50 protein-coding genes and 3 pseudogenes (2 of these 53 running past the window's edge) are annotated in these 57,671 nt (G+C 40.4%); 42 read left to right on the top strand and 11 right to left on the bottom strand.

The features are described from left to right. Positions 1-767: the 3' portion of an ROK family glucokinase gene (locus tag QEZ38_RS01710; RefSeq protein WP_281334821.1), read on the top strand. The gene continues 193 nt to the left of window position 1, outside the view; 767 of the gene's 960 nt are visible here — the last part of the coding sequence; its start codon lies beyond the left edge, outside the window; it ends in the stop codon at positions 765-767. Positions 768-868: 101 nt separating this feature from the next. Continuing rightward, positions 869-1,708, top strand: coding sequence for a thymidylate synthase (locus QEZ38_RS01705; protein ID WP_281334820.1), 840 nt, complete (start codon positions 869-871; stop codon positions 1,706-1,708). A 130-nt stretch (positions 1,709-1,838) separates the two neighbouring features. Here QEZ38_RS01705 and QEZ38_RS01700 read toward each other — a convergent pair whose 3' ends face one another. Continuing rightward, the gene (locus tag QEZ38_RS01700; protein WP_049526232.1) at positions 1,839-2,009 is read right to left on the bottom strand and encodes a DUF3042 family protein; all 171 of its coding nucleotides are present in this window, start codon (positions 2,007-2,009) and stop codon (positions 1,839-1,841) included. A gap of 120 nt (positions 2,010-2,129) precedes the next feature. Between QEZ38_RS01700 and miaA the strand changes: the two genes are divergently transcribed. From miaA to pyrE, 19 genes and pseudogenes are all read left to right on the top strand, one after another. Further along, entirely contained in the window at positions 2,130-3,014 is an 885-nt protein-coding gene (gene miaA, locus QEZ38_RS01695; RefSeq protein ID WP_281334819.1) for a tRNA (adenosine(37)-N6)-dimethylallyltransferase MiaA, read from the top strand. Then, positions 3,007-4,245, top strand: a complete 1,239-nt coding sequence (gene hflX / locus QEZ38_RS01690) for a GTPase HflX (protein ID WP_281334818.1) — start codon at positions 3,007-3,009, stop codon at positions 4,243-4,245. Before miaA ends, hflX begins: the two co-directional genes overlap by 8 nt. Further along, on the top strand, positions 4,238-4,861 hold the full coding sequence (locus QEZ38_RS01685) for a cystathionine beta-lyase (RefSeq protein WP_281334817.1): 624 nt from the start codon (positions 4,238-4,240) through the stop codon (positions 4,859-4,861). The genes hflX and QEZ38_RS01685 overlap by 8 nt, the downstream gene beginning before the upstream one ends. 14 nt (positions 4,862-4,875) lie before the next feature. Beyond that, positions 4,876-5,805: a ribonuclease Z gene (gene rnz / locus QEZ38_RS01680; RefSeq protein ID WP_281334816.1), complete on the top strand. Its 930-nt coding sequence runs from the start codon at positions 4,876-4,878 to the stop codon at positions 5,803-5,805. A 20-nt stretch (positions 5,806-5,825) separates the two neighbouring features. Beyond that, positions 5,826-6,581, top strand: a complete 756-nt coding sequence (locus tag QEZ38_RS01675) for an SDR family NAD(P)-dependent oxidoreductase (RefSeq protein WP_281334815.1) — start codon at positions 5,826-5,828, stop codon at positions 6,579-6,581. 401 nt (positions 6,582-6,982) lie between these two features. Continuing rightward, positions 6,983-7,312 carry a hypothetical protein gene (locus tag QEZ38_RS01670; protein WP_281334814.1) on the top strand — a complete coding sequence of 110 codons (330 nt, stop codon included), beginning with the start codon at positions 6,983-6,985 and terminating at the stop codon, positions 7,310-7,312. A 6-nt stretch (positions 7,313-7,318) separates the two neighbouring features. After that, complete coding sequence (locus QEZ38_RS01665; protein ID WP_006148098.1) at positions 7,319-7,513, top strand: helix-turn-helix transcriptional regulator; 195 nt, start codon at positions 7,319-7,321, stop codon at positions 7,511-7,513. 233 nt (positions 7,514-7,746) lie between these two features. Continuing rightward, positions 7,747-9,495 (top strand): glycoside hydrolase family 13 protein, encoded by a 1,749-nt coding sequence (locus tag QEZ38_RS01660; protein WP_281334813.1) that lies wholly within the window; start codon positions 7,747-7,749, stop codon positions 9,493-9,495. A 15-nt stretch (positions 9,496-9,510) separates the two neighbouring features. Further along, the gene (locus QEZ38_RS01655) at positions 9,511-10,068 is read left to right on the top strand and encodes an SMI1/KNR4 family protein (protein ID WP_281334829.1); all 558 of its coding nucleotides are present in this window, start codon (positions 9,511-9,513) and stop codon (positions 10,066-10,068) included. Positions 10,069-10,628: 560 nt separating this feature from the next. Then, positions 10,629-10,796 (top strand): annotated as a pseudogene (locus QEZ38_RS09810) (YSIRK-type signal peptide-containing protein); the annotation flags it as partial. 210 nt (positions 10,797-11,006) lie between these two features. Continuing rightward, positions 11,007-17,561 (top strand): annotated as a pseudogene (bgaA, locus tag QEZ38_RS01650) (LPXTG-anchored adhesin/beta-galactosidase BgaA); the annotation flags it as partial. A 33-nt stretch (positions 17,562-17,594) separates the two neighbouring features. Beyond that, positions 17,595-18,173, top strand: coding sequence for an SIALI-17 repeat-containing surface protein (locus tag QEZ38_RS09805; protein WP_425445015.1), 579 nt, complete (start codon positions 17,595-17,597; stop codon positions 18,171-18,173). A 347-nt stretch (positions 18,174-18,520) separates the two neighbouring features. Further along, complete coding sequence (locus tag QEZ38_RS01645) at positions 18,521-19,222, top strand: ABC transporter ATP-binding protein (RefSeq protein ID WP_153225307.1); 702 nt, start codon at positions 18,521-18,523, stop codon at positions 19,220-19,222. 1 nt (position 19,223) lies between these two features. Further along, a complete protein-coding gene (locus QEZ38_RS01640) occupies positions 19,224-21,929 on the top strand; it encodes an ABC transporter permease (RefSeq protein ID WP_281334811.1) in 2,706 nt (901 codons plus the stop codon). 95 nt (positions 21,930-22,024) lie between these two features. Next, positions 22,025-23,377, top strand: a complete 1,353-nt coding sequence (gene murD, locus QEZ38_RS01635; protein WP_281334810.1) for a UDP-N-acetylmuramoyl-L-alanine--D-glutamate ligase — start codon at positions 22,025-22,027, stop codon at positions 23,375-23,377. Position 23,378: 1 nt separating this feature from the next. After that, the gene (locus tag QEZ38_RS01630; protein WP_281334809.1) at positions 23,379-24,437 is read left to right on the top strand and encodes a UDP-N-acetylglucosamine--N-acetylmuramyl-(pentapeptide) pyrophosphoryl-undecaprenol N-acetylglucosamine transferase; all 1,059 of its coding nucleotides are present in this window, start codon (positions 23,379-23,381) and stop codon (positions 24,435-24,437) included. Positions 24,438-24,446: 9 nt separating this feature from the next. Continuing rightward, the gene (locus tag QEZ38_RS01625) at positions 24,447-25,739 is read left to right on the top strand and encodes a cell division protein FtsQ/DivIB (protein WP_281334808.1); all 1,293 of its coding nucleotides are present in this window, start codon (positions 24,447-24,449) and stop codon (positions 25,737-25,739) included. 256 nt (positions 25,740-25,995) lie between these two features. After that, positions 25,996-26,697 carry an orotidine-5'-phosphate decarboxylase gene (pyrF, locus tag QEZ38_RS01620; protein ID WP_075232222.1) on the top strand — a complete coding sequence of 234 codons (702 nt, stop codon included), beginning with the start codon at positions 25,996-25,998 and terminating at the stop codon, positions 26,695-26,697. A 38-nt stretch (positions 26,698-26,735) separates the two neighbouring features. Next, positions 26,736-27,368, top strand: a complete 633-nt coding sequence (pyrE, locus tag QEZ38_RS01615) for an orotate phosphoribosyltransferase (protein WP_281334807.1) — start codon at positions 26,736-26,738, stop codon at positions 27,366-27,368. Between the two features lie 214 nt (positions 27,369-27,582). On the opposite strand, the gene QEZ38_RS01610 is transcribed toward pyrE, so the two are convergent. Beyond that, positions 27,583-27,783, bottom strand: a complete 201-nt coding sequence (locus tag QEZ38_RS01610; protein WP_281334828.1) for a helix-turn-helix domain-containing protein — start codon at positions 27,781-27,783, stop codon at positions 27,583-27,585. Between the two features lie 132 nt (positions 27,784-27,915). Between QEZ38_RS01610 and QEZ38_RS01605 the strand changes: the two genes are divergently transcribed. From QEZ38_RS01605 to QEZ38_RS01595, 3 genes are read left to right on the top strand one after another with little or no spacing between them, the layout of a single operon-like run. Next, complete coding sequence (locus QEZ38_RS01605; protein ID WP_281334806.1) at positions 27,916-28,827, top strand: hypothetical protein; 912 nt, start codon at positions 27,916-27,918, stop codon at positions 28,825-28,827. Positions 28,828-28,845: 18 nt separating this feature from the next. Next, entirely contained in the window at positions 28,846-29,277 is a 432-nt protein-coding gene (locus tag QEZ38_RS01600) for a hypothetical protein (RefSeq protein WP_281334805.1), read from the top strand. Positions 29,278-29,324: 47 nt separating this feature from the next. Next, the gene (locus QEZ38_RS01595) at positions 29,325-33,515 is read left to right on the top strand and encodes a G5 domain-containing protein (protein ID WP_281334804.1); all 4,191 of its coding nucleotides are present in this window, start codon (positions 29,325-29,327) and stop codon (positions 33,513-33,515) included. A gap of 67 nt (positions 33,516-33,582) precedes the next feature. On the opposite strand, the gene QEZ38_RS01590 is transcribed toward QEZ38_RS01595, so the two are convergent. The 4 genes from QEZ38_RS01590 to QEZ38_RS01575 are packed head-to-tail and all read right to left on the bottom strand — an operon-like array spanning position 33,583 to position 36,544. Next, positions 33,583-34,449: a cysteine ABC transporter substrate-binding protein gene (locus tag QEZ38_RS01590; RefSeq protein ID WP_281334803.1), complete on the bottom strand. Its 867-nt coding sequence runs from the start codon at positions 34,447-34,449 to the stop codon at positions 33,583-33,585. A gap of 18 nt (positions 34,450-34,467) precedes the next feature. Continuing rightward, positions 34,468-35,226 (bottom strand): amino acid ABC transporter ATP-binding protein, encoded by a 759-nt coding sequence (locus tag QEZ38_RS01585; protein WP_281334802.1) that lies wholly within the window; start codon positions 35,224-35,226, stop codon positions 34,468-34,470. Next, the gene (locus QEZ38_RS01580) at positions 35,227-35,904 is read right to left on the bottom strand and encodes an amino acid ABC transporter permease (RefSeq protein WP_223140004.1); all 678 of its coding nucleotides are present in this window, start codon (positions 35,902-35,904) and stop codon (positions 35,227-35,229) included. It lies immediately after the preceding gene. Further along, positions 35,864-36,544 (bottom strand): amino acid ABC transporter permease, encoded by a 681-nt coding sequence (locus QEZ38_RS01575; RefSeq protein ID WP_281334801.1) that lies wholly within the window; start codon positions 36,542-36,544, stop codon positions 35,864-35,866. The genes QEZ38_RS01580 and QEZ38_RS01575 overlap by 41 nt, the downstream gene beginning before the upstream one ends. 205 nt (positions 36,545-36,749) lie before the next feature. On the opposite strand from QEZ38_RS01575, the gene QEZ38_RS01570 reads away from it, so the two are divergent. The 8 genes from QEZ38_RS01570 (at position 36,750) to manA (ending at position 45,863) form a co-directional block, all read left to right on the top strand. Further along, the gene (locus tag QEZ38_RS01570) at positions 36,750-37,145 is read left to right on the top strand and encodes a CopY/TcrY family copper transport repressor (protein ID WP_281334800.1); all 396 of its coding nucleotides are present in this window, start codon (positions 36,750-36,752) and stop codon (positions 37,143-37,145) included. 10 nt (positions 37,146-37,155) lie between these two features. Next, positions 37,156-37,527, top strand: a complete 372-nt coding sequence (locus QEZ38_RS01565) for a cupredoxin domain-containing protein (protein WP_281334799.1) — start codon at positions 37,156-37,158, stop codon at positions 37,525-37,527. Between the two features lie 9 nt (positions 37,528-37,536). Further along, positions 37,537-39,759, top strand: coding sequence for a heavy metal translocating P-type ATPase (locus QEZ38_RS01560; protein WP_281334798.1), 2,223 nt, complete (start codon positions 37,537-37,539; stop codon positions 39,757-39,759). Between the two features lie 323 nt (positions 39,760-40,082). Further along, the gene (gene spxB, locus QEZ38_RS01555) at positions 40,083-41,858 is read left to right on the top strand and encodes a pyruvate oxidase (RefSeq protein WP_281334797.1); all 1,776 of its coding nucleotides are present in this window, start codon (positions 40,083-40,085) and stop codon (positions 41,856-41,858) included. 254 nt (positions 41,859-42,112) lie between these two features. Next, on the top strand, positions 42,113-42,460 hold the full coding sequence (locus QEZ38_RS01550) for a VOC family protein (RefSeq protein ID WP_281334796.1): 348 nt from the start codon (positions 42,113-42,115) through the stop codon (positions 42,458-42,460). A gap of 152 nt (positions 42,461-42,612) precedes the next feature. Then, positions 42,613-43,191: a DUF3592 domain-containing protein gene (locus tag QEZ38_RS01545; protein ID WP_281334795.1), complete on the top strand. Its 579-nt coding sequence runs from the start codon at positions 42,613-42,615 to the stop codon at positions 43,189-43,191. Positions 43,192-43,357: 166 nt separating this feature from the next. Beyond that, the gene (locus QEZ38_RS01540) at positions 43,358-44,797 is read left to right on the top strand and encodes a 6-phospho-beta-glucosidase (protein WP_281334794.1); all 1,440 of its coding nucleotides are present in this window, start codon (positions 43,358-43,360) and stop codon (positions 44,795-44,797) included. A 121-nt stretch (positions 44,798-44,918) separates the two neighbouring features. Further along, positions 44,919-45,863 carry a mannose-6-phosphate isomerase, class I gene (manA, locus tag QEZ38_RS01535; protein ID WP_281334793.1) on the top strand — a complete coding sequence of 315 codons (945 nt, stop codon included), beginning with the start codon at positions 44,919-44,921 and terminating at the stop codon, positions 45,861-45,863. Between the two features lie 41 nt (positions 45,864-45,904). Here manA and QEZ38_RS01530 read toward each other — a convergent pair whose 3' ends face one another. Beyond that, on the bottom strand, positions 45,905-47,245 hold the full coding sequence (locus tag QEZ38_RS01530; protein WP_281334792.1) for a sodium-dependent transporter: 1,341 nt from the start codon (positions 47,243-47,245) through the stop codon (positions 45,905-45,907). A gap of 231 nt (positions 47,246-47,476) precedes the next feature. On the opposite strand from QEZ38_RS01530, the gene QEZ38_RS01525 reads away from it, so the two are divergent. Continuing rightward, the gene (locus tag QEZ38_RS01525; protein ID WP_281334791.1) at positions 47,477-48,217 is read left to right on the top strand and encodes a MerR family transcriptional regulator; all 741 of its coding nucleotides are present in this window, start codon (positions 47,477-47,479) and stop codon (positions 48,215-48,217) included. Between the two features lie 32 nt (positions 48,218-48,249). Here QEZ38_RS01525 and QEZ38_RS01520 read toward each other — a convergent pair whose 3' ends face one another. From QEZ38_RS01520 to QEZ38_RS01505, 4 genes are read right to left on the bottom strand one after another with little or no spacing between them, the layout of a single operon-like run. Next, positions 48,250-48,705 (bottom strand): 8-oxo-dGTP diphosphatase, encoded by a 456-nt coding sequence (locus QEZ38_RS01520; protein WP_281334790.1) that lies wholly within the window; start codon positions 48,703-48,705, stop codon positions 48,250-48,252. A gap of 10 nt (positions 48,706-48,715) precedes the next feature. Next, positions 48,716-49,237, bottom strand: coding sequence for a DUF1697 domain-containing protein (locus tag QEZ38_RS01515; protein WP_248034766.1), 522 nt, complete (start codon positions 49,235-49,237; stop codon positions 48,716-48,718). Positions 49,238-49,287: 50 nt separating this feature from the next. Continuing rightward, a complete protein-coding gene (gene aao / locus QEZ38_RS01510; protein ID WP_281334789.1) occupies positions 49,288-50,454 on the bottom strand; it encodes an aminoacetone oxidase in 1,167 nt (388 codons plus the stop codon). A gap of 56 nt (positions 50,455-50,510) precedes the next feature. After that, positions 50,511-51,356 carry a DegV family protein gene (locus QEZ38_RS01505; RefSeq protein WP_281334788.1) on the bottom strand — a complete coding sequence of 282 codons (846 nt, stop codon included), beginning with the start codon at positions 51,354-51,356 and terminating at the stop codon, positions 50,511-50,513. A gap of 124 nt (positions 51,357-51,480) precedes the next feature. On the opposite strand from QEZ38_RS01505, the gene QEZ38_RS01500 reads away from it, so the two are divergent. The 9 genes and pseudogenes from QEZ38_RS01500 to QEZ38_RS01460 form a co-directional block, all read left to right on the top strand. Beyond that, a complete protein-coding gene (locus tag QEZ38_RS01500; protein ID WP_000840874.1) occupies positions 51,481-52,038 on the top strand; it encodes a TetR/AcrR family transcriptional regulator in 558 nt (185 codons plus the stop codon). 18 nt (positions 52,039-52,056) lie between these two features. After that, positions 52,057-52,524 (top strand): deoxycytidylate deaminase, encoded by a 468-nt coding sequence (locus QEZ38_RS01495; protein WP_000136981.1) that lies wholly within the window; start codon positions 52,057-52,059, stop codon positions 52,522-52,524. Positions 52,525-52,611: 87 nt separating this feature from the next. After that, positions 52,612-53,241 carry a uracil phosphoribosyltransferase gene (gene upp / locus QEZ38_RS01490; protein ID WP_000517029.1) on the top strand — a complete coding sequence of 210 codons (630 nt, stop codon included), beginning with the start codon at positions 52,612-52,614 and terminating at the stop codon, positions 53,239-53,241. A gap of 169 nt (positions 53,242-53,410) precedes the next feature. After that, positions 53,411-54,004, top strand: a pseudogene (locus tag QEZ38_RS01485) (ATP-dependent Clp protease proteolytic subunit); the annotation flags it as partial. 75 nt (positions 54,005-54,079) lie between these two features. Beyond that, on the top strand, positions 54,080-54,349 hold the full coding sequence (locus QEZ38_RS01480; RefSeq protein WP_000486587.1) for a YlbG family protein: 270 nt from the start codon (positions 54,080-54,082) through the stop codon (positions 54,347-54,349). Positions 54,350-54,436: 87 nt separating this feature from the next. Next, positions 54,437-55,597, top strand: a complete 1,161-nt coding sequence (locus QEZ38_RS01475; RefSeq protein ID WP_281334786.1) for an ABC transporter substrate-binding protein — start codon at positions 54,437-54,439, stop codon at positions 55,595-55,597. 115 nt (positions 55,598-55,712) lie between these two features. Further along, entirely contained in the window at positions 55,713-56,582 is an 870-nt protein-coding gene (locus QEZ38_RS01470; protein WP_281334785.1) for a branched-chain amino acid ABC transporter permease, read from the top strand. Positions 56,583-56,585: 3 nt separating this feature from the next. Next, a complete protein-coding gene (locus tag QEZ38_RS01465; protein ID WP_281334784.1) occupies positions 56,586-57,542 on the top strand; it encodes a branched-chain amino acid ABC transporter permease in 957 nt (318 codons plus the stop codon). Beyond that, a protein-coding gene (locus QEZ38_RS01460; protein ID WP_049503117.1) for an ABC transporter ATP-binding protein crosses the window boundary here: on the top strand, positions 57,542-57,671 show its beginning. The gene runs 635 nt beyond the window's last position; 130 of the gene's 765 nt are visible here — the first part of the coding sequence; the start codon lies at positions 57,542-57,544; the stop codon falls past the right edge of the window. The genes QEZ38_RS01465 and QEZ38_RS01460 overlap by 1 nt, the downstream gene beginning before the upstream one ends.

Below are 57,671 nucleotides of genomic sequence, written 5' to 3'. Positions count from 1 at the left end.
TCCGTGGAATTGGTATGGGGTCACCTGGTGTGGTTGACCGTGAAAAAGGGACTGTTATCGGTGCCTACAACCTCAACTGGAAAACTCTTCAACCAATCAAAGAAAAAATGGAAAAAACCTTGGGGATTCCATTCTTTATCGACAATGACGCCAACGTGGCAGCTCTTGGTGAGCGTTGGATGGGTGCTGGTGACAACCAACCAGATGTTGTTTTTATGACACTTGGTACAGGTGTTGGTGGCGGTATCGTAGCAGAAGGTAAATTGCTTCACGGTGTTGCAGGTGCTGCTGGTGAGCTTGGCCATATCACTGTTGACTTTGACCAACCAATCGCATGTACGTGTGGTAAAAAAGGCTGTCTTGAGACAGTAGCTTCAGCGACAGGTATCGTTAACTTGACTCGTCGTTACGCAGATGAATACGAAGGCGATGCAGCCTTAAAACGCTTGATCGACGACGGTGAAGAAGTAACTGCTAAAACTGTCTTTGATTTGGCAAAAGAAGGAGACGACCTTGCCTTGATCGTTTACCGTAACTTCTCACGTTACTTGGGTATTGCATGTGCCAACATCGGTTCTATCCTAAATCCATCAACAATCGTTATCGGTGGTGGTGTATCGGCTGCAGGAGAATTCCTTCTCCAAGGCGTGCAAAAGGTTTATGATGAAAATACCTTCCCACAAGTACGTACATCTACTAAATTGGCTCTTGCAACTCTAGGAAATGACGCTGGAGTTATCGGAGCAGCATCACTTGTCTTGCAATAAATAAACATAAAAAGGAGAAAATTGCTTTCTGTAAGCGAGTGATTTTCCTCCTTTCTTTTTTTATGCTATACTAGTTAAGACAATGAATGAGGTGATAGCAAATGACAAAAGCAGATAAGATTTTTAAAGAAAATATCGAGCGAATTCTCAATGAAGGAGTCTTTTCAGAACAAGCACGTCCCAAGTATAAGGATGGAACAGTGGCTAACTCCAAGTACATCACAGGTGCTTTTGCGGAGTATGACTTGTCCAAGGGAGAATTTCCAATCACGACCTTAAGACCTATTCCTATCAAATCAGCTATCAAGGAAGTGCTCTGGATTTATCAGGATCAGTCAAATAGTCTAGAAGTTCTCAATGACAAGTACAATGTTCACTACTGGAATGACTGGGAAGTTGGAGATACAGGGACTATTGGGGAACGTTATGGGGCTGTTGTTAAGAAGCATGACATCATTAACAAGATTCTCAAACAGTTAGAAGCCAATCCTTGGAACCGTCGCAATATCATCTCACTTTGGGATTATCAAGCTTTTGAGGAAACAGATGGCCTTCTTCCTTGTGCCTTTCAAACCATGTTTGATGTCCGTCGTGTAGATGGGGAAATCTATTTGGATGCGACCTTGACCCAACGTTCTAACGATATGCTGGTGGCTCATCATATTAATGCTATGCAGTATGTGGCTCTTCAGATGATGATTGCTAAACACTTTGGTTGGAAAGTTGGAAAATTCTTCTACTTTATCAATAACCTTCACATTTATGACAATCAATTTGAACAAGCTCAGGAATTGCTTCGTCGTGAGCCTTCAAACTGCCAACCACGTTTGGTCTTAAATGTACCAGACAAGACCAACTTCTTTGATATTAAAGCAGAGGATTTTGATCTGGTTGATTATGATCCAGTCAAGCCACAGTTGAAGTTTGACTTGGCAATTTAATACTCTCTGAAAATCTCTTCAAACCACGCTAGATTCCTAGTTTCCTATTTGGTTTTTATTGAGTATATTTTATTGAGTATAAAAGAATAGAAAAAAAGAAGTTGAGAAAAATCCCAACTTCTTTTGTGTTTTAACGTGATACGCGACGACGCGCTGCTTTCTTACGGTTTTCTTCGATGAAAGCTGCTTTTTGTTCTTCTGGTTCGATCACTTTCTTTTTAACTGCGTAAACTGCACCTGCAACTGCAGCGACAGTTCCTGCAATACCTGTTACAAGACCTTTAGCGAAACCTTTAGCCATGAGTATTCCTCCTTTAACTTATAAATCAGCCAGCTACCTCAAGAGGTCGCATTTTTCTGACTGACCTTTTTGTGATATAATAATAGTAGCGAAAAAATGGGAATTTTTCAAGGAAAAAAGATGAAAACAAAAATAATTGTGATTGTTGGACCGACTGCAGTTGGAAAGACAGCTCTAGCCATTGAAGTTGCTAAGCGTTTTAATGGTGAAGTAGTTAGTGGAGATAGCCAACAAGTCTATCGAGGACTAGATATTGGGACAGCCAAGGCTAGTCCAGAGGAGCAGGCAAGTGTTCCTCATCACTTGATTGATGTGAGAGATGTAACCGAGTCTTACTCGGCTTTTGATTTTGTTTCAGAAGCTAAGGCAGCCATTGAGGATATTCAAAGTCGCGGCAAACTAGCTATTATCGCTGGTGGGACAGGTCTTTATATCCAGAGTCTGCTAGAAGGATATCATTTAGGTGGTGAGACTCCCCATGAGGAGATTTTAGCTTATCGAGCTAGTTTGGAGCCTTATACAGATGAGGAATTAGCCCATTTGGTGGATCAAGCAGGCCTTGCAATTCCCCAGTTTAATCGTCGCCGTGCCATGCGTGCCTTAGAAATTTCCCATTTTGGTCAAGACTTGGAAAATCAAGAGACCTTGTATGAGCCGCTGATTATTTGCTTGGATGATGAGCGTAGTCAATTGTATGAACGGATTAACCACCGTGTGGATTTGATGTTTGAAGCTGGACTATTGGATGAAGTCAAGTGGCTGTTTGACCATTATCCAGATGTACAGGCTGCTAAAGGCATTGGCTACAAGGAACTATTTCCCTATTTTCGTGGAGAGCAGAGCCTGGAGGAAGCTAGTGAGAGTCTTAAACAGGCGACCCGTCGTTTTGCCAAGCGCCAGCTAACCTGGTTCCGTAATCGTATGCAGGTGACCTTTTATCAGATAGGAGAATCTGGTGTAAAAGACCGTATTTTAAACCAGATTGAGGAGTTTTTAAATGATTGAAACGGAGAAAAAAGAGGAGCGAGTCCTGCTGATTGGTGTTGAACTCCAGGGCATGGATAATTTTGACCTCTCCATGGAAGAACTGGCTAGTCTAGCTAAAACGGCAGGGGCAGTTGTAGTCGATAGTTACAGACAAAAACGTGAAAAATACGATTCCAAGACCTTCGTCGGTTCTGGTAAGTTGGAAGAGATTGCTCAAATGGTGGATGCAGAAGAAATCACAACTGTCATTGTCAACAACCGTCTGACACCTCGCCAAAATGTCAATTTAGAAGAAGTTCTAGGGGTCAAGGTCATTGACCGCATGCAGTTGATTTTGGATATCTTTGCCATGCGGGCTCGAAGCCATGAAGGGAAGCTCCAAGTTCATCTAGCTCAGCTCAAATACCTCTTGCCTCGTTTGGTTGGTCAGGGGATTATGCTCAGCCGTCAGGCAGGGGGAATTGGTTCCCGTGGTCCAGGTGAAAGTCAGCTGGAGCTTAATCGTCGTAGTGTTCGCAACCAGATTACAGATATCGAGCGCCAGCTCAAGGTGGTTGAGAAAAATCGGGCGACAGTTCGAGAAAAACGTTTGGAGTCAAGTACTTTTAAGATTGGCTTGATTGGCTATACCAATGCTGGTAAGTCAACTATCATGAACACCTTGACTAGCAAGACCCAGTATGAGGCAGATGAGCTCTTTGCGACTTTGGATGCGACGACTAAAAGCATCCATATTGGTGGGAATCTACAGGTGACTTTAACTGATACTGTTGGGTTTATTCAAGATTTGCCGACAGAGTTGGTGTCAAGTTTCAAGTCAACCCTTGAAGAAAGCAAGCATGTAGATCTCTTGGTCCATGTCATCGATGCTAGCAATCCTTATCATGAGGAACATGAAAAAACAGTTCTCTCCATCATGAAAGACTTGGACATGGAGGATATTCCTCGCTTAACCCTTTATAATAAAGCGGATTTGGTAGAGGATTTCACGCCCACTCAAACGCCATATGCTCTGATTTCGGCAAAGTCTAAAGATAGTCGAGAGCAGTTGCAGGCTTTATTGCTAGATAAGATCAAGGAAATTTTTGAACCCTTTACTTTGCGCGTGCCTTTTTCTAAGGCTTACAAGATTCATGATTTGGAGAGTGTTGCGATTCTTGAAAAACGGGACTACCAAGATGATGGTCAAGTCATCACAGGCTACATTGCTGAGAAAAACAAATGGAGATTAGAGGAATTTTATGACTGATATCAAAACATTAGCTCTCAAGTATGGTGGGTATACCAGCTTAGATAAAGTATATCTAGATCAGCTTTTAGCTGGTAAATCTGACCAGGAGCAACTAGCCCTCATCACTCCTCCACCCAGTGTAGTGAATGCCTACTTTGCAGAACTCTATCAGAAAAAGAGCCCTCAAGCTGCGACAGATTATTTTGCTGAATTGAGTCAGGAGTTGAATCTTTACAATACTGAGCCAACTTTCACTCTGGAAAACAAGCCCTTTATTCGCCTCAATCTCTCTGGTAAATCCTTTGGATTTTGCTACGAGAAAGAAGGTCTAGGTCGCATTTTCTCTGAACACGAGGAAGCAATTACAGATGAATTACTCTTTGAGATTGCGCAAATTTTTCCTCATCAGCTAGTTTTTGAGGAGTCTGGTAAAATCTACATGAAGGAGCTTGGAGAGGAAGAAGTTGTCTCTGTGGAGAGTTTGACGCCTTTAACCGACTTGGAAACTCTGGCAGATGGAAGAAAACGACTCAAAGGCTATAGTCAAGAGGATTTACTACAAGAAGCTAAATCTTTCTCTGGCAAGTTTTATTACCGCTCGGAAAATAGAACTGCTATGTTATATATTGATTAATTAGAAAGTATCGAATGGATATTCAATTTTTAGGAACGGGGGCTGGTCAGCCCTCTAAAGCCCGCAACGTTTCAAGTCTCGCCCTGAAACTCTTGGACGAGATTAACGAAGTTTGGCTCTTTGACTGTGGCGAAGGAACGCAAAATCGCATTCTGGAAACCACGATTCGACCACGAAAGGTCAGCAAAATCTTTATTACTCACCTACATGGAGACCACATCTTTGGATTGCCTGGTTTTCTCTCTAGTCGTGCCTTTCAAGCCAATGAAGAGCAAACAGATTTGGAAATCTATGGTCCCCAAGGCATCAAGTCATTTGTCTTGACTAGTTTGCGTGTCTCTGGTTCACGCCTACCCTATAAGATTCATTTCCATGAGTTTGACCAAGATTCTCTAGGGAAAATTCTTGAAACAGATAAATTCACGGTGTATGCGGAAGAGTTGGATCACACTATTTTCTGTGTGGGTTATCGTGTCATGCAAAAGGATCTAGAAGGGACCTTGGACGCTGAAAAACTAAAGGCTGCTGGTGTACCATTTGGACCGCTTTTTGGAAAAATCAAAAACGGTCAGGATGTTGTATTAGAGGACGGCACCGAGATCAAGGCAGCAGATTATATCTCAGCACCGCGACCTGGTAAGATTATTACCATTTTGGGAGATACTCGAAAAACAGATGCCAGTGTGCGTCTTGGTGTCAATGCAGATGTTCTTGTCCATGAGTCGACTTATGGCAAGGGAGACGAAAAGATTGCCCGCAATCATGGCCACTCAACCAATATGCAGGCTGCACAAGTAGCGGCAGAAGCAGGAGCCAAACGACTCTTGCTCAACCATATCAGTGCACGCTTTCTTTCAAAAGACATTAGCCAGCTCAAGAAAGATGCGGCAACGATTTTTGAAAACGTCCATGTGGTCAAAGACTTGGAAGAAGTGGAAATCTAGAAGATTGAGAAAGGAAAAGTATGTCGACTATTCTCATTACAGGTGCTAGCGGGGGTCTAGCTCAAGAAATGGTCAAACTCTTGCCCAATGATCAATTGATTTTGCTGGGTAGAAATAGAGAAAAATTAGCTCAACTATACGGAAATCATCCACAGGCTGAATTGGTTGAGATTGATATTACCGATGCTCAAGCCCTAGAATGCCTAGTAGCTGAACTCTACCAGCGCTATGGAAAGATTGATGTTTTGATTAATAATGCTGGCTACGGGATTTTTGAAGATTTTGACAATATCTCTGATCAAGATATTCATCAGATGTTTGAGGTTAACACCTTTGCTTTAATGAATCTGTCTCGGTTGGTTGCAGCTTGTATGAAGGAAATCCGAAAAGGCCATATCATCAATATCGTTAGTATGGCTGGTTTGATAGCAACTGGAAAGTCCAGTCTTTACTCAGCGACCAAGTTTGCGGCTATTGGTTTTTCAAATGCTCTTCGCCTTGAGCTCATGCCCTATGGTGTCTATGTGACGACGGTTAATCCAGGTCCGATTCGTACAGGATTTTTTGACCAGGCTGATCCAGATGGAACCTATCTTAAGTCGGTTGATCGTTTTCTCTTGGAACCTGACGCAGTAGCCCAAAAGATTGTTAAGACCATAGGGAAAAACAAACGCGAGCTCAATCTCCCTCTTTTGTTAAATTTAGCTCATAAATTTTACACCCTCTTTCCCAAGTTAGCAGATAAGTTAGCTGAAGAAACCTTTAATTATAAGTGATGAAGCTGTTTCCTTGAGGAATGGCTTTTTGTTTTAATTAGGAGAAGTTGTTGATCAAAAATAATCCCTGAAAATACTGGTAGTTTATCTCTATTTGATAGTTTTGGAGTATAATTGAGATAAGAAAGCAGATTAAAGAGAGAATAAACTCCGAGTCTAACATAACTAAAAGTATATCTATAGCCAAAGCTTATGAAGTCAAGATAAAATAGGTTTAAAAGAACTTGCCCTTTGTCGGATTGATTAGACTGAAAATTGGAGTTAGGAATATTCTTAGAATAGATGAAGAAAATAAAAAAGCCTAAGAATGTTAAAACATCTTGACATTTCATCGATTTAGAGTATAATAAAAAATGTAAAGAGCTCTTGACATTTTTTTGACGAATTGGAGGAATAGGACTATGAGAAAAATGGATGAAATGGACAGAGCGATTCAGCTACGTTCTGAGGAATGGGGTTATAAAACGGCTCTATTTGGCTTATGTGGATGGACAGTATTTAATATTTATCAATCTATTACAAAAGGCATTGAACTTGAAATGTTACCATGTCTGATTTTATGTTTATCTATTTCTATTCAAGGATTTACTCAACATGCAATAAAACATAAAATGATTGACGGTGATGAAGAGTTTAAAGAACCAAATAAACTTGTTCAAGGAGTAATTTTGATGGTTGTTATCCTTATCGTAGTTTTGGCGATTGGCATTTATTGTTTTCAGAAAGACTAATGCTGTATGAAAAATAATATCAAACAGTTAAGAAAGTCTGAAGGACTACGTCAGGAAGATATGGCAAAAATATTAGGCGTTAGTCGACAAACCATAATTGCTATTGAGAATGACAAGTACAATCCTACACTTGAACTAGCAATGAAAATTGCAAGGTTGCTACGACTACATGTTGAAGAAATTTTCATTCTAGAGGATTAAAGATATCAGATAGCATTTATTTTAATCATCTGCTCCGTAATGATGAGAGAGTTTTCCAGTTCATGGAAACTCTCTTTTTAAAGCTCAAAAAGAGTCTACTCAATTTTACCCTTGTCCATCTATATATCTATCGTAAAACTGGTATAAAAATTGCAAATAAACAGTTAAAATAGTATACTAGAACTAGCAATTATGAAAACGTTTGCGTTTTTATTAATTTTAGGAGACAAGACATGGAATTAACAGCCATTTATCATAGACCAGAATCAGAGTATGCTTATCTGTATAAAGAAAATCAGTTGCATATCCGAATTAGAAGTAAGAAAAATGATATTCAGCAGGTCATCTTGCACTATGGAGATCCCTTTATTTTCATTGAGGATAAGTATGAAGCCAAGAAAGAAATGATTAAAGTAACCTCGGATGCTTTATTTGATTATTGGCAGGTTACGGTGTCGGTTAATTTTGCACGGATTCAGTATCTTTTTGAACTCCTTGATAAGGAAGGTCAGGGAGTCTTCTACGGAGATAAGGGATGTGTTGAATATACTCACGAAAACTTGGATGCTGATGGAAATGGCTTTAAACTTCCTTACATTCACGAAATCGATGGTTGCCAGGTTCCTAGTTGGGTTTCAGAAGCTGTGTGGTATCAGATTTTCCCAGAACGCTTTGCTAATGGAAATCCTAATTTGACTCCAGATGGAGCTCGAGAGTGGGATGCTGTCATTGCACCTAACATGGATGATTTTTTTGGTGGAGACTTACAAGGGATTATTGACCATTTAGACTATCTTAAAGATTTGGGAATCACTGGACTTTACCTATGTCCAATTTTTGAAGCAACGACCAATCACAAGTATGATACGACGGATTATTTTGAAATCGACCGTCACTTTGGAGACAAGGAAGTCTTTCGTAATCTAGTCGAGGAAGCCCACAAACGTGGGATCAAGATTATGCTAGATGCAGTATTTAATCATATTGGCAACCAGTCAGTCCAATGGCAGGATGTTCTAAAAAATGGAGAAAACTCAGTTTATAAAGATTGGTTCCATATCCAAGAATTCCCAGTTACTGAGGATAAACTTCAGAATCCAAGGCAACTCCCTTATCATACTTTTGCCTTTGCTAGCTATATGCCTAAGTTAAATACAGCCAATCCTGAAGTCAAAGACTATCTTCTCAGTGTTGCGACCTACTGGATTGAGAATTTTGATATCGATGCTTGGCGTTTGGACGTTGCTAATGAAATTGACCACCAGTTCTGGAGAGATTTCAGAAAGGCAGTTCTCGCTAAAAAGCCTGATTTGTATATACTAGGTGAAATCTGGCATACGTCTCAGCCTTGGCTACAAGGGGATGAGTTCCATGCTGTTATGAACTATCCGCTCTCTGAAAGTATCAAGGATTATTTCTTGCGTCAGCATAAAAAGACGGAGCAGTTTATTTCAGAAATCAACAGCCAGTCTATGTACTACAAGCAACAAATATCAGAAGTGATGTTTAACCTTCTTGATTCTCACGATACAGAGCGTATCCTCACAACTGCCAAAGGCGATCTCCAACATGTCAAGGCTGCTCTAGCTTTCCTCTACCTTCAAAAAGGGACTCCTTGTATCTATTACGGAACAGAGTTGGCCCTAATTGGTGGACCAGACCCTGACTGCCGTCGTGTCATGCCTTGGGAGCGTGTATCTGAGGATAATGATATGCTGAATTTTATGAAGAAATTAATCCAAGTCCGTAAGGAAGTGGCAAGTATGATTCAGCATGGAAATTATCGCTTGGAAGAAGTGAAACTAGATGTTTTATCCTTGAAGTGGAACTACCAAGGAAAAGAAGTTCAGGCAATCTTTAATCAGTCTAAAGAGAATTTTGTTTTAGAAAGAGATTCAGTTGATTTAGCGAGTCATTGCCAGTTTGAAGATGGACAACAAGTTATCTTGCCAGCTGGATTTGTGGTTTATATTTCTGAGTAAAGAAGGAATGAAATGATGGCACTCAAGGAAGTTTATGATTATTTTCGTCACTATGATAAGGACACTTATCAAGTTGTCGCCTGCATGGGCAATGAACCATCGGAAGAAGATGTTCAGGATTTTGAAAATCAATACGGCATTCGTCTGCCAGAAGATTTCAGAGAATTCACCATGTCATCTTTGGGAGGTCTCTTTATGGAGGTCAGAGAAGAGCTATGGCCAAGAGCCAAGGCTTACGATGTAGCCCCTTTTTGGACCTTCTGCAGAGGTATTAAGGTCTTGGGAATTGCCGATGGCATCCCAGACTTCTTAGACATTCGAATAAAAACTAAGGAATTACATGATTTAGGATTTGTTGACTATATTCCATTTCTGTCTATCATAGGGGATGGAGATGTGATTTTCTGCTTTGATAAGGACAATCATATAGTAGCTCTAGATTGGTATAATAGTGGCGAAACTGAAGAGCTTGAATGTGATTTTTCAGAGCTTTTGCTTCAGCAAATTGCCGAGCTTGAAGAACGTAAAAATGAGATGATCAAGCTTTTGGAAAAGGGGAAATCTAGTCAATAATCTAATAGGAAATATCAGTTTGATAGTCCGTAAAAGAGGTTGGGACAAAAGATCCCGACCTCACTTTTTATTAGCAATCAAACTTTGACGCGGTAGCTGATTGAACTTTCTGTTCGTCTTTTATACTCTTCGAAAATCTCTTCAAACCACGTCAGCGTCGCCTTGCCGTATATATGTTACTGACTTCGTCAGTTCTATCCACAACCTCAAAGCAGTGCTTTGAGCAACCTGCGGCTAGCTTCCTAGTTTGCTCTTTGATTTTCATTGAGTATTAGACTCCAAAAAGCTCCTAATCATCCTCGCGGGGCTGGGACTACGAAATCGAGACTTTGTCTATCGATTTCTGTCCCACCGCCTTTTTTAGTAAAATCATTCACTAAATGTACATTCAGATTTTTAAACTTTTCTACAAATTATAGAAAAAAGAATCAAAAGTATGATTTTTATGCTGCCAGTATTGAAGTTTCTTATATTATTTTATAAAATAGAAGCAAAATACTACTGAAAAAGTAGAGCGCTTACATAAAAATGGAAGCGGTTACCAATATAAGGAGGATCTTATGGGAAAAGATCATTGGAATCGAAAAAGAGTGTATAGTATCCGGAAATTTACGGTGGGTACTTGCTCAGTGCTCATCGGTACTTGCTCAGTCTTATTTGGAGCAAGTGTAGCTGGTGCAAACCCAGTTTCAGCTGATGAAACTCCAATTGCAGTTGCTGCAGAAAAAGTAGCGGATGATTCTCATAAAGAGGAACTTGGTGAAACAAGAAGTCCAGAACAGCCAGCATCAACTGAATCAGCTGCAAGTGAAGTTGCTACACCAGCTCATGCGGTTGAAAAGGCACAGGACGACCAAACTGTACAATCAGATTCTGATAAAAAAGTGGATTCCATGTTAGATAAGAAACCTCAAGCAATTACTCAAGACCAATCTGCTCAAACGGAAAAACCGGACCTAAAACCGGCTACCAGTGAGGAGGTAAATCAATTGGTTGAGGACCGTAAAGTAGAATTTAACCAAAACTGGCATTTTAAACTCAATGCTAATGCAAAAGACGCTATCAAACCAGATGCAGATGTATCAAGCTGGAAGAAATTAGACCTTCCTCATGACTGGAGTATCTACAATGACTTCGATCATGATTCTCCTGCCCAAAATGAGGGTGGACAACTCAATGGTGGTGATGCTTGGTATCGCAAGACCTTTAAACTAGATGAAAAAGACCTTAATAAGAATGTTCGCCTGGTCTTTGATGGAGTTTATATGGATTCGCAAGTCTATGTAAACGGTCAGCTAGTTGGTCACTATCCAAATGGTTACAACCAATTCTCATATGACATCACTGACTATCTCAATAAAGACGGTCGTGAGAATGTCGTAGCTGTACATGCGGTCAATAAACAACCAAGTAGCCGTTGGTATTCAGGAAGTGGTATTTACCGCGATGTTACCCTTCAAGTCACAGATAAGGTTCATGCTGAGAAAAATGGAACAACTATCTTAACACCAGACCTTGAAAAACAACAAAATGGTAAGGTTGATACTCATGTAACAAGTAAGATTGTCAATACAGATGACAAAGATCATGAAATTGTTGCTGAATACCAAATTATTGAACGAAATGGTCAGGCTGTAACGGACGTGGTTCGTACAGATAGTCAAGTCTTGAAAGCTCATCAATCAACTAGTCTAAATGCTATTTTGCAAGTTGAGAAACCAAAACTTTGGACAGTCCTTAACGACAAGCCTGCCCTTTATGAATTGGTAACTCGTGTCTATCGTGATGGCCAGTTGGTAGATGCTAAGAAAGATTTATTTGGTTATCGTTATTACAATTGGACTCCAAACGAAGGCTTCTCTTTGAATGGTGAACGGATTAAATTCCACGGTGTTTCTCTTCACCACGACCACGGAGCTCTAGGGGCTGAAGAAAACTATAAGGCAGAATACCGTCGTCTGAAACAGATGAAGGATATGGGTGTGAACTCTATCCGTACAACCCACAACCCAGCTAGTGAGCAGACCTTGCAGATCGCTGCAGAACTAGGTTTGTTGGTGCAAGAAGAAGCCTTCGATACTTGGTACGGTGGGAAGAAACAGTATGACTACGGACGTTTCTTTGACAAAGACGCCACTCACCCAGATGCTAAAAAAGGTGAAAAATGGTCTGATTTTGACCTACGTACAATGGTCGAGAGAGGCAAGAATAACCCTGCTATCGTCATGTGGTCTATCGGTAATGAAATCGGTGAAGCAGACGGTAAGGCTCGTTCTCTAGCGACTGTTAAACGCTTGGTCCAAGTTATTAAAGCAGTTGATAAGACACGCTATGTTACTATGGGAGCAGATAAGTTCCGCTTTGGTGATGGTAGTGGTGATCATGAAAAGATTGCCAACGAACTTGATGCGGTTGGATTTAACTACTCAGAGGACAACTACAAGAAGCTTCGTGCGAAACATCCGAATTGGTTGATTTACGGTTCAGAAACTTCTTCTGCAACTCGTACTCGTGGTAGCTATTTCCGTCCAGAAAGTGAGCTAGTTCATAGCAACCAAGCTTACCGTCATTATGAGCAATCAGACTATGGTAATGACCGTGTTGGTTGGGGTAAAACAGCCACTGCATCGTGGACTTTTGACCGTGACAATGCTGGTTATGCTGGTCAGTTTATCTGGACAGGTACCGACTATATCGGTGAGCCTACTCCATGGCACAACCAAAACAACACACCAGTTAAGAGTTCTTACTTTGGTATCGTAGATACAGCTGGCATTCCTAAGAATGACTACTACTTGTACCAAAGCCAATGGGTTTCTGCTCAGAAGAAACCAATGGTTCACCTCCTTCCTCATTGGAACTGGGAAGATCCTACTCTGAAAGCAAATGTAGCTGACGCAGATGGTAAGATTCCTGTTCGTGCATTTTCAAATGCTGCCAGTGTGGAACTATTCTTGAATGGTGAGTCCCTAGGTAAGAAAACCTTTAACAAGAAACAAACAAGCGATGGCCGTACTTACCAAGAAGGTGCCAATGCAAAGGAACTTTACCTTGAGTGGAAGGTTGCTTATCAACCTGGAACCTTGGAAGCAGTAGCTCGCGATGAGGCTGGTAATGAAATTGCTCGTGATAAGGTTACGACTGCTGGTGAACCTGCAGGTGTTCGCCTAGTCAAAGAAGAAAATGCTATCGCAGCAGACGGAAAAGATCTTACTTATATCTACTACGAAATCGTTGATAGCGCTGGTAATGTAGTTCCAACTGCCAATAACCTTGTTCGCTTCCAGTTGCACGGCCAAGGTCAGATTGTCGGTGTGGATAACGGTGAACAAGCAAGCCGTGAACGTTACAAAGAGCAAGCTGACGGTTCATGGGTTCGTAAAGCTTTCAATGGTAAGGGTGTTGTCATTGTCAAATCAACTGAGCAAGCTGGTAAATTTACCTTGACTGCTCATTCTGATCTCTTGAAATCTGATCAAACTACTATCTTCACAGGTAAGAAAGACCAAGCTGAAAAAACAGTTTTGGGTACAGAAGTTGCTAAAGTCCGTACTGTTATCGGTCAAGCACCGAAAATGCCTAAGAAGGTTGCCTTTATCTACAGTGATGGTAGCCGTACAAAACTTCCAGTAGAATGGTCAGCAGTTGATGTCAACGAACCAGGAATTGTGACTGTTAAGGGTGTGGCAGATGGACGTGAAGTAGAAGCGCGTGTTGAAATCTTGGCTCTTGAAGCAGAATTGCCTGTAGTTAAGAGAATCGCTCCAAATACAGACCTAAGTTCAGTTGACAAATCTGTTTCTTACGTATTGTCAGATGGTACTGTGGCGAGCTACGAAGTTAATAAGTGGGAAATTGCAGCTGAAGATCAAGCTAAACTAGCTATTGCAGGATCACGCATTCAAGCTAAAGGTATTTTAGAAGATGAAGAAATCACTGCGACCTTGGTAGTGGCAGAAGGTGAAACTGCTAATCCAGTAGTCCCAAGTGTAACCGTAGCAGACCAAGCTGTAGAAGGTCTTTCAACTGACCAACCTGTAAAATATCACAAGCTTGCTTATGGAGCATCCTTGCCAGAGGTCAAAGCTACAGCCGAAAATGCTCAAGTGACAGTTATTCAAGCTAATGAAGCAAATGGTATGCGTGCAAGCATCCATGTTCAACCAAACGATGGTGGTCCACTACAAACTTATGCTATCCAATTCCTACAAGAAGCTCCACAAATTGGACGTTTGAGCCTAGAAGTTGAAAATGCAGCTGCTTTGAAAGAAGACCAAACAGTCGGTATCAAGGTCTTGGCTCACTACCAGGATGGTACACAAGCAGTCTTGAAAGCTGACAAGGTTAGCTTCTCAACTTCAGGTGAGGGAGATGTAGCCGTTCGTAAAGGTCTGCTTGAATTGCATAAACCTGGTCAAGTAACTCTGAAAGCTCAATTTGAAGGAGCAGAAGGCCAGATTGACTTGAACATTCAAGCAAATACTGAAAGCAAAGTTGTCCAAGCCATCCGTCCAGTTAGTGTCGTGACAGGTTTGAACCAAGAACCAAGTCTACCTGCTACTGTAACTGTAGAGTATGACAAAGGATTTCCGAAGGTTCACAAGGTGACTTGGCAAGCAGTTGCTAAGGAAGACCTTGCTAAATACCATAGTTTTGAAGTCCTAGGTAAAGTTGAAGGAATCGAGAAAGAAGCTCATGCTAAGGTATCTGTCGAAGGTATCATTGCTGTCGAAGAAGTGAGCGTAACTACTCCAGTTGCAGAAGCTCCTCAACTACCAGAGAGCGTTCGTACTTACCACTCAAATGGCCAAGTCTCTTCAGCTAAAGTAACTTGGGACGCAATTGAACCAAGCCAATACGCACAAGAAGGCAAGTTTACTGTGACAGGACATGTCGAAGGTACTCAACTACCAACTAAACTTCATGTTCGTGTATCTGCTCAGACAGAAACTGGTGCAAATATTTCTGACCAGTGGACTGGTTCAGAATTGCCACTTGCCTTTGCATCAGACTCAAATCCAAGTGACTCAGTAGCCAATGTCAATGACAAACTAATCTCATATAACAACCAACCAGCAAACCGCTGGACAAACTGGAACCGTACAAGTGAAGCATCAGTGGGAATTCTCTTTGGTGACTCTGGTATCATGTCTAAACGTTCAGTGGATAACATCAATGTAGCCTTCCACGAAGACCACGGTGTTGGTGCACCTAAATCCTATGTCATCGAATACTATGTCGGTTCAGCAACTCCAACAGTTCCTAAGAATCCAAGCTTCGTAGCACGCGAAGACCATGTCTTTAATGACGCTAAAAACTGGAAAGAAGTAACAAATCTCAAGGCTCCAGATCAAGTCAGAGCTGGAGAAATGACCCACTTTAGCTTTGATAAAGTCAACACTTACGCAGTTCGTATACGCATGGTTCGACCAGATGGTAAATGGGGTACTTCTATTACAGAAATGCAAATCTTCTCTAAACAAGTAGCTGCAGCTAAGAATGCTCAAGCAAAAATCCAAGTAGATGGAAAAGATTTGCCAAACTTTAACCCAGGCTTGACTGACTACTATCTAGAAGCAAGCCAAGGAAAAGCTCCAGCTGTTACAGCAAGTGTCACTGAAAATGGTATTGCAACAGTTGTACCAAGCGTAGGTGAAGGAGATCCAGTTCGTGTTGTTGTCAAGGCTGAAAACGGAGATATCCTAGGTGAATACCGCCTACACTTCACAAATGATAAAGATTTGCTCGCAAGTAAACCTGTTGCTGTTGCCAAATCCTCTCGCTTGGTTGCTAAAGGACAAGCCTTAGAATTACCAGCCAAAGTTCCTGTTTACTTTACAGGAAAAGATGGCTATGAAGTCAAGGACTTGGCTGTTGACTGGGAAGCAGTTCCAGCAGAAAATCTAACAAAAGCAGGTGAATTTACAGTTCATGGTCGCGTTTTGGGTACTGATTTAACTGCTGAAGTAGCTGTTCGTGTAACAGACAAACTCGGAGAAAATCTTTCAGACAACCCAGACTTCGATGACGATAGCAACCGTTCATTTGCCTCAGCAACTAACGATATTGATCCAAACTCTCATGACCGTGTAGATTATGTTAACGATGGTTCAGATGATGAAAGCCGTCGTTGGACCAACTGGTCTCCAACTCCATCTTCTAATCCAGAAGTTTCAGTAGGGGTTATCTTTAGAGAAGCTGGTAAGATTGTTGAGCGTTCAGTAGCAGAAGGAAGCATTCGATTCTTTGCAGATGGTGGAACAGACGCCCCTTCTAAACTAGTATTAGAACGCTATGTTGGACCAGAATTTGATTCACCAGAATATTACTCTAACTACCAACCATACGATCCTGATCACCCATTCAACACTCCTTCTAACTGGGAGAAAGTTGAATACCGTGCGGATCAAGAGATTCAAGCAGGAACTGACATCCATGTAACCTTTGCACCAGTCAAAGCTAAAGCTATGAGATGGCGCATGGACAGAAAAGCAGACAAGAAGGGTGTGGCTATCACTGAAATGGCCTTTATCGCACCAAGTGAAGCACCTAAGGACAATACAGCTTCTAAACTTCTTGTGGATGGTAGAGAGCTTGCTGACTTCTCTGAAGCTCGTGTGGATTACCAAGTAACCTATAGTGGAAACCGTCCTAAAGTGACCGTTGAAGCTGGTGAAAACGTAGCGGCAACAGTTGTCGATAGTGGTGACGATAAACTTCCAGTCTTGGTACGTCTCGTTTCAGAAAGTGGTAAACACGTCAAGGAATACCGTATCCAATTGACCAAAGAAAAGGTTGAAACTGGAAAAGTTGCCCCAGCTGTTCAGGAAGAGCTTCCTAGCCTAGAAGTGGTAGAAGAAGCTCTCAGCTTCAAGACAGTGAAGAAAGAAGATCCAACTCTAGCAGAAGGTGAAACTCGTGTAACTCAAGCAGGTCGTGAAGGTAAAGAACGTATCCTGACTGAAGTAGCACTAGATGGAAGCCGTACTGAAAAACTTCGTGAAACTATTGAAGCACCGCAAGATGAGATTGTCTTAGTCGGAACTAAGAAAGAAGTATCTGGTAAAACAGATCCAGCTATCCATGAGGTTCCAGAATTTACTGGTGGAGTAAATGGTGTCGAAGCAGCTGTTCATGAAGTTCCAGAATACACAGGAGCTATTGGCACAGTAGGTGATGAAGCAGCACCAGTAGTAGAAGTCCCAGAATTCAAGGGTGGCGTTAACGCAGTCGAAGCAGCTGTTCATGAAGCTCCAGAATACACTGAAGCTATTGGCACAGCAGGCGATGAAGCAGCACCAGTAGTGGAAATCCCAGAATACACAGGCAGTGTGAATGGAGCAGAAGCAGCTGTTCATGAAGTTCCAGAATACACTGAAGCTATTGGTACAGCAGGTGATGAAGCAGCACCAGTAGTAGAAGTCCCAGAATTCAAGGGTGGCGTTAACGCAGTCGAAGCAGCTGTTCATGAAGCTCCAGAATACACTGAAGCTATTGGCACAGCAGGCGATGAAGCAGCACCAGTAGTGGAAATCCCAGAATACACAGGCAGTGTGAATGGAGCAGAAGCAGCTGTTCATGAAGTTCCAGAATACACTGAAGCTATTGGTACAGCAGGTGATGAAGCAGCACCAGTAGTAGAAGTCCCAGAATTCAAGGGTGGCGTTAACGCAGTCGAAGCAGCTGTTCATGAAATCCCAGAATACACAGGAGCTATTGGTACAGCAGGTGAAGAAGTAGCTGTTCAGGAAGTAAGCCCAGAATTCACAGGCAGTGTCAATGGAGCAGAAGCAGCTATCCATGAAGTCCCAGAATTTACTGGTGGTGTGAATGGTGAAGCAGCAGCTGTTCAAGAAGTAGGTCCAGAATTCACAGGTGGTGTCAATGGATCAGAAGGAGCTATCCATGAACTTCCAGAATTCAAAGATGAGCAGTCACAAATAGCTCTTGCTATGTCACAAGATAAGACCTACCAAGCACCTGCAAGTCATCAATACAAACTCCCAGAGACAGGCACTAAAGAAAATGCTGGCCTTGCAGCCGTAGGTGTTGTAGGAGCACTTCTTGGTATGTTTGCAATGGGCAAGAAAAGAGACGACGAATAAGATGATGTAAAAGCATCCAAGTCATAGAGATTGGATCAAGAGACTAATCTCGACAATAAAAAGCGGACAAAACTAGTTTTCTGATAAACAGAAGCTGGTCTTGTTCGCTTTTTTATCTAAACAATTAATTGCAAAAGAAGACCAGAGATGATATTCGACAAAAAACTAAAATAACAAACTAGAGGAATTGCCTCAGAAACATGGTGAGTAAGGCATGGCTATACTGACTTGAATTCAGCTCATCTGAGGACTTTGAAAATCTCTCTAAAGTCTACAGGGATAAGCTTTCTTTCTCTCCTCAAAAGAGTTATAATAAAGATGAAAATAGGAGAAGAGGAGGAGATAGGATGGCTTATATTGAAATGAAAAACAGCTATAAGAGGTATCATACTGGTGATACAGAAATCGTAGCCAATCGAGATGTCAACTTCGAGATTGAAAAGGGAGAACTAGTCATTGTCCTTGGGTCATCTGGTGCAGGGAAGTCAACCGTTTTAAATATTCTAGGTGGTATGGATACAAACGATGAAGGGCAAGTCTGGATTGATGGAACTAATATCTCGAATTTCACTTCTCATCAGAGAACTAACTATCGTAGAGATGACGTTGGCTTTGTCTTTCAATTTTACAACTTGGTTTCTAACTTGACTGCCAAGGAAAATGTTGAGCTTGCTTCAGAAATTGTTGCCGATGCCTTGGATCCTGAGCAGGTTCTCAAGGATGTAGGTTTAGGACACCGTCTAAATAACTTTCCAGCTCAGCTGTCAGGCGGTGAGCAACAACGAGTATCCATTGCTCGAGCGGTGGCAAAAAATCCTAAAATTCTCCTTTGTGATGAACCAACGGGAGCTTTGGACTACCAGACGGGTAAGCAGGTTCTAAAGATTCTTCAAGATATGTCACGTAAGAAGGGGGCTACCGTTATCATTGTGACCCATAATGCCTCCCTAGCTCCAATAGCTGATCGGGTGATTCAGATGCATGATGCCAGTGTCAAGAGTGTTGTCCTCAATCCTCAACCACAGGATATTGATGATTTGGAGTACTGAGATGAAAAGAAAGACATATTGGAAAGACCTGCTCCAGTCTTTCACAGGTTCAAAGGGACGGTTTTTATCCATCCTAACTCTAATGATGTTAGGTTCTTTAGCCGTGGTTGGTCTCAAAGTAGCCAGTCCCAATATGGAGCGAACAGCTTGGGCTTATCTGAAAGATACTAATGCGGCAGATATGACCGTCATAGCAGATTATGGTCTAGATCAGGCAGACCAGGAAGAATTGCAAAACCATACGGGAGCAGATGTTGAATTTGGTTATATGACAGATTTGACTCTGGCAAACAGTGAAGATGCCATACGGATCTTTTCAAATACTAAAAAGATTTCAAAATTTGAGGTGACACAAGGACGTTTGCCTGAGAAAGAGGATGAATTGGCCTTGGCGGACTTTTGGAAAGACCGTTATCAGATTGGTCAAGTCATTCAGTTGAGCCAAAAGAAGGGCAGTAATTCTCAGTTGAAGCGGGATAGTTATACCATTACAGGCTTCGTCCACTCTCCAGATATTTTCTCAAAAACGGATATGGGGAGTTCAGCTAGTGGAAATGGGAACTTAGCAGCCTATGGTGTCGTAACTGAAGCAAATTTTAAGAGCTCTGTTTACACGATTGCCCGCCTGCGTTTTGCTAGTCTAACAGATGTCAATCCTTTCTCTAGTGATTACGAAAAGAAGCTAGAGAAAGAAGAAGCAACTCTAAAGAACTTAGTTGCTGATAATGGTCAAGCGCGGCTAGAGAAAATGAAGAAAGATGCTCAAAAATCACTTGATGAAGGAAAGAAGCAACTGGATGAAGCAGAGACCAACTTGACAGCGGGTAAGAAACGCCTGCAGGAAGTCGAAACGCGTTTACAAGCTCAAGAAAATCAAGTGAGCCAACTACCAGAACCACAAAAAAGTCAAGCATCTAGTCAGTTAGAAGAAGCAAAAGACCAACTAAAGCAAGAAAAGGAAAAGCTGAGCCAAGCCGAAACAGATCTTACTAAGGAAAAGGCTAAGTGGCAGACCAGTCAGGATGAGGTCAATGCTCTAACAGAGCCAACCTATCATGTCTACAATCGCAAGAGTTCTCCTACTGGTCAAGGTTACCTCATGTATAGTAACTCGGCCATGAGTATTCGTGCCGTAGGGAATATCTTTCCAGTTGTTCTCTATGCCGTTGCAGCCATGGTTACCTTTACCACCATGACTCGTTTTGTAGATGAGGAAAGAACCAATGCTGGTATTTTCAAAGCTCTAGGCTACCATAGCAAAGACATCATTGCTAAGTTTGTGATTTATGGTCTGGTTGCTGGGACTCTTGGAACCCTTCTAGGAATTCTGATTGGACATTACATCTTAGCACCTACTATTTCGCATATCATCACTGAGCGAATGATTGTTGGAGAGAGTCAGCAATATTTCTACTGGACCTATAGTTGCTTAGCTTTGGGACTAAGCTTAGTAGCTAGTGTCCTACCTGCTTACCTTGTATCTCGCAGAGAATTGCATGAAGAAGCAGCACAATTATTACTACCCAAGCCACCAGTCAAGGGCTCAAAGATTCTCTTGGAGCGGATCACCTTTATCTGGTCTCATTTGAGCTTTACCCAAAAGGTAACTGCTCGCAATATTTTCCGTTACAAACAACGCATGCTGATGACCATTTTTGGAGTTGCAGGTTCAGTAGCCCTCCTCTTTGCAGGGCTTGGTATTCAATCCTCTGTGGTTGGCGTGGCAGACAGGCAGTTTAAGGATCTGCAACAATATCAGATGATTCTCTCTGTCAATTCTCGAGCTTCAGATTCTGATAAGGAAAAGCTAGAAGAAAAATTGCAGAGTGATGAAGTTGAAAACTATCGTTTAATTTCTTCCAAACAGGTTGAGGAAAAGTATGCTGGCAAGGCAGGTGTTCAAACCGTGACCATGATGGTAACGGATCAAGATGATCTGGTTCCCTTTGTCCTCCTAGAAAAAAATGGGGAAAAACTGAGCTTATCTAACGGACTTGTTCTGACTGAAAAATTAGCCCAGTTGGCAGGAGTTTCCCTTGGTGACAACTTTACAATAGATGGAAAAACCTTTAAGGTTGGAGCCATTACCGAACACTACGTGGGCCATTTTGTTTATATGAATCAGGCGACCTATGAGAAAATTTATGGTCAAGCTCCCAAGATGAACACCTATCTGGTCCAACTCAAGGATAAAAGTGAAGGAAATACTGAAACCGTCGCAGGAGAATTTATGGATCTAGCTGCTGTCAGTGGCCTCGTTCAAAACGCCTCCACCATTCAGCTCTTTGAAAGTTTTGCCAATTCTCTGAATCATACCATGGCGATTTTGGTGCTGGTATCGGTGCTACTAGCTATTGTGATTCTCTATAATTTGACCAACATCAATGTTGCTGAACGGATTAGGGAACTCTCAACCATCAAGGTTCTTGGTTTTCATAACAAAGAAGTGACCCTTTATATCTATCGGGAGACCATCCTATTGTCACTAATTGGAATGATTGTAGGTCTAGTCTCAGGCTTTTATCTCCATCAATTTCTCATTCAGATGATCGCACCTGGAACCTTCCGTTTTCAACCGAAAGTCGGCTGGGAAGTGTATCTCATTCCAATTCTAGCTGTTAGTGTCATTTTGACCATTCTAGGCTTTTTTGTCAATCATTATCTCCGAAAGGTAGATATGCTTGAAGCCCTCAAGTCTGTAGAATAGTTGGTCGAGGACAAAAACAAATAAGAAAGCCCTTTGTGGCTTTTTTATTTTCATAAAAATGGTAAAATAGTAAGAGTAGAAATGGAGTTCTAGATATGAAACGAATTGATCAATTTGAAAATAAGAAAGTATTAGTCCTTGGTTTGGCCAAATCAGGTGAGTCAGCAGCTCGTCTTTTGGACAAGCTTGGTGCCATTGTAACGGTTAATGATGGTAAACCTTTTGAGGAAAATCCAGCGGCTCAAAGCCTTTTGGAAGATGGTATCAAGGTTGTAACTGGTGGTCATCCTTTGGAATTATTGGACGAAGATTTTGCTCTCATGGTGAAGAATCCAGGAATCCCTTATAGCAATCCAATGATTGAAAAAGCTCTAGAAAAAGGCATTCCAGTCTTGACAGAGGTTGAGTTGGCCTACTTGATCTCAGAAGCACCAATCGTCGGTATTACTGGTTCAAATGGGAAGACAACGACCACCACTATGATTGGAGAAGTTCTGACTGCTGCAGGGCAAAATGGACTTTTATCAGGGAACATCGGATATCCTGCTAGTCAAGTGGCTCAAACTGTGACAGATAAGGATACTCTTGTCATGGAGCTATCCTCTTTCCAACTAATGGGAATCCAGGAATTCCATCCTGAAATTGCTGTTATCACCAATCTGATGCCAACCCATATTGACTATCACGGTTCTTTTGAAGCCTACGTTGAAGCCAAGTGGAATATTCAAAGCAATATGACAGCTGCTGATTACCTAGTATTGAACTTCAACCAGGAATTAGCTAAAGAACTTGCGACAAAGACAAATGCGACTGTAGTACCATTCTCAACACAGGAAAAGGTTGATGGAGCTTATCTTGAAGATGGTCTTCTTTACTTCCGTGGTGAAAAAGTTATGGCAGCTGATGAAATCGGTGTTCCAGGTAGCCACAATGTGGAAAATGCTCTTGCAACCATTGCTGTTGCTAAACTTCGTGGTGTTGACAATGAAACCATCAATGAAACCTTGTCAGCTTTTGGTGGCGTTAAACACCGTCTCCAGTTTGTAGATCAAATCAATGGCGTTAAATTTTATAACGATAGTAAGTCAACCAATATCTTAGCAACTCAAAAAGCCTTGTCAGGATTTGATAATAGCAAGGTTATCTTGATTGCTGGTGGGTTGGACCGTGGCAATGAGTTTGACGAATTGGTTCCTGATATTACTGGACTTAAGAAAATGGTCATCCTCGGTCAATCTGCAGAACGTGTCAAACGTGCAGCGGATAAGGCTGGTGTGGCTTATGTGGATGCAAGAGATATTGCTGATGCAACTCGAAAGGCTTATGAACTTGCAGAAGCAGGAGATGTTGTTCTCCTCAGTCCAGCCAATGCTAGCTGGGATATGTATGCCAACTTTGAAGTGCGTGGAGATCTTTTTATCGACACTGTAGCGGAGTTAAAGGGATAATATGAAAAAAATAGTATTTACTGGTGGGGGAACGGTTGGACACGTTACCCTCAACCTTTTGTTAATGCCTAAGTTTATCGAAGATGGCTGGGAAGTCCACTATATTGGTGACAAAAACGGAATTGAGCATCATGAAATTCTCAAGTCAGGTTTAGATGTCACCTTCCATTCTATTGCAACTGGAAAATTGCGTCGTTATTTCTCATGGCAAAACATGGTTGACGTCTTTAAGGTTGCTTTTGGAATCCTTCAATCGCTCTTTATCATGCTTCGAGCTCGTCCACAAGCCCTCTTTTCTAAGGGTGGATTTGTATCTGTTCCGCCTGTTATTGCAGCGCGAGTATGTAGAGTACCAGTCTTTATCCACGAGTCTGACCTCTCTATGGGATTGGCCAATAAAATTGCCTATAAGTTTGCGACTAAAATGTACTCTACTTTTGAGCAAGCGTCTAGCCTCACTAAGGTAGAACATGTAGGAGCTGTGACCAAGGTTTCTGGACCAATTATGGAAGAGCCTGAAGAAATGGTGGATATCCGAACTTCTTTCAATGATAAGCTACCAACTCTTCTTTTCGTCGGAGGTTCTGCTGGTGCGCGTGTCTTTAACCAACTAGTAACAGACCACAAGGAAGAGCTGACTAGTCGCTATAATATCATCAACCTAACAGGGGATGCTAGCTTAAATGAACTAAGTTCAAACCTCTATCGAGTTGACTACGTGACAGAGCTCTATCAACCTCTCATGAATATGGCTGATGTGGTCATCACTCGTGGTGGTGCCAATACGATTTTTGAGCTCCTTGCCATGGCTAAATTGCATGTCATTGTGCCACTAGGTCGTGAAGCCAGCCGTGGAGATCAGATTGAAAATGCGGCTTACTTTGTGAAAAAAGGCTATGCTGAGGAGTTGCAAGAGGGCGATTTGACCTTGTCTACTTTAGAAGAAAAAGTAAGCAAGCTTTTGACCCACAAAGAAGACTACCAGAACACGATGAAGAATTCTCATGAATTAAAATCTGTGGCGGATTTTTATGCGCTACTAACAAAAGATCTATCATAAGGAAAATCGATGTCAAAGGATAAGAAACAAGAGCCAACTCAAGGCAAGGAATTGTCAGAGTGGCAAAAACGAAATCAAGAATATCTTCAAAAAAAAGCTGAAGAAGAGGCCCAACTAGCCAAAGAAAAGGCCCAAGCAGATACCAATAAAAAAGAAGTTGCAAAAGCTCCGGAAGAAGAAACCACTTTATCAGAGTGGCAGAAGCAGAACCGTGAATATCTGCGTAAAAAGGCTGAGGAAGAGACCAAGGAAGAACAAGAGTCAGACTTATCTGAGGACACTGAGGAGGAAGATGATTCAGATTCTAATCCTGAAGAGCAGAAGGAGAGTGTAGAAGACCAGTACTCGCTTGAAAATGAGGAGGAAACTACTGAACCAGAACTAGTGGAAGAAGAGGGCGAAAAATCTGACGAAAAATCTGAAGAAACAAAAGTAGAAGAAAAGAGATCTAAGTCTAAGGAAAAGATTGCTAAGCCTTCTATTCCAAGTGTTCATATCTGGCGTGCTGTTACGATTCTAATCCCAAGTTTGCTTGTCTTGTTCTTTTCCATCTATCTTTTGACGCCATACTCAACTCTGAAAAACATAGAAGTCACTGGGACAGTAGAGACCAATGCAGACCAAATTAAAGAGGCTTCAGGGATTCGTGATAGTGACTATACCTTTAGCCTGCTCCTCAATAAAGACAAACATGCTGAGATGATTAAGTCTAATCACTGGATTGAATCTGCTAGTATTCGCTATCAATTCCCGACCAATTTCACCATCCAGGTCAAGGAATACGTGATTGTAGCCTATTATGTTTCTGGAGAGGACCATTATCCGATTCTTTCTAGTGGGATGGTGGAAACCAGTCCAGTTAGTCTAGTCAGTCTTCCAGAAACCTATATGTCCGTACTCTTTAACGATGAGCAGCAAGTCAAAACCTTGATTGAACAACTAGCTGAAGTCAGCCCAGAGATTAAGCAGGCGATCAAAACGATTGAATTGGCTCCAACTAGTGTAACCAGTGATCTGCTCAAGATTACCATGTATGATACGGATGAGATTTTGGTTCCTTTATCAGAACTAGGTAAAAAATTGCCTTACTATAGTAAGATTAAACCCCAACTAACAGTTCCGAGCGGTATTGATATGGAAGTCGGGATCTATAGTTATAGCTTAACGGATAAGGCTTTAGAAGAAGCAAGAATCAAAGCTAAAGAAGAGGAAAAGAAGAAGCAGGAAGAAGAAAAGAAAAAACAAGAAGAGCAAGGGAATCAAACTCAAAATCAAACAACCCAACAATCACAGAGTCGTTAAGCTTAAGATGATTCTGTTGACTTGATTGTGAGTCTTGGCTTTAAAGTTCGTCGAATACTAGTTTTTACTTGACAAGTCCCGCTTTAAATAATAGAATAGTAAAAAACCTTTAAAGCAGTCCAGAGAGGCAGCTAAGGTTAGGCGGTGAAAGGGTGGATTCTACCCATTTTTCGTGGAACCTTGCTGTTGGCAGGTTCCTTTTTTGTAGTCTTTTTGACGGAAGCTGGGCTGATAAGAAAGATAAGAGGAGAAACGCATGCGTGAAAGTCGCCCAGTCATTGCTCTGGATTTTCCAAGTTTTGAAGAAGCCAAGGAGTTCTTAGCCCTATTTCCAGCAGAGGAAAAGCTCTATGTCAAAGTAGGAATGGAAATCTACTATGCTGTAGGACCTGAAGTTGTCCGCTATTTGAAGTCATTAGGACATAGTGTCTTTTTGGATCTCAAACTGCATGATATTCCCAATACAGTCAAATCAACCATGAAAATCTTATCCAACCTAGGAGTTGATATGACCAATGTGCAGGCAGCAGGTGGAGTTGAGATGATGCAGGCAGCGCGTGAAGGATTGGGAGATAAGGGGATTCTCATAGCGGTGACCCAATTAACCTCAACCTCGGAAGAACAAATGCAGGAGTGTCAAAATATCCAAACCAGCCTCCAAGAGTCGGTTATCCACTATGCCCAGAAAACAGCTGAAGCTGGTCTAGATGGAGTCGTTTGCTCGGCTCAAGAAGCCAAGCTTATCAAACAAGCAACTCATGAAGACTTTATCTGTCTGACACCAGGGATTCGCCCAAGAGGGACAGAAGCAGGAGATCAGAAACGGGTAGTAACCCCAGGACAAGCTTACCAGATTGGCAGTGACTACATCGTAGTTGGGCGTCCGATTACGCAAGCAGCTGATCCAGTCGCAGCCTACCATGCCATCAAAGAAGAATGGACACAAGATTGGGTTTAAAAAGAAGATTCATTTAATACTATAAAAAGGAGCACACCATGACACTTGCTAAAGACATCGCTAGCCATCTATTGAAAATTCAGGCCGTTTACCTCAAACCAGAAGAGCCCTTCACATGGGCATCAGGCATTAAGTCACCGATTTATACGGACAACCGTGTAACGCTTGCATACCCAGAAACACGCAACTTGATTGAAAATGGTTTTGTGGAAGCTATCAAAGAAGCCTTTCCTGAAGTAGAAGTGATTGCAGGAACTGCAACAGCAGGGATTCCACACGGAGCCATCATCGCTGATAAGATGAATCTGCCATTTGCTTATATTCGTAGCAAACCAAAAGACCACGGAGCAGGCAACCAAATTGAAGGCCGTGTAGCCCAAGGGCAAAAGATGGTCGTTGTTGAAGATTTGATTTCAACTGGTGGCTCAGTTCTTGAGGCCGTGGCTGCTGCCAAGCGTGAAGGAGCAGATGTTCTAGGTGTTGTAGCTATCTTTAGCTATCAACTAGCAAAAGCAGATAAGAACTTTGCGGATGCTGGTGTCAAACTGGTGACCCTTTCAAACTATAGCGAGCTTATCCACCTAGCCCAAGAAGAAGGCTACATCACACCAGAAGGACTTGACCTTTTAAAACGATTTAAAGAAGACCAGGAAAATTGGCAAGAAGTGTAGAAAAATCAAAGAGTTTTGAGAAAGAGACTTTCATAATATAAAAACGCATCATATCAGGTGTAGAAAAGCTTGATATGATGCGTTTTATTGTGGAAATGTTTTTCGAAGTTTCTAGTCAAATTGAGTTTTTGTTCTGATTATTGGATTTATACTGTGAACAATGTCATAGAAGGTAGATTAAGTAAATGTTCCAATACAAGAATAAATATTAGAACTAGATAAATGTGTTACTAATATTTGAATCGGGAGTTTCTTCGATAAATTCAACGATATCATTTGGAAGACAATCTAAAATGAGACATAGCTTTTCTAGAGTTAGTAAAGTTATGTTTTTGTTTTTCTTTAAGCTGTCAAGAGTTTTGTTATCAACTCCGGATTTTAATAACTTATATTGAGAAATTTCTTTTTTCTTCATTGTAGCCCAGAGTGGGTTAAAACTGATTATCGTCATCAACTCCTTTTATTTAATTATAAGAAAAAAGTATCTGACTTCATATTGTGTATATATCCACAATATGATAAAATAACTAGGAAAGGAGAGTTATAGATGAATAAGAGTGATATTATTTCTCAAGAGGAGAATGAGTTAGATTATTTTTTAGGAATTATTCCGGATGAATATAAGTCAGATTTGTTTGATGAATGGACTATTTGGGAAGCTTATGTAAAAGGGCGGTTACCAAATAAACATTGGTCTGAAGTTTTTGATAATGGGACATACCATTCACTTGATGTCATTACTGCAGAAGGCAAAAAATATGAATATTATCCTATCGCTAATCCGCAATCATACCAGACTGTTTTACAAGAATATCTTTCGACAATAGAAGAGCCTAAACGGAGTAGAAACTTAATAGTTGAAGCTGCTATTTGGTCTAAAAGAGTAGAAGACCTGACTAAGTATTTTTATATAGTAGATGGAAAACATGTTTCTCTTATCAACCTGAAATTAAGTGTTTTGGGATGGATTTTCAGAATTTTAGGTTCATTGTTCTTAGTTGCCTATATGGATAGACTTGGTGAATTTTCTAGTTCTGGTTTAGGAATCTTAAGTAAACCTTTTGAATACTCCCTTTGGGTGGGAGCATGGGTTCTGCTATGGTCTCCAATTTATTTTGCTTATCAACGAGTGAAGCATGAAAAACCAATAGCAAATCAAGTAAAAGAACATAAGGATGAAGTTGCTCAAGCTAGAAACTATTGTATAGAGAAATTGAATAGTATCCCATTTGTTTATGCAAGGCAACAAGCAGGATTAGATATTCATTTTGATGCTTTTGCTTATATGGTTAATGTAATTGATCAAGGTAGAGCCTATGACCTAGGACAAGCGCAAAATATGTATGAAGATTTGATAAGGACAGAGCAATTAAATTATCAGTTTCAAGAATTACAAAGAAAAGTTGATTACAATAACAAAATGACAACAATTAATACATTTACAAATTTAATGAAATAATAGATTAGGAGAAATAAGATGTTTGGAAAACCGAAATATGAAAGTGATATTGATCAAACAGATAGAGATATGTGGTGGGGTTTTGCCATTTTTATAACTGTAATGTACTTTTTAGTCAAAGCAACTTACTATGTCGCATTGCCGTTTTATACTTTATTTACTCAGTTATTTGAAGAAAAAATCCAACAGAAAGAATATTTAAACTGGATGCGATTTTTGCCTTTGACTTGGTTTATGAGTGGAGAGACCAAAGAAATGAGACGAGCTGCTGTGAGCTGTACTATACTGCCGATTTCGCTACCTTTATTTTTAATTTTTAATTATCTATATAGTATTAAAGTAATTGGCGATAGCTTTTCCATTTTTATTCTGATTTTATTTACATGCAGCATAGGAGGTATTATAGGTACTGTTCGAAATTATCGTTTTTCTAAAAAATATATTAGATAGTGTAGGTATGTTAAAGAGAGAATCATTGAAAAGTCAGGAAAATAAAGATGGATAGACAAAATACTAACGAAAAAAAGACTTTGAAAAAAGGTAGAAGAGGTTGGGTAATCTCAGCAGCAATTGTCGCACTTTTAGGAATTTTAGCTGGAACTGTTGTGTTGCAAAATCAATCGAGTCAAAACCAAGGAAAATCTGAAAGTGTTACTGTTTCAGATTCTTCTTCAAAAGAAAAAGAATACTCAACAACTGATACTATTAAAGAAACAGAGAAGAGTTTCCCACCTAAAGTAGATGCCAAAGAGGAATTGTCCAAAGTATTTGTAGCTACTAAAGAAGTTGGTGTTGAAGATTCGATTAAATCTCTCGATAAATCATATGAAAAATTATCAGAAATAACGAAGGTAGAGGAAAAGCTTAAGTCACAGGTAACAAATGAAGGTGAAGAAGCAGTTAAGCAAGTTTCTAGACAAGAGGTAGGTAATAAAGATAATAAAATACTGGAAAAATCTGATAGCTTAACTAAAAAAGTTGAGGTAGAAAAAACGACATTAGAAAAAGGGAAGCTGGTTGTTCGACCAGAACTTCCATCACTTGTAGTTACAGATGACAAAGGTATTTCAGCTGTTCAACAAGAGCTACCAGAATTGGTAGTTAGTGACAAAGGAACACCAGAAGTTCAGCCTAAACTACCTGAGTTGGTAATTAGCGAAAAAGGTACTCCTGAAGTTCAACCTAAATTACCTGAGTTGGTAATTAGTGAAAAAGGCACTCCTGAAGTTCAACCTAAATTACCTGAGTTGGTAATTAGTGACAAAGGAACTCCAGAAGTCCAACCCAAACTACCTGAATTGGTAGTTAGTGAAAAAGGCACTCCTGAAGTCCAGACTAAACTTCCAGAGTTGGTGGTTATCGAAAAAGGAACTCCTGAAGTTCAAGAAAAATTACCTGAAGCTAAGCCGGAAAAAGATAAGGTCTTAGATAAGAAGGAAGAGAAAAAAGAAGTTGAAACTAAAGTTACAACTCCAACTGTTCCAGAAAACAAAGACCAAACAACTGGTACTCCAACTAAAGAAGAAAAAACTTTAGAAGAGAAAAAAGATAAGGTTGAAGGTAATAACCAAGCAACTTTACCAGGAAACAAAGAACAAGTTGAAACTGGTAAAACTAATACTGTAGTTGGTGAAAAAACAACTGAAGAAGTTATTAAACCTGCTACTCCAGCAAAACCAGAAGTGCCTGCTAAACCAGCAGAAGATGGAAAACCAGCTGTAGAAGCTCAGCCAGCCATTCCAGCTCAGCCTGAAGTTAAAAAAGTTGTAACTACTCGAACTGAAGTAGAAACTTCTGTAATTGAACCTGGAGTCCAACATGTCCCAGATGCAAATCTTAATGTTGGTGAAACTCAAGTTGTTCAAGAAGGTGTTGCAGGAAAAACAGAAACAACTTACACAATTACCATTGAAAATGGTGTAGAAGTTAGTCGTGTAGCAACAGGAACTCAAACAATTCCTGCAGTTGATAAAGTTATCCATGTTGGTGCTAAAACTTCTAAAGAAGTAGTTCGTACTACAAAAGAAGAGGTAGTTCGTACTCCTATTCTTCCTGGTACAGAATACGTTCCAGATGAAAACTTAGATGCTGGAGTAGAAAAAGAAGTGAGAGCTGGTCAATCTGGTGAAAAACTTGAAGTCTATACTGTAACACTTGAAGATGGTGTAGAAATTGGTCGTACTCTTGTTTCTTCTACTCAAAAAGATGCAAAAAACAGAGTTGTTCATGTAGGAACAAAAGTTTCTAAGAAAAATCTTGAAACAGTAACTCGAGAAACTCACAAAGTTGAACATAAAGTTACTAGCAGCACAAATCCAGACCTTCCAAAAGGCGAGAAAAAAGTAATTCAAGTTGGCAAGGATGGTTCTTATGAACTTGTAACTATTGTTGTCACTACTCCAGATGGAAAAGAAGTTTCTCGTGATGAAAAACGAGAAAATGAAGTTCCTGCAGTTTATGAAATTGTTGAAATCGGAACCGGTGAAAATGTTGAAACAAGCCGCACTTCTCGAACAGTTGAAGTAAATTACGAAACTGAAGAAGTTAAAGATGAGACACTAAATGAAGGGAAACGTGTAGTAGAAACTAAGGGTCAAAAAGGTTCTTATACAGAAACTACAATTGTTTACGGAAATGGTCGTTCATCTGTAGTGAAAAGTGATGAGGTCAAACCTGTTAAAGAAGTTGTTCGAGTTGGAACACATAAAGTTTTGACAGAAAACAAAACTCGAGTTGAGCGTAAAGCTGGAGAAAACTTCAAGACTGTAGAAGTTAAAAGTGACAAGCTTTTCTCTGATCAACGAGTTGTTAAAACTAAAGGTAAAAACGGTGAGATTATCGAAAACTACAAAGACTACTATGAAGATGGTAAACTTGTTAAGAGTGAACTAGTCAATACTGAAACTGTTCCAGCAGTTGATGAAGTAGTCGAAGTTGGAACCAAAGATCGTTACACTTATGCTAACGAAGACAAAGTTATTACCGCTGTAGGTGAAAAACGAGTAGCAGATTCTAATCTTTTTGAAGGTGATGAAACTGTTGAAGATGCTGTAAATGGTAAAGAAACTTACAAAGTTAAGTACAGTAATGATGAAAATCAAAACCGTACAGAAGTCAGTCGTGAACTAATCAAAACTGTCCCTGCAAAACAAAAAGTTGTTCATTATGGAACTAAGAAATTGATGTCTAAAGTTACTGAAGAAGAAACTGAAACAATTTCTCATGGTTATCGAACAGAAAATGATGCTACCCTTTTCGAAGGTGAATCTCGTACTGAAGATGGAAGTGACGGTTATAAACGTTACCGCAAAGTTATTTCAGTAAACAACAAAACCGGTGAAAGAACTGTTAAAAGTCGTGAGCTAGTTGAAACTAAGGATGCAGTTGATACCATTACCTTTAAGGGAACAAAAGAACGTTATACTTATGTGAATGAAGATAAAGTCATTGTTTCTGTAGGTGAAAAACGAGTAGCAGATTCTAATCTTTTTGAAGGTGATGAAACTGTTGAAGATGCTGTAAATGGTAAAGAAACTTATAAAGTTAAGTATCTAAATGATGAAAATCAAACCCGCACAGAAATCAGTCGTGAACTTATCAACTCTGTTCCAGCAAAACAAAAAGTTGTTCATTATGGAACTAAGAAATTGATGTCTGAAGTTACTGAAGAAGAAACTGAAACAATTTCTCATGGTTCTCGAACTGAAAATGACTCTAACCTTTTTGAGGGTGAAAGTCGTACTGAAAATGGGCGTGACGGCTTCAAACGTTACCGCAAAGTTATTTCAGTAAACAATAAAACTGGTGAACGAACTGTTAAAAGTCGTGAGCTAGTTGAAACTAAGGATGCAGTTGATACCATTACCTTTAATGGTACTAAGAAAAAACGTGTCGCTGATCCAACAGATGTCATTGTTCCAACAAGTGATGACAATTATGATATTGATGGCACATGGAAAGATATTAAGAGTTTAGGTGAAAACGGTTTAGATCCGAACAATGAAGATCACCGCAGTGCTAAGTATCTACACGATAATCTTTCTCAAGCTGATAAAGATCGTGTGGCTGTTGATGAAACAGATGACGGAGATGATCTTCCTCGAGACATGGGACTTGTCTCAGTTTGGAAAGCATCACGCCTTTCTCAAGCAGAACTTGACAAGCTTGAACAGATTATAGATAATCGTAAACTTAATGAACACTTCATGGAACTTCTTAATGAAGAACGCACTCGTAAAGGCTTGACTCCTGCAACAATCGCAGCAGATGATAGCGAATTAACTCGAGTTGCTAATATTCGTGCTAATGAAATGGCAGATCATGGATCTTTACGTTATCAAGGTAAGAAGGAAGGTAAGCATAAACGTCCTGATGGTTCTCGTTGGTCAACTGCTTATGATCCAGAGTTCTACAAACAAACAAATGCAATGACAGAAAACGCAGCAGAAGCAACTGATGTTTGGGATATTGTGAGTCTTACAAATGAAAAGGCATTAGCTCATAATTTCTATACTAGATGGAAACACTCTAAAAGTCACTATGCAGCTATGATGATGGGAGATGGTTATAGCCCAGCAAACAAGAATGTACAATTCCGTGTAGCTCTTGGATTTGCTAATCATTCACTAACCTCTGGTAAAGCAATTAATGTTGTTGCTATGATGGAAATTGCATCTATGATGGACTAGATAAAAACGAACAAGATAAGATTCTGATTACCAGAATTCTAGCCTTGTTCGTTTTTCTTTTTAAAACTTAGTCAACTTTTCCGCCTTCAACAACCAAGTCATCTGCTTTAGCAGCGTCACCGTAGGTTGGGTGGAGTGTTTTTTCATAGGCTTTGTGGAAGAAGTTTTCCTTACCTAATTTTTCGATTTCTTGGTTGATGTAGTCGAGTAGTTCTTGGTTACCTTTTTGAACTGCTGGTGCAATAGTATCTGGATTACCAAGAGAAGTAATTCCTACTTCATATCCTTTGTTTTCAAGTGCCCAAGCTAGGACTTCAGTATTGTCAGTAGAGAAGGCATCTCCACGTCCATCAAGAAGGGCTTGGTAGGCATCGCTATATTGATCGTATTTTTGGAGTTTTACTTCTGGGTGATTTTTCTCAAAGTAAGTTTCAGCAGTAGTTCCTTTTGTAACGATCAAGGTTTTGCCTTCAAGTTCTTTAACGTCCTTGATGACTTTATCTTTTGGTGACACAACACCGAGAGAAACTTTCATGTAAGGAAGGGCAAAGTCAACTTGTTTCTTACGTTCGTCAGTAACTGTAAAGTTGGCAAGGGTGATATCAACCTTGTTTGAAATCAAGTATTCAGCACGGTTGGCAGCATCAACAGAAACGTATTTAACCTTGACACCAAGGTCTTGTGCTAATTGGTTACCAAGTTCGATATCGTAACCTTGGTAAGAACCATCGTTGTCAACATAACCAAACGGTTTTTTGTCTCCAAAGACTGCGATACGAAGTTCGCCACTTTTCTTAATTTCTTCAATGGTGCGAGCTTTGGCAGTTGCCTTAGTAGAGGAAGCATCAGAGCTTCCACCTGAACTACAAGCTGTGACGAAGATAAGCGCAAATGCTAGCGCAAAAACAGTTAGAATTGGTTTAAGTAGTTTCATAATAATCTCCTTTATTGATTATAGATATGAGCCAAACTGGCTAAAGTCAAAGACGTTTAAAAATTCTTGTGCTCGTTTGGTTTGTGGATTTGTGAAGAATTCTTGAGCAGTTCCTTCCTCAGCGATTTTACCTTGGTCTAGAAAGATGATGCGATCCGCAATGGCTTGGGCAAACTGCATTTCATGGGTTACCAGAATCATAGTGCGTCCTTCCTGTGCCAAGTCATTGATAAGTTCTAGAACCTCACGCACCATTTCTGGATCCAGTGAAGCAGTCACTTCGTCAAAGAGGATAATTTCTGGATGCATGAGCAGGGCACGGACGATCGCAACCCGTTGCTTTTGTCCACCAGATAACTGGCGAGCGAAGCTATGTTGTTTATCTAGAAGTCCGACACGTTCCAGTAGTTGTAGAGTTTCTTCAGTAACCTCTTTTTTGTCTCTCCCTTGAGCCTTGATAGGGCCTAGGATGAGGTTTTGAAGGACATCCAAGTGAGGAAAGAGTTCATAACTTTGAAAGACCATACCGATCTTTTGGCGAACCAGGTGAAAATCTTTTTTATTTTCAACGATGGACTGGCCATCCAGCAGGATATCTCCTCCTTGAATACTTTCTAAACCATTGAGGCAACGAAGTAGGGTACTTTTCCCACAACCAGACGGCCCTAGGATGACGACCACTTCCCCCTTTTTAACATCTAGGGAAAGTCCTTGGAGGATAGGATTGTCTCCGAAGGATTTTTTTAGTTCCTTGATTTCTAAAATAGTTTCAGACATTTAGTTCCTCCAATGTTTTTCTAAGTGAGTAGATAGTTTGGAAATAGGGAAGCAAACCGCGAAATATAAGACTAGGATGGTTCCATAAATCCAAAAGGAAGCGGTTGGGATAGTCAAACGATTGCTATCGATGATTTGTTGTCCAACCTTGGTAACTTCAACAACCCCAATCAAAACAACCAAGGAAGTCGTTTTAATCATCCGAGTGACAAGATTGATGGCTTGTGGGAGCAATCTTCTTAAGACCTGAGGGATGATGATGTAGTAGTAGAGTTGCACTTTAGTTAAGCCAAGTGCTTGTCCGCTCTCAAACTGATGTTTCGGTAGGGAAGTGATAGCTCCACGAACTAAGTCACCCATCTCAGCTGTTCCCCAGAGGGTGAAAACGATAATAGCAGAAGTCTCACCAGAAATATTGATATTAAAGTTTCGAGCTAAACCAAAGTAAACGATGAAAAGTAGTACCAGCTGGGGCATGATACGGATAAATTCTAGATAAAAACGAGTCAAGAAACGAATCACTCTAGAATGAGAAGTCATGATAATTCCCATCACCGTTCCGAAAATCATGGATAAAAGGACAGACAGGATAGAAATCCCAATCGTGACTCCCAATCCTTGTAAGATTCTCAGGAGATTATTTCCCTGAAAGAGTACTTGCATTCCCGAATCCTGCATGACGGAGCCTCCTTTCTATCCAACTAAAGACTAGTGAAATAGGTAGAAGCATGATAAGGTAAGCAACTACCAACATAGCCAGTGCAATGTCTGTCTCATAATAGAGGCCAATCAAATCCTTAGCAACGTACATAAGGTCAGCAAGGGCAACTGCTGAAAAGACAGAAGTTTCCTTGATGAGGAAAATAACATTGGCACTAAAGGATGGTAGAGCCACCGCTGTCGCTTGTGGAAGAACCACGTAGCGAAAAACCTGAAATGGTGTGAGGCCAATAGCTAAACCAATCTCGTGCTGGGTTTGGCTAACTGCTTCTAGCCCGCTTCGGAAGGATTCTGCCATGTAGGAACCACCTAAGAAGATGAGCCCGACTGTTGCACAGACTTCTGAAGAAAGAACAATCCCTATTCGCGGTAGACCGAAGTAGAGAAAGAAAAGTTGTATCAAAAGGGGTGTATTTCGTGACAATTCTATATAGGCTGTTGCCAGCTGTGAGAGAATAGGAACTCGGTAATGTCGGATGACGCTGACGATGAGTCCCAGCAAAAAAGAACCTAGGATTCCCCAAACTGCAATATGCAAGGTCAGAAAGAATGCCTTTTGATAGAGTGGTAGATATTGTTCAACAATGGACCAATCCAAAAGTAGAACCTCCCATCTAGGAAAATGATACAGTTATTGTAGCATTAAAAAAGAGCTTTGGATAATATGTATTTTTTATTGTGGTGATAAAAAATATTTATAGCGGCGATAAATTTTAAAAATGTGATTTTTAGGTTGACAAATGTAGATTTTAAGAGTATACTAATGATTGTAATTGACAAATGTAGATTTTGGAGGTGTGCTGATGCGGATTTCGGATGCAGAATGGCAGGTCATGAAGATTATCTGGATGCAGGGGGAGCAGACCAGTACTGATCTTATAAAAGTATTAGAGAAAAGGTTCAGTTGGTCCAAATCCACTATCCAGACACTCTTGGCTCGTTTGGTGGAGAAGGAATGTTTGACTCGGGAAAAACAGGGTAAGTCCTTTGTCTATTCGGCCCTTTTAACGCTAGATGATAGTAGGGGCTTAATGGTTCAGGATATCAAAGACAAGCTTTGTTCTCGAAGAATAAAGCTCTTGCTAGCTGATTTGATTGAAGAATGTGACTTTACCCTAGCTGACTTGGAAGGTTTGGAAGAAGTGATTTCAAAGAAAAAAGCAAGTGCTGTAACAGAAGTAAGATGTAATTGTATGTAAAGGAGACGCTATGTTAAATCTATTTGTATCTATTGTTGTTTTAGGAATGATTGCTTTTATCCTCTTTTGGTTTTTCAAAAAACCGCAAGAAGATGCTAAGAGAGCCCAGCAAAAAAATGGCTATCAAGAAATTCGAGTGGAAGTCATGGGGGGATACACTCCAGGAACTATTATCCTCAAAAAATCGCAACCAGCTCGTATTATTTTTGATCGAAAAGATCCTTCACCTTGCTTGGACCAAATCGTTTTTCCAGACTTTGGAGTGCATGCAGATCTGCCTATGGGAGACCAATATGTGGTTGAAATCACTCCTGAAGAAGCAGGAGAATATGGTTTCTCTTGTGGCATGAATATGATGCACGGTAAGATGATTATAGAATAGGAGAATGATATGACTGAAATTGTAAAAGCAAGTCTTGAAAATGGTGTTCAAAAAATCCGTATCACGGCAGACAAAGGCTACCATCCAGCCCACATTCAACTGCAAAAAGGGATTCCTGCTGAGATTACCTTTCACCGTGTGACACCATCAAACTGCTATAAGGAGATTCTCTTCGAAGAAGAAGGAATCCTAGAACCAATCGCTCAAGACGAGGAAAAAGTCATTCGCTTTACGCCTCAAGACTTGGGCGAGCATGAATTTTCATGCGGCATGAAGATGCAAAAGGGGACCTACACCGTTGTTGAAAAAACTAAAAAGTCTCTCAGTCTTTTACAGCGTTTTTGGATTACTAGTATCTTTACTGTGCCTCTTGTGATTCTCATGATTGGGATGTCTACAGGAGGAATTAGTCACCAAGTCATGCGTTGGGGCACCTTTTTAGCCACAACACCCATTATGCTGGTAGCTGGAGTTCCATATATCAGAAGCGCCTGGGCTAGTTTTAAAAAGCACAATTCCAACATGGATACCTTGGTTGCTCTGGGAACCCTAGTGGCCTATTTCTATAGCTTAGTTGCCCTCTTCACTGGTCTGCCCGTTTACTTTGAAAGTGCTGCATTTATCCTCTTCTTCATTCTTTTGGGAGCAGTTTTTGAGGAAAAAATGCGAAAAAATACTTCACAGGCAGTCGAAAAATTATTAGACCTACAAGCAAAAACAGCAGAGGTTTTGCGTGATGATGTTTATGTTCAAATCCCTCTAGAACAAGTCAAAGTTGGGGATCTCATTCGCGTTCGACCAGGTGAAAAAATTGCCGTTGATGGGACCGTGTTAGAAGGTGAAACGAGTATTGATGAATCAATGGTGACTGGGGAAAGTATTCCAGTCGATAAATCAGTTGGAGATGCTGTTATTGGGTCAACTATCAATAATAGTGGTACGATCATTTTTAAAGCTGAAAAAGTTGGTTCTGAGACTATGCTGGCTCAGATTGTGGACTTTGTGAAGAAAGCGCAAACGAGTCGTGCTCCTATTCAAGATTTGACAGACAAGATTTCTGGGATTTTTGTACCAGCAGTTGTCATTTTAGGACTTCTTACTTTTTGGATCTGGTTTGTTTTCCTAGGAGAAAGCTTTGTGACGTCACTTCTCTACGGAGTTGCTGTTTTGATAATTGCCTGTCCTTGTGCACTAGGACTCGCGACACCGACAGCACTCATGGTTGGAACAGGACGAAGTGCCAAGATGGGGATTCTTCTCAAAAATGGTACAGTTTTACAGGAAATCCAAAAAGTCCAAACCATTGTTTTTGACAAGACAGGAACCTTGACCGAAGGGAAGCCAGTAGTGACAGATGTTATTGGTGATGAAAGAGAAGTGCTAAGTTTGGCTGCTTCACTGGAAGATGTATCTCAACACCCGCTAGCTCAAGCTGTTGTCAATCGTGCGTCTGAATTAGGAATCAGTCTTGATCCCGTAGAAAATTTCCAAGCCTTGCATGGGAAAGGTGTGACTGGTACTATCAAAGGTAAACAAGTCTTGCTTGGGAATGCCAAACTCTTAGATGATCTTGCTATTCCACATGATTATCAAGAACGATTTGATTTGCTTGAGAAAGAAGCGAAAACAGTTGTCTTCTTATCAGTAGATGGTGAACTAAAAGGCTTAATTGCCTTGCAGGATGTCCCTAAGGAAAATGCCAAAGAAGCTATTGCTAAATTGAAAAAACGTGGCCTTAGAACGGTCATGCTTACTGGAGATAATGCTGGAGTAGCCCATGCGATTGCAGAGCAAATTGGAATCGAAGAAGTGATCGCAAATGTCTTGCCAGAGGAAAAGGCACATGAAATTCACAAGCTTCAAAAGAATGGTAAACTTGCCTTTGTCGGAGATGGTATCAATGATGCACCGGCCCTCAGTGTAGCGGATGTCGGAATTGCCATGGGCTCTGGGACAGATATTGCCATTGAATCAGCAGATCTTGTCCTTACAACCAACAATTTACTAGGATTGGCACGTGCTTTTGATATGAGTAAGAAGACCTTTAATCGTATTCTACTCAATCTTTTCTGGGCTTCTATCTATAACCTCATTGGTATTCCGATTGCAGCAGGAGTGTTTTCTGGTCTTGGTTTGGTACTCAATCCAGAACTTGCAGGATTGGCCATGGCCTTTAGTTCAGTCTCTGTTTTAATTAGCTCTCTGATGCTTAATTTTACTAAAGTCGATTAATACTCTTCGAAAATCAAATTCAAACCACGTCAGCTTCACCTTGCCGTACTCAAGTACAGCCTGCGGCTAGCTTCCTAGTTTGCTCTTTGATTTTCATTGAGTATAAAAAGGCGGTTTTAACCGCTTTTTTGCTATTCTAAAACAGATTTTCAAAACGTTTTCAATCTGTACTGTAATAGAGAATGAAAGTTTCTGAGCACATTCTTATGAAACTATAAGTAAATGTGATAAATTAGGAGTGTAAATTTACTGAATCGTTTTCAAAAAACATATAAAAGCGCTTTTATTATTCATCAAATTAACTTTTAAGGAGAGTTATCATTATGACTCAAGGGAAAATTACTGCATCTGCAGCAATGCTTAACGTATTGAAAACATGGGGCGTAGATACTATCTACGGTATCCCATCAGGAACACTTAGCTCACTTATGGACGCTTTGGCTGAAGACAAAGATATCCGTTTCTTGCAAGTTCGCCACGAAGAAACAGGTGCTCTTGCAGCGGTTATGCAGGCTAAATTTGGCGGATCTATCGGTGTTGCAGTTGGTTCAGGTGGTCCAGGTGCGACTCACTTGATCAACGGTGTTTACGATGCAGCTATGGATAACACTCCATTCCTCGCTATCCTTGGATCACGTCCTGTTAATGAACTCAATATGGATGCCTTCCAAGAATTGAACCAAAACCCAATGTACAACGGTATCGCTGTTTACAACAAACGTGTAGCTTACGCAGAGCAATTGCCAAAAGTTATCGACGAAGCTTGCCGTGCTGCCGTTTCTAAAAAAGGTCCAGCCGTTGTTGAAATTCCAGTAAACTTTGGTTTCCAAGAAATCGACGAAAACTCATACTACGGTTCAGGTTCTTACGAGCGTTCATTTATCGCTCCTGCTTTGAACGAAGTTGAAATCGACAAAGCTGTTGAAATTTTGAACAACGCTGAACGTCCAGTTATCTATGCTGGTTACGGTGGTGTTAAAGCTGGTGAAGTGATTACTGAATTGTCACGTAAAATCAAAGCACCAATCATTACAACAGGTAAAAACTTTGAAGCCTTTGAATGGAACTATGAAGGGTTGACAGGTTCTGCTTACCGTGTTGGTTGGAAACCAGCCAATGAAGTGGTCTTTGAAGCAGACACCGTTCTTTTCCTTGGTTCAAACTTCCCATTTGCTGAAGTTTACGAAGCCTTCAAGAATACTGAAAAATTCATCCAAGTGGATATTGACCCTTATAAACTCGGTAAACGCCATGCCCTTGACGCGTCTATCCTTGGTGATGCAGGTCAAGCAGCACAAGCAATCCTTGACAAAGTAAACCCAGTAGAATCTACTCCATGGTGGCGTGCAAACGTTAAGAACAACCAAAACTGGCGTGATTACATGAACAAACTCGAAGGTAAAACTGAGGGTGAATTGCAATTGTACCAAGTCTACAATGCAATCAACAAACATGCTGATCAAGATGCTATCTATTCAATCGACGTAGGTGACACTACTCAAACATCTACTCGTCACCTTCACATGACACCTAAGAATATGTGGCGTACATCTCCACTCTTTGCGACAATGGGTATTGCCCTTCCTGGTGGTATCGCTGCTAAGAAAGACAATCCAGATCGCCAAGTATGGAACATCATGGGTGATGGAGCCTTCAACATGTGCTACCCAGACGTGATCACAAACGTTCAATACGACCTTCCAGTTATCAACGTTGTCTTCTCAAATGGTAAATATGCCTTCATCAAGGACAAATACGAAGACACAAACAAACACTTGTTTGGTTGTGACTTCCCTAATGCTGACTATGCGAAAATCGCTGAAGCTCAAGGAGCTATTGGATTTACAGTTGACCGTATCGAAGACATTGACGCAGTCGTTGCTGAAGCTGTTAAACTCAACAAAGAAGGTAAGACAGTTGTCATCGATGCTCGCATCACTCAACACCGTCCACTTCCAGTAGAAGTACTTGAGTTGGATCCAAAACAACACTCAGAAGAAGCAATCAAAGCCTTCAAGGAAAAATACGAAGCAGAAGAACTCGTACCATTCCGCCTCTTCTTGGAAGAAGAAGGTTTGCAATCACGCGCAATTAAATAATTCTGCTCGTGGAAAATAAAAGATAAATTTGTAGACTTCATTCTGAGGTTTACTTCCGATGATTTCATCATTGAAACCTTAATTTTCAATGATGGAATCTAGTGCGTAGCCTAGAAAAAGTCCCAAAGGATTTTTCGTAGTTTGATGAGCAAAGATTTTCCATCAAACTCAGTTCCGACTTGTTTATTCTTTGATTTTCATAGAGAGTAACTTAAAAGATCGGAGCAATCCGGTCTTTTTATGGAGGATAGTAAATGAATTTAAATCAATTAGATATTATCGTTTCAAATGTTCCCCAAGTCTGTGCGGAACTGGAGCATATCTTGGATAAAAAGGCAGACTATGTTGATGACGGTTTTGCTCAGTTTACGATTGGCAGTCACTGTCTTATGTTGTCCCGAAATCATTTAATTCCTTTGGAAGATTTTCAGTCAGGAATCATTCTTCACATCGAGGTTGAGGATGTAGACCTGAACTACAAACGGTTGAAAGAGCTTGGTATAAAGGTTTTACACGGTTCTTGTGAAACGGATTGGGGAACAGAGTCCTTATTAGTTAAAGGTCCTGCTGGTCTAGTGATTGATTTTTATAGAATGAAATAGGGTGCTTAGTCATTTGAAGTTAACCATAATGATTCTTAAAAAAGAATGTGCGCATATGAACTATTGAAAGATCGGAGCAATCCGGTCTTTTTCTTGTCTTTTCTGTTAAATTTGTTAAAATAGCTTCATAACAATGTTCTAAGGAGAAAAATATGCCAACAACTTTCTTTCTATTAATTGGCTTAATGATGTTAGGCTTTGCTGCCTTCACCTATTTTATGTTTTCCTATTTTATATTTAGTAATTATAGTAATGCCAAGAGATGTACCGAAAGAACGGAAGGAGTTATTATCCGATATTCCTATGCTCTTTATAATGGGATTAGTCTCCCGGTTGTTGAATACACTGTTGATGGAAACCAATACAAGGTCGTAGGGCCTAAATTTCTATCTGCGATTTCAAATACAATCAGTACTCCCTTAGGTTCAATCGTATCTGATGTAAAAACGGATAATTTTGAAAATGGTGAAATTCCACAAGTTTTAAGATACAAAGTTAAGGGGAATAGTTTTTTGTCTTTTACAAAATCTCCTCTTAAGGAACGCTTTCCAATTGGTGGAAAAGTTGCTGTTTATTATGATCCTAAAAAACCAAAACATTCCTATGTAGAAAGACCACTAAGACCTGGGCGATATGCATGGTTGGCAAAATGTTTTATCTATCTTAATGTTTTTATTATGGTTGCTCTAGCTTTCTTTATCATGTTCATTCTTCCAAATCTTATGAAATAAAGCAGTTTTGTATACAAACTTCAACTACCCTATTTGGCTTCTATGTTCATCGTAGAAGCTTTTTTGTAAAGAAAATGCTTTTCTTAAAACATTTTTTGGGGCTATTTCAGCTTTATTTAAATGTTTGATAGTATAATAGTACCAGTAAATCATGTGAGGTAAAGTGATGACAGAAATATTACAATTTCCAGAGGATTTCCTCTGGGGTGGTGCTACGGCAGCTAATCAATGTGAGGGTGCTTATAATTTAGACGGTCGTGGGTTGGCGAATGTTGATGTTGTTCCAATCGGTAAGGACCGTGAAGCCATAATCACAGGTCAGAAAAAGATGTTCTCGTTTGAGGAGGGCTATTTTTACCCAGCAAAAGAAGCCATTGATATGTACCATCATTACAAGGAAGATATTGCCCTTTTTGCGGAAATGGGCTTTAAAACATATCGACTTTCCATTGCTTGGACTCGGATTTTTCCTAAGGGCGACGAAAGCGTGCCAAATGAAGCTGGTCTAGCTTTTTATGAGGATTTGTTTAAGGAATGCCATAAGTATGGGATCCAACCTCTGGTAAGCATCACGCATTTTGACTGCCCCATGCACTTAATTACTAAGTATGGCGGTTGGCGCAATCGTCGTATGTTGGACTTCTATGAGAATCTCTGTCGCACACTTTTTACCCGTTACAAGGACTTGGTCAAATACTGGCTAACATTTAATGAAATAAATATGATTCTTCATGCACCCTTTATGGGAGCTGGTCTCTGTTTTGAAGAAGGAGAAAATCAAGAACAAGTCAAATACCTATCGGCTCACCATGAGTTGGTGGCTTCGGCCATGGCGACTAAGCTTGCCCACGAAATTGACCCAGAAAACAAGGTTGGATGTATGTTGGCAGCAGGGCAGTATTATCCTAACACAGCCCATCCGAGAGACTACTGGGCTGCTATGGAAGAAGACCGCAAGAGTTACTTCTTCATTGATGTTCAAGCGCGTGGGGAATACCCAAATTACGCAAAGAAGCAGTGGGAGCGTGAGGGGATTGAGATTGAAATGACGGCAGATGATTTGGTTTTGTTGAAGAACAATACTGTTGACTTTGTTTCCTTCTCTTACTATGCAAGTCGAGTGGCCTCAGGTGATCCAAAAGTTAAAGAATTAACAGCTGGAAATGTATTTGCCTCTCTCAAAAATCCTTATCTAGAATCTTCAGAATGGGGATGGCAGATTGACCCACTTGGCCTTCGAATCACCCTCAATACCATCTGGGATCGTTACCAAAAGCCCATGTTCATCGTAGAAAATGGCCTCGGTGCTATTGATACACCAGATGAGAATGGTTATGTAGCAGATGACTATCGGATTGCTTATCTAGAGGACCACATCAAGGCCATGCGAGATGCTATTTACCACGATGGAGTTGAATTGCTTGGTTATACGACTTGGGGTTGTATAGATCTGGTTTCAGCTGGAACAGGCGAAATGAACAAGCGTTATGGTTTTATCTATGTGGATCGTGATAATGCAGGTCATGGAAGTCTCAAACGTAGCAAGAAGAAGTCCTTCTACTGGTACAAGGATGTTATTGCTAGCAATGGTGCAAGCATTGAGTAGAACACATTTATTCACTATTTTTATAAAATCTTCTCCCTTCTTTATAAGATAGAAAAAAAGAGTTCAATTAGGACTCTTTTTTTGCTATAATGAGGGGGAAAAATCAGACAGGAGATGAAACATGTCAGAACCATTATTTTTAAATTCCGTTATGCAAGAAAAAATCTGGGGAGGTACCAAACTTCGTGATGAGTTTGGCTATGACATCCCGAGCGAAAAGATTGGTGAATATTGGGCAATCTCAGCTCACCCAAATGGTGTTTCTAAAATAGCTAATGGCCGTTTTGAGGGAATCGACCTAGCTACTTTGTATGCGGAACACCGTGAGTTATTTGGCAACCGTCCAGAGCCAGTATTTCCGCTTTTAACAAAAATCCTTGATGCCAACGACTGGCTCAGTGTTCAAGTCCACCCAGATGATGCTTATGGACTAGAGCATGAGGGCGAACTCGGAAAAACAGAATGTTGGTACATTATTGCTGCAGATGAGGGTTCAGAAATTATTTACGGCCATAACGCTAAGTCAAAAGAAGAACTCCGCCAGCAAATCGAAGATAAAAACTGGGATGCCTTGTTAACAAAAGTTCCTGTAAAAGCTGGAGATTTCTTCTATGTTCCAAGTGGAACCATGCATGCTATTGGAGCAGGAATCTTGATCCTTGAAACGCAACAGTCTAGTGATACAACCTACCGTGTCTATGACTTTGACCGCAAGGATGACAATGGTAACTTGCGCGAGCTTCACCTTGAAAAATCCATCGACGTATTGAATATCGGAGAGCCTGCTAACAGCCGACCTGTAGCAGTCAAAGCAGATGACCTGCGTTCAACTCTCCTTGTATCCAATGAATTCTTCGCAGTCTACAAGTGGGAAATTACTGGAAAAGTTGACTTTGAAAAATCAGCTGACTATAGCTTGTTGAGTGTCTTAGCTGGTCAAGGGAAACTAACTGTAGACGGTAAGGAATATCCAATTCAAAAAGGTAGCCACTTTATCTTACCAAGCGATGTTGAAACTTGGACACTTGAAGGACAAGATTTGGAATTGATTGTTAGCCATCCGTAAAAAGAAAGGACCTGAGTTCATTACTCAAGTTCTTTTTATAGTTACATAAACTGGGCGATAAAGACCACGATGATGATAATTGGGATGATAAAATGAAGAAGGAAGAGCCAGACTTGGAAAAGTCCTTGTTTCCACGGTGTTTCATCAAGATGGAGTTCCTCCATAGCCAATGCTTTTTTGAAAATATATCCTGTAAAGAGGGACAAGCAGAGGGCACCAAAGGGCATGAGGAGATTAGAAACCAAGAAGTCCATGGCATCAAAGAAGGTCTTACCAAAGATTTGAACGTCTGCCATGACACCATAGGATAGGGCTGAAGGGATACCAAATACAAAAGTTAAAACCCCTAAAATCATACTCCACTTAGCACGTCTACGATTGTCCTGATTGGTGATGTTGCCTACATTGATTTCCAGCATCACGACAGAAGAAGTGACTGTCGCAAAGAGGAAAAGCAAGAGGAAGAGGATGTAGAAAATACTTCCAAAAGGCATCTTGTCAAAGAGTTGAGGCAAAACGATGAAGAGGAGGCTTGGCCCACCTTCAGACTGAATGTTAAAGGCTGACATGGCTGGGAAGATAGCTAATCCTGCCATGATGGATACAGAGATATTCATGGCAACGATGGACATACCTGATTGGACCAGATTGGTTTTCTTATCCAAGTAAGAAGCATAGGTCAACATGGCTGTAACCCCGAGGGATAGAGCAAAGAAAGATTGTCCCAGAGCATAGAGGAGTCCGGCGCTTGTCAGTTTTGAAAAGTCAGGTTTGAGGAAGTAAACTACACCTTCCATGGCATTTGGCAAGCTGAGAGAGCGCCCAATGATAATGACAAAGATGATAAAGAGCAGGGGCATCATGACCTTAGAAGCTCTTTCAATCCCTTGTTGAACCCCTTTAGAAACGATAAAGATGTTGAGGAAGATGAAGAGGGCTTGGGAACCAAGGGCAATCCATGGATTTGAAATAATGTCTGTGAAGAGCTGGGCATAATCACTGCTAATCCCAACCTGGAAGGCTTTAGCAATAGCGATACCTAGATAAACTAAAACCCATCCACCAATAACACTATAAAAAGATAGGAGGATGAAAAGGGCAAAGGCACCGATCCAACCAATAAAATTGTAGTTCTTGTTATCGCCCAATTTTCCAAATGTTTTGATTGCTGACACGCCAGCGCTCCGACCAAGTGCGAATTCAGCAAGTAAAAGTGGGAAACCAATCAATAGTGTCGAGATGAGAAAGACCAGTAAAAATCCTCCTCCACCATTAGCAGCGGTCATATAAGGGAATTTCCAAACGGCCCCAAGACCAATAGCAGAACCAGCAGATGCAAGGATAAAGCCTAGCTTAGATCCCCATTGCGATTTTTCAGACATTGTTAAACTCCGATCTATTTTTTAAAATAAGAAAAGGCTACTTGAGTTGTCAAATAGCCTTCTCTCAATGGCTCTTTATGAGCTTTTTATTTGATTGATAGACTTGATTATCCTATCATGATTTTTCAAGTCTGTCAAGAAAGCGATTTTCATGTTTTTATAAAAAATATGATAAAATACTTGACTCTCCTCAAAGGGGAGGGTATATACTATTTATGTGAGGAGGAAATCATGTACCATATCAAAGAAGCTGCGCAGCTTTCAGGCGTCTCTATCAAGACCCTTTACCATTATGATAAGATAGGACTCTTGATTCCGTTAAAGTCAGAGAATGGCTATCGAACCTACAGTCAAGAAGATTTAGAACGACTTCAGGTTATCCTTTATTACAAGTATCTAGGTTTTTCTTTAGAAAAAATAGCAGAGCTATTGAAGGAAGAAAAGATGAACTTGTTACCACATTTGACGAGACAGCTGGATTACCTGACTCGAGAAAGACAACATCTGGATACCTTAATTTCAACCTTACAAAAAACCATACAAGAACAAAAAGGAGAAATAAAAATGACCATTCAAGAAAAATTCACTGGATTTAGCTATCAAGACAATCAAAAATACCACCAAGAGGCAGTAGAGAAATATGGCCAAGAAGTCATGGACCAGGCTCTCGAGCGTCAAAAAGGACGAGAGGATGAAGCTACAACAGCCTTTAATCAAATCTTTCAAGCCTTGGCACAAAATCTACAATCTGGTCTGCCGATAACAGCATCTGAAAACCAAGAGGAAGCAGCCAAGCTCTTGCAAGCTATTCGTACTTATGGATTTGACTGTTCTGTGGAAGTCTTCGGTCATATCGGAAAAGGCTATGTCTATAATCCAGAGTTTAAGGAAAATATTGACAAATTTGGCCCAGGGACAGCTCAGTACACATCAGACGTCATTGCCCATTATGTTCGAGCTCAGACAAAATAAAAATCGGCGGAGTGACCTCTGCCGATTTACTGTTATTTGAGTTGGTAAGACCAGTCTTCCCCATCCTTATAGTAAAAGAACTCACTGAGGTCTTCTTCCAAAAAAACACGAAGCATATCAGACATATCCTCAGTAGCCAGTTTAAGATGAGATAGATTTTCAAAATCCTCCCACCAGACTTTTCCTTCGTCTGAAGATTGGAGCTCCCCAGTAAAGTGTTCAGTTTTGTAAAAGAGGACAACATAGCGATAATCTGCATCATCATACCAATCTTTGATACCACAGAGCTGAGGTTTAGAAATGGTCAGACCAGTTTCTTCTTTCACTTCACGAATAACGGCATCGACAAAGGATTCGCCACGTTCAACATGGCCGCCAGGAAAAGTAATGCCAGGCCAGTCAGGACTGACTCGGTCTTGGACCAGAACCTTGTCCCCATTTTTAATCATACACATGTTGACAAATTCGACTGATTCTCTTCTGTTCATCTTATTTTTCCTATTTTGTTAGTAATTTTTCTACCACGTTTAACTTTCGCATGGTCAGATCAACGCCGAACAGCTTTTCAAGATAGTTGGTATTAAGCTTTTTTCGTTTTGCAGTTCTAGGGAGATAGAGGTAAAGACAATGGTTGCCGATACAAATTTCTTCTTCACCATAGTCACTATCCAATTTTTCAAATGGTAGACTTTGGATAGCATTCTGGAAAAGAATTATATGTATACGGTCATAAAGATAATGTTCTCCAAACGGATTTTCTTGGACAATTTTTGTAAAATCACTCTTATTTTTAATGACCATTTTCAAGTCGGCTCCGATTTTTTCTTTTATTAGAGTATGGACTTGTTCTCGTATTTCTTCTATGGCTAAGTCGCTTTCAAGAATAATATTTCCACTTTGAATATAAGTTCGAACGTGTTGGAAACCAGCCTCTGCCAAGATATCTACCAGATAAGACATTTTAGGGATAGCATTTTGTCCATTCGGTGTAACACCTCTCAGTAAAATAATATGTTCCAAAATAGCTCCTTTCTTATCCAATATCTTTAGATACAATATCATTTATAGTTCTAGTTTGAGCCTGCCACCCAGCCAGTACAGAGGGCAGAAGTAATGTTAAAGCCCCCCGTATGGGCATTGATATCTAGTACTTCGCCAGCAAAGTGAAGGCCAGGAACCAGTTTACTTTCCAGCGTTTTAGGATTGATTTCCTTGAGACTAACGCCACCTTTGGTCACAAAGGATTTAGCCAAGGACATTTTTCCTGTCACAGGGATTTTGAGTGCCTTGATAGACTGGATAAGTTGGTCGCGTTCTTTTTCTGTTAGTTGTTTGACCTTTTCTGGGTAGCCTTGCACCAAGAATTCTGCCAAGCGTTCAGGGAGCAAAGTCTTCAAGGCATTTTTTAAGGATTTTTCACGGTTTTCTTCTAGAAAATTTACTAAGTCGTCTTCAGAAAGTTGTGGCAAGACATCTAAAGATAGGATTTCGCCACCCTTGACAAAGCTTGACATACGCAGAGCAGCGGGACCAGATAAACCAAAGTGGGTAAAGAGGAGGTCATGGGTGATGACGTGCTTGCCATAGCTGAGGGTCACATCATCTAGTGAAATTCCCTGCAAGGCTTTATGCGGGAAATCCGTCAATAAGGGACTTTCAGCAGCCTCAAGTTCGGTAATGGTGTGTTTGAAATGGCGGGCAATCTCGTGACCAAAACCAGTCGAACCAGTAGAAGGATAAGACTTACCACCTGTTGTGACAATGAGTTTATTACAAGTAAAGGTCTGGTCTGCGGACTTAAGGACAAACTGGTCGTCTATCTTTTTAACAGAAACAATCTCTGTTTGAGTAGCAATTTGCCCACCTAGCTCCATGATTTTCTTCTCCAGAGCCTCGATTATGGTACGAGATTTATCGCTGGCTGGGAAGACACGTCCGTGGTCTTCAACCTTGAGTTTAACACCATTTTCCGTGAAAAAATTAATGATATCATGGTTATCAAACTGTGAGAAGACACTGTATAGAAATCGCCCATTTCCAGGTATTCCAGCTAGTAGGTCATCTAGAGTTCCGTTGTTAGTTACATTGCAACGACCACCGCCGGTTCCAGCTAATTTTTTCCCGAGTTTCCGATTTTTTTCGATGAGAAGTGTTTTCTGCCCGTAAAAGCTACTGGAAATCGTAGCCATCATACCAGCAGGGCCACCTCCGATGACAATAGTATCAAAATGTTTCATAAGAGTATTGTACCATAAAAAAACAAGAGATGATTAGACATCTCTTGTCAGATTCATTAGTTGATTTCGTATCCCATGAGGAGCCCGCCTTCTTCCGCATAGAAACTGCAGAGTCCAGAAGTTGGGATGATTCTAATGTCAGCTTGTGGGTATTTTTCTCGTAAGAGCTCTGAGAGCTGTTGACAGAATTTTTCATTGCTGCGGTGAGCCATGACGATACGCCCACCAGCGTAGCCAGCTTTGATTAACTCTTCATAAGCAGCCTGAAGAGACTTTTTAGCACCACGAGCTTTTTGGAGGAGTTCTAAGGTTCCGGTTTCGCTTGCTTCACCGACCATACGAATATTGAGGAGCCCGACAACTGTACCAATAAGCTTACTCAATCGACCGTTTTTAACCAGGTTATCCACTTTAGCAAGAACGAACAACAACTTCGTTTTTTCTTGGTAAGTAGTAATCACTTCAACGACTTCTTCAAAAGAAAGTCCTTGGTTGATCAAGTCATTGATCTTTTCAACGATTAGGTCAACTTCCCCACCAGCTGATAAGCTATCGATGACATGAATTTGAGTATCAGGGTGTTCTTCGAGATAGATATTCTTAGCTAATTGAGCACTATTGTGGCTACCAGAGAGAGTTCCAGTGATAGTCACTACAAAAATATGTTTGGCACCTTCGAATGCTCGTAAGTAATCATCAGGGCTAGGACAAGCTGATTTTGAAGCTTCAGAAGTTGCATACATGGTTTCCATCATTTTGTCAATATCAAGACTAGCATCGTCAATAAAGACTTGATCAGCCGCTTGAATGGTTAAGGGAACACTGATGAATTCAGTATCAATTGCTGGATTTGCCAGTTGACGATAATCACAACCAGAGTCAGCTACAATCTTCCAAGTCATAGAAATTCTCCATCTTTATCACTTATACATTGACAAAGGTTCTGTCTTTTTTTACAATTATATCATGAAAAATCTTAAAACAAAAGTCTCGTCACTCTGTTGTCACAAGTAGAAAGGAAGTGTTATGGCCGAACGAAGAATTTCTGAAAATTCACTTGAAAATCTCAGAAAATCAAACAAAGAATCCAATTTACTGACCAGAGAAGCTATCGAAACAGCTCTTTTGCAACTTTTGGAGAAAAAGGAGTTGACAAAGATTAGCATTTCCGAATTGGTAAAAAGAGCTGGGGTCTCCCGTGCAGCCTTTTATCGAAACTATGACTCCAAAGAAGAGATTTTAGAAAGCGTCTTTAAACGCAGTGTCCATAATATCATGGAGCAGCTGAGTCATTATGATGTCAAAACAGATCTCTATCTGGTTTGGGTTCATCTCTTTCGTGAAGCCAGAAAAGAAGCCAAGGTTATTCAGCTTGCCCTGGACTATCACTTGGAAAAAATCTTTGTGCAAGCCATGCAAGAGTTTTTAGAAAAATACTATGGAAAATCAAAAGGAGTCAGCTCTTACCTGCATTCTTTTTGGAGTTCTGCCATCGTATCAGTTTTGCTTAAATGGATCAAGGATGGAATGAAGGTTCCTGCTGAAAAAATCGCAGATTTACGCCTACCATTTTTCAAAAAATAGATCAGAAGGAGAGAAGTTATGACAGAAAAAAGACTGGCTTGGGATGAGTATTTTGCTGCTCAAGCCTTATTGATTGCCAATCGTTCAACCTGTAAACGCGCCAAGGTAGGAGCTGTTTTAGTCAAGGATAATAAGGTTATTTCAACAGGTTATAATGGCTCTGTATCAGGAACGGAGCATTGTATTGACCATGACTGTTTGGTGATTGAGGGCCACTGTGTCCGCACTCTTCATGCTGAGGTTAATGCTATTTTACAAGGAGCCGAACGTGGCGTTCCAAAAGGATTTACAGCTTACGTTACTCATTTTCCTTGTCTCAACTGCACCAAGCAATTGCTTCAGGTAGGATGTGAGCGTGTCGTTTATATTAACCAGTACCGTATGGACGACTACGCCCAGTATCTCTATCGTGAAAAAGGGACCGAGTTGACCCATTTACCACTTGAGACAGTACAAGCAGCTCTTCAAGAAGCTAACTTGATTTAAAAATTAAAAAAAAAGATGGTTTAGAAGGATTTTTAAACCATTTTTTGATATAATAAGAAGAATAAATTGAAAGAAGGAATTCAGAAAATGGGAAAACTTGAAGTCATTAATCATCCACTCATTCAACACAAATTGTCAATCTTGCGTCGTACAGACACTTCTACAAAAGCTTTTCGTGAGTTAGTAGATGAAATTGCTATGTTGATGGGATATGAAGTACTTCGTGATCTTCCGCTTGAAGACGTTGAAATCGAAACACCTATCACAAAAACAGTTCAAAAACAATTGGCTGGTAAAAAATTGGCAATTGTTCCAATCTTGCGTGCAGGTATTGGGATGGTCGATGGGCTATTGAGCTTGGTTCCAGCAGCCAAAGTTGGACATATTGGTATGTACCGTGACGAAGAAACTCTTCAACCAGTAGAATACTTGGTAAAATTACCTGAAGATATCGACCAACGTCAAATTTTTGTGGTTGACCCTATGCTTGCAACAGGTGGTTCTGCAATCTTGGCTGTTGATTCCCTCAAAAAACGTGGAGCATCAAACATCAAATTTGTCTGCCTTGTATCTGCTCCAGAAGGTGTAAAAGCTCTTCAAGAAGCTCACCCAGATGTAGAAATCTTTACAGCAGCTTTGGATGAACGTTTGAACGAACATGGCTATATCGTTCCAGGTCTTGGTGACGCAGGAGACCGCTTGTTCGGTACTAAATAAGATTCTAAGCATAAACTAAAACTGTTCATTGGTTTTAGTCTCGAAAGGAGGTTGAATTTTTGTGTCTGTTTTTAGGATAGAGCAAAGATTTGACCTTTTTTGACCAAAAAGATATAATAGACCTGTATTGAGTCGTTTGACTAAGAAAAATTGAAATCAGAAGGAGAAATCAATGATTCCTGTAGTAATTGAACAAACAAGTCGTGGGGAACGTTCCTACGATATCTACTCTCGTCTTTTGAAAGACCGCATCATCATGCTGACAGGTCCAGTTGAAGACAATATGGCAAACTCAGTTATTGCCCAGTTGCTCTTCTTGGATGCTCAAGACAGTACTAAAGATATCTACCTCTATGTTAATACACCAGGTGGATCAGTTTCAGCTGGTTTGGCAATTGTAGATACTATGAACTTCATCAAAGCAGACGTACAAACGATTGTTATGGGTATGGCTGCCTCAATGGGAACTATTATCGCATCAAGTGGTGCTAAGGGCAAACGCTTCATGCTTCCAAATGCAGAGTACATGATTCACCAACCGATGGGTGGTACTGGTGGTGGTACGCAACAGACAGATATGGCTATTGTGGCTGAGCACTTGCTTAAAACTCGTAAGACTTTGGAACAAATTCTTGCAGATAATTCTGGTAAATCAGTTGAGCAAATCCATGCAGATGCTGAACGTGATTACTGGATGAGCGCTCAAGAAACACTTGAATATGGTTTCATTGATGAAATCATGGCTAATAATTCTTTGAATTAATCTTTTGAAGCAAACTCGACTGAGTTTGCTTTTTTTGATATAATAGTAAGAAGATTGTTAGAAGGAAGTTGTAATATGTTTCAAAAAGAGAATCGGTCTGGTCTGATTATCTACCTATACTATAATCGTGATGCAAAAAAACTCGATCATTATGGTGATATTTGTTACCACTCTAAAAAACACCGTTATCTGCAACTGTATGTCCCAACAGAAGAAGTGGAAGAACTGGTTAGCCGTTTAGGAAAAGAGAGATTTATCAAAAAAGTGCGACGATGTCATATCCAAGAATTGGAAACTCCCTTTGTTGGTAGTCTCTATAGAAATAGCGAAAACGTTATCATGTAAAAATTAAGATAAATGTGTTGACAATTTTCAGATAATTCGGTATATTCTTAACATGCTATTTATTTAAGAAATAAGGAGACAAAAAAGATGAAGAAAAAATTTGCCTTATCACTTGTAGCTCTTGCAAGTGTAGCTGTTTTAGCAGCTTGTGGAGAAGTGAAGACAGGAGCTTCAAATTCAACTGGTAACCCAGTGGATGAGAAAGTCGTTAAAATCGGTTTCAACTTTGAAGAAACTGGTGCAGTAGCATCTTACGGTACATCTGAGCAAAAGGGTGCTCAACTTGCAGTTGATGAAATCAACGCTGCAGGTGGTATTGATGGTAAACAAATCGAAGTAGTAGATAAAGATAACAAATCTGAAACTGCTGAAGCTGCTTCTGTTTCAACAAACCTTGTTACTCAATCTAAAGTAGCAGCTATCGTAGGACCTGCAACTTCAGGTGCAACCGCAGCAGCAGTAGCAAATGCTACACAAGCTGGGGTTCCATTGATTTCTCCAAGTGCTACTCAAGATGGTTTGACAAAAGGTCAAGATTTCCTTTTCATCGGAACATTCCAAGATAGCTTCCAAGGGAAAATCATTTCTAACTATGTTACAAACAAGTTGAACGCTAAGAAAGTTGTCTTGTATACTGATAACTCAAGCGACTACGCTAAAGGAATTGCAAAATCATTCCGTGATTCATTCTCAGGCGAAATCGTAGCAGATGAAACGTTTGTATCAGGTGACACTGACTTCCAAGCAGCTTTGACAAAAATCAAAGATAAAGACTTTGATGCAATCGTATTGCCAGGTTACTACACAGAAGCTGGTAAGATTGTAAACCAAGCTCGTGGTATGGGAATTGATAAACCAATCATTGGTGGTGACGGATTTAACGGTGCAGAGTTTGTTCAACAAGCAACAGCTGAACGCGCATCAAATATCTACTTCATCTCAGGTTTCTCAACTACTGTAGAGGTTTCAGCAAAAGCAAAAGCCTTCCTTGAAGCTTACCGTGCAAAATACAACGAAGATCCTTCAACATTTGCAGCTCTTGCTTATGACTCAGTTTACCTTGTAGCTAATGCAGCAAAAGGTGCAAAAACTTCAGTTGATATCAAGAACAATCTTGCTAAAACACAAAACTTTGAAGGTGTTACAGGTCAAACAAGCTTTGATGCAGATCACAACACTGTGAAAACAGCCTTCATGATGACCATGAATAATGGTAAAGTAGAAGCGGCAGAAGTCGTAAAACCATAATTATAGATACAGGAAATGGGGAATGAGCTTTTACTCACTCCCTGTTTCGGTGTTTATGAAAGGATTATTTTTTTATAAAAATCCTAAAAAATAAAACTTAGAAAGAGTGAACCATATGCTTCAACAACTTGTCAATGGTCTAATCTTGGGGAGTGTCTATGCACTACTAGCCCTAGGTTATACTATGGTTTATGGAATTATCAAGCTCATTAACTTTGCCCACGGTGATATTTATATGATGGGTGCTTTCATGGGTTATTTCTTTATTAATTCCTTGCAATTAAATTTCTTTGTTGCCTTGATCTTATCGATGATCGGAACGGCAATTCTCGGTGTTATCATTGAGTTTCTTGCTTATCGTCCATTACGTCATTCAACTCGTATCTCTGTATTGATTACAGCCATCGGGGTTTCCTTCTTACTGGAGTATGGGATGGTCTATCTGGTAGGCGCCAATACACGTGCCTTCCCTCAAGCAATCCAAACAGTGCGTTATGACTTGGGACCAATTAGTTTAACAAATATTCAATTGTTAATTTTGACTGTCTCACTTGTTTTGATGGTTCTTCTACAACTCATCGTACAAAAAACCAAGATGGGGAAAGCCATGCGTGCCGTTTCTGTAGATAGTGATGCTGCTCAGTTGATGGGGATTAACGTGAACCGTACAATCAGTTTCACCTTTGCATTGGGTTCAGCTCTAGCTGGTGCAGCGGGTGTCTTGATTGCACTTTACTATAACTCTCTTGAACCATTGATGGGAATGACTCCAGGTATTAAATCATTTGTGGCTGCCGTTCTTGGTGGTATCGGAATTATCCCTGGTGCAGCTCTGGGTGGCTTGGTTATTGGTCTTTTGGAGACATTTGCTACCGCCTTCGGAATGTCAGATTTCCGTGATGCCATCGTGTATGGAATCTTGCTCTTAATCTTGATTGTTCGTCCAGCTGGTATCCTCGGTAAGAATGTGAAAGAGAAGGTGTAAACAATGAAAGAAAATTTAAAAGTTAATATTCTATGGTTATTCCTTTTGTTGCTTGGATATGGTTTGATTAGCCTATTGGTTTCAGTAGGAGTCTTGAACCTTTTCCATATTCAGATTATTGAACAAATCGGTATCAATATTATTCTAGCAGTAGGTCTTAACCTAATCGTTGGGTTCTCTGGTCAGTTTTCACTTGGACATGCTGGATTTATGGCTATTGGTGCCTATGCAGCAGCCATTATCGGATCAAAATCTCCAACCTATGGTGCATTCTTTGGAGCTATGTTACTTGGTGCCATTATTGCTGGTCTGGTTGCCTTGGTCGTTGGAATTCCAACCCTACGTTTGAAGGGTGACTACCTTGCAGTTGCAACTTTAGGTGTTGCTGAAATTATTCGTATCTTTATTATTAATGGTGGAAGCCTTACAAACGGTGCTGCTGGTATTTTGGGGATTCCTAGCTTTACAACTTGGCAAATGGTATATTTCTTTGCTGTGATTACAACGATTGCTACTCTCAATTTCCTTCGTAGTCCTATCGGGCGTTTAACTTTATCTGTTCGTGAAGATGAGATTGCTGCTGAGTCAGTAGGGGTAAATACTACAAAAATTAAAATCATCGCTTTTGTTTTTGGTGCTGTTACTGCAAGTATCGCAGGTACTCTTCAGTCAGGATTTATTGGATCAGTCGTACCAAAAGATTATACGTTTATCAACTCTATCAATGTTTTGATTATCGTTGTATTCGGTGGTTTAGGATCCATTACAGGGGCAATTGTTGCGGCGATCGTGCTTGGAATCTTGAACATGCTCCTTCAAGACGTGGCTAGCGTTCGTATGATTATCTATGCTTTGGCCTTGGTACTCGTTATGATATTCAGACCAGGTGGTCTTCTTGGGACATGGGAATTGAGCCTATCACGTCTCTTTAAAAAAGGTAAGAAGGAGGGACAAAACTAATGGCATTACTTGAAGTAAAAAATTTAACCAAACATTTTGGTGGTCTGACAGCCGTTGGGGACGTCACTCTCGAATTGAACGAAGGTGAACTTGTTGGTTTGATTGGACCTAATGGTGCTGGGAAAACAA

Source organism: Streptococcus taonis, assembly GCF_029948085.1.
Taxonomy (GTDB): domain Bacteria; phylum Bacillota; class Bacilli; order Lactobacillales; family Streptococcaceae; genus Streptococcus; species Streptococcus taonis.
The sequence above is the reverse complement of the archived record's forward strand: the minus strand, read 5'-3'. Positions and strand labels throughout refer to the sequence as shown.

Bases quoted from the DNA above. Each gene is read 5' to 3' on its own strand.
- QEZ38_RS01625 (WP_281334808.1), top strand. From the start codon at position 24,447: ATGTCAAAGGATAAGAAACAAGAGCCAACTCAAGGCAAGGAATTGTCA.
- QEZ38_RS01465 (WP_281334784.1), top strand. From the start codon at position 56,586: ATGAAAGAAAATTTAAAAGTTAATATTCTATGGTTATTCCTTTTGTTG.
- QEZ38_RS01585 (WP_281334802.1), bottom strand. From the start codon at position 35,226: ATGTCTGAAACTATTTTAGAAATCAAGGAACTAAAAAAATCCTTCGGA.
- hflX (WP_281334818.1), top strand. From the start codon at position 3,007: ATGATTGAAACGGAGAAAAAAGAGGAGCGAGTCCTGCTGATTGGTGTT.
- QEZ38_RS01630 (WP_281334809.1), top strand. From the start codon at position 23,379: ATGAAAAAAATAGTATTTACTGGTGGGGGAACGGTTGGACACGTTACC.
- QEZ38_RS01640 (WP_281334811.1), top strand. From the start codon at position 19,224: ATGAAAAGAAAGACATATTGGAAAGACCTGCTCCAGTCTTTCACAGGT.
- QEZ38_RS01595 (WP_281334804.1), top strand. From the start codon at position 29,325: ATGGATAGACAAAATACTAACGAAAAAAAGACTTTGAAAAAAGGTAGA.
- QEZ38_RS01660 (WP_281334813.1), top strand. From the start codon at position 7,747: ATGGAATTAACAGCCATTTATCATAGACCAGAATCAGAGTATGCTTAT.
- QEZ38_RS01520 (WP_281334790.1), bottom strand. From the start codon at position 48,705: ATGAACAGAAGAGAATCAGTCGAATTTGTCAACATGTGTATGATTAAA.
- QEZ38_RS01525 (WP_281334791.1), top strand. From the start codon at position 47,477: ATGTACCATATCAAAGAAGCTGCGCAGCTTTCAGGCGTCTCTATCAAG.
- QEZ38_RS01700 (WP_049526232.1), bottom strand. From the start codon at position 2,009: ATGGCTAAAGGTTTCGCTAAAGGTCTTGTAACAGGTATTGCAGGAACT.
- manA (WP_281334793.1), top strand. From the start codon at position 44,919: ATGTCAGAACCATTATTTTTAAATTCCGTTATGCAAGAAAAAATCTGG.
- spxB (WP_281334797.1), top strand. From the start codon at position 40,083: ATGACTCAAGGGAAAATTACTGCATCTGCAGCAATGCTTAACGTATTG.
- QEZ38_RS01665 (WP_006148098.1), top strand. From the start codon at position 7,319: ATGAAAAATAATATCAAACAGTTAAGAAAGTCTGAAGGACTACGTCAG.
- QEZ38_RS01605 (WP_281334806.1), top strand. From the start codon at position 27,916: ATGAATAAGAGTGATATTATTTCTCAAGAGGAGAATGAGTTAGATTAT.
- QEZ38_RS01580 (WP_223140004.1), bottom strand. From the start codon at position 35,904: ATGCAGGATTCGGGAATGCAAGTACTCTTTCAGGGAAATAATCTCCTG.
- pyrE (WP_281334807.1), top strand. From the start codon at position 26,736: ATGACACTTGCTAAAGACATCGCTAGCCATCTATTGAAAATTCAGGCC.
- QEZ38_RS01545 (WP_281334795.1), top strand. From the start codon at position 42,613: ATGCCAACAACTTTCTTTCTATTAATTGGCTTAATGATGTTAGGCTTT.
- QEZ38_RS01670 (WP_281334814.1), top strand. From the start codon at position 6,983: ATGAGAAAAATGGATGAAATGGACAGAGCGATTCAGCTACGTTCTGAG.
- miaA (WP_281334819.1), top strand. From the start codon at position 2,130: ATGAAAACAAAAATAATTGTGATTGTTGGACCGACTGCAGTTGGAAAG.
- QEZ38_RS01675 (WP_281334815.1), top strand. From the start codon at position 5,826: ATGTCGACTATTCTCATTACAGGTGCTAGCGGGGGTCTAGCTCAAGAA.
- QEZ38_RS01530 (WP_281334792.1), bottom strand. From the start codon at position 47,245: ATGTCTGAAAAATCGCAATGGGGATCTAAGCTAGGCTTTATCCTTGCA.
- QEZ38_RS01550 (WP_281334796.1), top strand. From the start codon at position 42,113: ATGAATTTAAATCAATTAGATATTATCGTTTCAAATGTTCCCCAAGTC.
- QEZ38_RS01495 (WP_000136981.1), top strand. From the start codon at position 52,057: ATGACAGAAAAAAGACTGGCTTGGGATGAGTATTTTGCTGCTCAAGCC.
- QEZ38_RS01705 (WP_281334820.1), top strand. From the start codon at position 869: ATGACAAAAGCAGATAAGATTTTTAAAGAAAATATCGAGCGAATTCTC.
- QEZ38_RS01590 (WP_281334803.1), bottom strand. From the start codon at position 34,449: ATGAAACTACTTAAACCAATTCTAACTGTTTTTGCGCTAGCATTTGCG.
- QEZ38_RS01600 (WP_281334805.1), top strand. From the start codon at position 28,846: ATGTTTGGAAAACCGAAATATGAAAGTGATATTGATCAAACAGATAGA.
- QEZ38_RS01470 (WP_281334785.1), top strand. From the start codon at position 55,713: ATGCTTCAACAACTTGTCAATGGTCTAATCTTGGGGAGTGTCTATGCA.
- QEZ38_RS01480 (WP_000486587.1), top strand. From the start codon at position 54,080: ATGTTTCAAAAAGAGAATCGGTCTGGTCTGATTATCTACCTATACTAT.
- rnz (WP_281334816.1), top strand. From the start codon at position 4,876: ATGGATATTCAATTTTTAGGAACGGGGGCTGGTCAGCCCTCTAAAGCC.
- murD (WP_281334810.1), top strand. From the start codon at position 22,025: ATGAAACGAATTGATCAATTTGAAAATAAGAAAGTATTAGTCCTTGGT.
- QEZ38_RS01655 (WP_281334829.1), top strand. From the start codon at position 9,511: ATGGCACTCAAGGAAGTTTATGATTATTTTCGTCACTATGATAAGGAC.
- QEZ38_RS01685 (WP_281334817.1), top strand. From the start codon at position 4,238: ATGACTGATATCAAAACATTAGCTCTCAAGTATGGTGGGTATACCAGC.
- QEZ38_RS01610 (WP_281334828.1), bottom strand. From the start codon at position 27,783: ATGAAGAAAAAAGAAATTTCTCAATATAAGTTATTAAAATCCGGAGTT.
- QEZ38_RS01475 (WP_281334786.1), top strand. From the start codon at position 54,437: ATGAAGAAAAAATTTGCCTTATCACTTGTAGCTCTTGCAAGTGTAGCT.
- QEZ38_RS01505 (WP_281334788.1), bottom strand. From the start codon at position 51,356: ATGACTTGGAAGATTGTAGCTGACTCTGGTTGTGATTATCGTCAACTG.
- QEZ38_RS01570 (WP_281334800.1), top strand. From the start codon at position 36,750: ATGCGGATTTCGGATGCAGAATGGCAGGTCATGAAGATTATCTGGATG.
- QEZ38_RS01645 (WP_153225307.1), top strand. From the start codon at position 18,521: ATGGCTTATATTGAAATGAAAAACAGCTATAAGAGGTATCATACTGGT.
- upp (WP_000517029.1), top strand. From the start codon at position 52,612: ATGGGAAAACTTGAAGTCATTAATCATCCACTCATTCAACACAAATTG.
- aao (WP_281334789.1), bottom strand. From the start codon at position 50,454: ATGAAACATTTTGATACTATTGTCATCGGAGGTGGCCCTGCTGGTATG.
- pyrF (WP_075232222.1), top strand. From the start codon at position 25,996: ATGCGTGAAAGTCGCCCAGTCATTGCTCTGGATTTTCCAAGTTTTGAA.
- QEZ38_RS01560 (WP_281334798.1), top strand. From the start codon at position 37,537: ATGACTGAAATTGTAAAAGCAAGTCTTGAAAATGGTGTTCAAAAAATC.
- QEZ38_RS01540 (WP_281334794.1), top strand. From the start codon at position 43,358: ATGACAGAAATATTACAATTTCCAGAGGATTTCCTCTGGGGTGGTGCT.
- QEZ38_RS01500 (WP_000840874.1), top strand. From the start codon at position 51,481: ATGGCCGAACGAAGAATTTCTGAAAATTCACTTGAAAATCTCAGAAAA.
- QEZ38_RS01565 (WP_281334799.1), top strand. From the start codon at position 37,156: ATGTTAAATCTATTTGTATCTATTGTTGTTTTAGGAATGATTGCTTTT.